The organism is Burkholderia sp. S171, from assembly GCF_009766085.1.
In the GTDB taxonomy this organism is placed as follows: domain Bacteria; phylum Pseudomonadota; class Gammaproteobacteria; order Burkholderiales; family Burkholderiaceae; genus Caballeronia.
The window spans coordinates 282,747-340,417 of the sequence record NZ_LMUF01000052.1 but is presented as its reverse complement, the minus strand read 5'-3'; the positions used below and the strand labels follow the sequence as shown (position 1 = coordinate 340,417).

Here is a 57,671-nt window from a genome sequence, read left to right as displayed (position 1 = left end):
GCACGGCGCCGGTCACGAGCGCAGCGACGGGGAAGGCATGCCATTCGGCGCCGAGCATGGGGCCGACCAGTACGGCCGACGCGAAGCCGAGCGCAACGGTAATCCAGCGCGCCCATTGCAGGCGGAACGCCACGCAAATATACAAGCCGCCAACTAACGCACGCGATGCAATCAGCGCGGCAATGGGTTCGCCAGGTCCGGTCATCAACGCCAGGCCCATCTCGGCCCATGACAAGGTGTACGCCAGCCCGAGGCACACCAGCGCGGTGGAGAGCGCTTGTTCACGCCATGATGCGCGCACGCCTTGCATAGGCTGCAACGCTTCGTTCGAGTACGTATTGGTTGTGTTCATGCCGACCCCCGCCGGTTGGTTTTTCGATGCATCGTGCTGCATTCGTCTGATTCGCGGGAGTCTTATGCATGGGTCGTGCCAGATCACACGAACGCTGGGAACATCGCTTGCTTTCAATTATTTTGAGCCTGTGCAGCGGCATGCGCAGCGGCGATTCGCCTGATGAAAGTTCATTTCCCTTATAGCGGCGCTATGGGGAACACAGGGTTAAATCAGGCAAAAAGCGGCGGCGCGACGCCACAACATTGCAACGATGCTGCACCCAACGGCAGGCTTTACACAGTCCACCGACCAGGAGTCAGGCATGACCACGACAAAACCGAAGGAACAACACCCGCATTCGCATCGAGAGGAGGAGGACGTCGACCGCGCCGTGGAAGATACCTTTCCCGCGAGCGATCCACCTTCGACGGGCGGTGTGACCCGGATTGAATCCGACGATGAGAAGGGCAAGCCCGAAAAGAAATGAATCGGGTCGCCCGAACAATAGGAAAGGACCGGAACCTGCGTTGATGCGCAGCTTCCGGTCCTTTCGCTTTCAGTGATCAGCGCCGCGCTTTTTTGAGCTATTTCTCGCGCCGCTGGATCTCGATCAGCCGCGACGGCCTGACATGATTGATGGCGAAATGCTTGCGGCCCCGCAAGTTGTAACCGTGGGGATCGCGTTCGACGAATTCATACTGCCGCTCTACCTCTTCAACGTCGGGCGCGACCATGCCTTTATCGACGACACTGCAGCCTTCCTCTAACGCAAGCGCCAGTCCATTGCGCGCCGGACGACTGTCGAAACCACCCAAACCGTCGCCTTGTTCAAAATGCGAATTCACCAGAGTCGCATCCACGCCGACGAATGCGTCGGGGTTGTGCACGAGCATGTCTTCGTCGCGCGAGGCGTCGCGATTTTTTCCATCAGCGTCGACGGTATCGTCCAGCGTGTCGTCGTTGAGAACATCCATTGCCTGATGTGTGACGTTGGTCTTGCCGAGCGGCCCGGCATCTTCCAACGATGAATCAGGCGTGCTGCCCCCCGCTTGCCCGAGCCCGGCTTCGCGTCCCTCCGCTGCTGCCGCCACATCACTGGGTTTGGCTTTAGCGGTTTCAGTTTCAGGTTTCTTCAGCGGGCTCTCCGCCGCGCGCTGCGTCTGCTTGTCCTGCGGCTCATTGTTCTGTGCGTTGTTCATGGTTCGCTCCACCTGGTTCAGGTCAACAAAGAAACATGACGCAAGAAACATTCCGGAGCAGGGGGCCGGGGTCAAACCTCGGGTCAACTCGCGCGCTGGAATAAACCACGGGATAAAACATCAGTAAATGTTCTAAGCCAAATTGATTTTTTTCAACCCAACGAGGGTTTTCGCAAGAGTATGATTTGTTGTTCGCCAGGCCTGCGTGCGCCACCGGACGGCCTCGCGCCGCTTGCCGGATTCGCGCGTTTCAAGCGAGCGGGAGACGACCATCGCGAATCCAGCGAGGCACTTAAAATCAAGGTGACTCATGCAATATGACGCGGCATTTTCACATCGCGGCTACTTACTCAATTGCGCACCGGCGCGTCAGGGCGACGGCTGTTTCCAACCCTACGTGGTCATCTCGCGATCGAGCGATGGTGAACTGGTAGCCAATCGTTTTTTTCCCGCCGACCTGCGCTTTGGCAATGCCGACGAAGCCATTGCGCATGCCCGCGACTGGGCGGTTCGTTGGATCGATGCCAGCCACGTGAAGGTCGACCCCAAGTCCTGAGCGCGCCTCTCAACGGGTTTCGCGCACAGGGCGGCAGTCTTGCAGAAAAACGGTTAATCTCGGGGCATCGTTTAGATCGTGCCGCTCAACGCGGCGTCATCCGCCCAAGCTCCTTACATGCCCAAGACTGTCTCCGTAGAAGATCAACTTCCCTCCCACGAATGGGGCCTCGACAAGATTGTGGCTGACTTGCGGGCATCGCGCGAACAGCTGCATCGCACGCGCCATCCGCTTGGAATCCGCGAATTGCCCTCGCGTGAAGCGATCGTGAAGATCGTCAACGGGTTGCGCTCGGCGCTGTTTCCCACCCATTACGGCGCCGCCGACCTGACCGCCGAAAGCGTGGATTATTACGTCGGCAACACGCTTGAGAGCACCTTGCGCCTGCTCTCCGAACAGATCCGCCGCGCCTTGCGTTTCCTCCCGGAGAACCACGATCTAAGCGATGCCGAACTCGGCACGCACGCGTTTGGGCTCGCGCGTGAATTCGGCGCGCAGTTGCCGGCCATCCGGGCGCTGCTGGTCAGCGACATCCAGGCTGCCTTCGCGGGCGACCCTGCCGCGCAACACATTACGGAAATCCTGCTCTGCTATCCAGGCATCTGGGCCATGACACATCATCGTCTGGCGCATGCTTTGCACAAGCTCGGCGTGCCCTTGCTCGCGCGCTTTATCAACGAGATCGCGCACTCGGCGACAGGGATCGACATCCACCCGGGCGCGACGATCGGGCCCAGTTTTTTCATCGATCACGGGACGGGCGTGGTGATCGGCGAGACGGCGGTAATCGGCCAGCACGTGCGGGTGTATCAGGCCGTGACGCTGGGCGCCAAGAGTTTCCCGGCGGGCAACGACGGGGTGCTGGTAAAGGGCAACGCGCGCCATCCGGTAGTGGAAGACGAGGTCGTAATCTATGCCGGCGCGACCATTCTCGGGCGCGTGACCATTGGCCGCGGTTCGGTGATCGGCGGCAACGTGTGGCTCACGCATAGCGTGCCGCCGGGCAGCAACGTCTCGCAAGGCAAGATCCGCGAAGGCGGTGCGGGCGACGCGCCGGACGATAGCCAAGGCGCGTGAACCGCAGTAAGTTTTTTAGTTGTTCGATACGCTGAACGCGCTCGAATGTCCGACGATGGAAAGGAATTCGCGGCGCGTGGAAGGGTCGTCGCGGAACGTGCCCAGCATCCGCGATGTCACCATCGACGCACCTGCTTTATGGACTCCGCGCGTGGACATGCATTGATGCGTCGCTTCCAGGATGACGCCCACGCCTAGCGGTTGCAGAACTTCTTCGAGCGTGTCTGCTATCTGTGCCGTCATCTTTTCCTGAATCTGCAGACGCTTCGCGAAGGCGTCGACCAGACGCGCCAGCTTCGAAATGCCTACCACTCGCTCACGCGGCAGATACGCCACGTGCGCTCGGCCGATGATTGGCACCATGTGATGTTCGCAGTAGCTTTCGAAGCGGATGTCCTTGAGCACGATCATCTCGTCGTAACCCTGGACCTCCGAAAAAGTCCGCGCCAGGATGTCGCGAGGATTCTGCGCATACCCCGCGAAGAACTCTTCGTAAGACCGGATGACGCGCGACGGGGTGTCGACCAGTCCCTCGCGGGCAGGATCGTCTCCAGCCCAGCGGATCAGAACGCGAACGGCGGCTTCGGCTTCTTCGCGGCTCGGACGATCGGTGCGATCAGTTTGATCGTGGATGTCCGAAGACGCGTTGGGGGAGTTGCGCGTGGCGCTCATCGAGGGCTCCGGATGCAGGGTGCAAAGTCATGAAGCGCTCATTGTTCCACGTTTTGCCCGTTGGAAGACCCCGGTGGGATGTCAGGTATATCAAGGGTGATCAGGCGGGTAGTCAAGCGGGCAGTCAGGTTTTCCCGCCGCCATCGATTCCCGAACCGGTCTGCCAGACCTTTTTTCCTTCCTCCGATAGCTCGCCCGAGCTGTGATGCTTGTCCGGTTCCGTACCTTCCTGCGCGAGATGTCCGCCCGGTTGTTCCTGCGCGCGCTGCTTTTCGCCTTTGCGTTGCGCCCGGCGTTCTTCTTGCGATCGGCCAGCATAATTGGTGTCTGTCTGCTTGTCCGTCATGTTGCCCTCCTTGAATGAGTGACATGCACAGCGGCGCAAGAGCCGTTCCATCCGCGGTAGCTGCCCGATACACGGGGTATCCGCGATACCGGGATAAACGCCCAACTGGTTGTCCTTCGCGGGCTTATATAGAGTGGCCGGACACTCAACCACCCCGCTCAGACCATGAAACGTTTCCATATTGCCCTTGCCGTTGCCAGCCTCGAAACGTCTATTGCCGATTACACGCGGCGTCTCGGCCAGGAACCCACTGCAGTCGTGCCGGGTGCCTACGCCATGTGGCGAACGGATCTTCTGAACTTCTCGATCAATGAGAACCCGGACCCGGCGCAAGCCGGATTGCTTCGGCATATAGGCTTTGAGGACGATTCGGCCGAGGGGTTTGCCAAGACGCGAGACGTCAACGGCATCGAGTGGGAGCAGTTTTCGCCTGCGGAGCAGGATCGGCGGATCGAAGAGACCTATGGCAATGCAATCCGCCAAGCCCCTCCGGCATAACAGTCAACCTAACGCAATGACAGATTGCGCATGCCTCCGTCGATCACCAGTCCGCTGGCGCCAGTGATCCGCACGCATTTTCCGTCGAATCGTGCCATGACACTTTCTCCAGTGACCGACGTTAGCAAATTTACGTGCGTGTGATGGACGCGCCGCCGTCCACAAGCGACGCCGTGCCGGTAACAAACGACGAGTCATCTGAAGCCAGATAAAGCACCGAGCGCGCGAGTTCTTCCGGCGTTGCAACGCGCTTCAACGCGTGCAGGTTGGTGATGAAGGTTTGCGATTCGGCGGTGTCGTTCATGTCCCGGTACATCGGGGTATCGACAGCGCCGGGCAGCACGGCGTTCACGCGGATACCCTGCGCGCCGTACTCGGCCGCAAGCGCTTGCGTGAGTCCGATAAGACCGGCTTTGCTCGCCGCATACGATGCAGTCCCGGGGAACGCGAACGAATACCCCACAAAGGTCGATGTGAAGATGATCGACCCGCCGCCGTGTTCAAGCATGGCGGGAATCTGGTGTTTCGCGCCGAGGAATGCGCTGGTCAGGTTGATCGCGAGTGCGTTGTTGAACCCTTCCACCGAAACGGCTGTGGTTGGTCCCATTTCGCCTAGCGTGCCGGCGTTGTTATATGCGACGTCGAGCCGGCCGAATGTTTCGATCGCCAGCGCGACGACGGCCTTCGCATAGTCTTCCGATTGCACGTCGCCCGCGAGATAAACGGCTTCGCCGCCGTCCGCCTTGATTTCTGCCACCAGCGTTTCCAGTTCGGCCGCGCGGCGGGCGGCAACGACCACCTTTGCCCCCTCCGCGGCGAACAATTTGGCCGTGGCGCGGCCGATGCCGGCGCTTGCGCCCGTGACGACAGCAACCTTTCCTGTCAGTCGATTCATGATGTTTCTCCGTTCTGTTCCGCTTGTCCGGCGCCCAATGCCCCGGTCCATGTGATGCACTGTAGGCGTAGCGGAAGCTTGCGAACAGGCACGGAAAATGGTCTTATCGTTCAGCTTTTGTGAATCTTGAATCGAAATCTCGCTCAACCGCTCAACTATTCACTCGTACCGGAGACGTTCATGGATCGCTTGCGCGCTTATGAGGTTTTCGTGGCCGTGGTCAAGCGCGGCAGCTTCACGCGCGCCGCCGATGCGCTCGATACGTCGCCCGCCAACGTGACGCGTTATATCGTTGAACTGGAGGCGCATCTGGGGACGCGGCTGCTGAACCGGACGTCGCGGAGGTTGTCGCTGACATCGGGCGGCGAGGCGCTTTACGAGCGTTGCGTGGCAATTCTCGATGACGTGGCCGAGACGGAGGGGTTGGTGTCGTCGTCGACCGCCGAGCCGCGCGGACGGCTGCGCATCAACGCGCCGCTGAGCTTTGGCGTGTTGCAGCTTGCGCCGTTATGGCCGGAGTTCATGCGGCGGTATCCCGATGTGGAACTGGATGTCTCGCTGGTCGACCGGGTGGTGGATATTGTCGATGAAGGGGTTGACCTTGCCATTCGTATTTCGCGCGCGGGGTCGATGGGCAATGCAGCGCGCAAGCTCGCGGCCTCGCGCAACGTGCTGTGCGCGTCGCCGGCGTATTTAGCAGGGCGGCGCTTGCCGGAGCGGCCTTCGGATTTGAGCGAGCATCACTGTATTGGTTATACGTATGCGGCGAGCGGTGACGAGTGGCAGTTTCTTGACGTCGATGAGAAGCCGCACAACGTGCGGGTGAATTGCCACATGCATACGAACAACGGCGATACCGCGCGCTCGGCGGCGCTTGCCGGGCTGGGGCTGATCTGGCAGCCGACCTTCATCATTGGCGATGATCTGCGAGCGGGGCGGCTGGTGGCGCTGATGCCGGCGTTTCACATGGCGGATATCGATGTGCTCGCGATGTATCCTAGCCGGAGGCATTTGAGTTCACGCGTGAGGGTGATGATTGATTACCTGGTTGAGGTCATGGGAGGGGTGGCGCCGTGGGATAGAAGCGGAGAACCCCTCGTAACCAAGTAAACTCCAGTCAAGCCCAGCATTTTTTCCAGGAGATAACCCGCATGCAATCCCCGTGGCGCACCATGGACCGCGCGACCCTCGACGCAGCCTATAGCAATGGCGATCCCCCCGCCGACTTTAAGACCCGCAGCGCGGCCTTATACGCATCGCATCGCGGGGAACTTGATGTCAGGTACGGCCCGTCGCCCCGCGAGCGCTTCGATTTTTTTCCGGTCTCAAGCGAGAAGCAATTCGACGCGCCGACCTTCGTCTTCGTCCACGGTGGCTACTGGCAAAGCTGCGATAAGGATCTCTGCGCCTTCGTAGCGCTTGGCCCGCTTGCCCGGGGTATGAACGTGGTCGTAGCGGAATACACGCTGGCACCTACCGCTCCGATGACGCAGATTGTTAGCGAGATCGGACGGTTACTCGATTTCCTCGTCGAGCAAGGCCATACGACACTCATACTCGGCGGCCATTCCGCGGGCGGTCATCTGACGGCCATGCATCGTTATCATCCGGCGGTGAAATACGCGCTGCCCGTTAGCGGCCTCTTCGATCTCGAACCCATCAGCGCAGGCCGGCTGAACGACAAGCTCGGGTTATCGGCGGAGGAAATCGCGCGCTTCAGCCCGATGCGCCACATAGATCACGGTGCGCCGATGGTCGTCTCCGTCGGCGACGCGGAATTGCCCGAACTCATTCGCCATTCGCATGACTATGCCCACGCATGCGCTGAGGCAGGTGAACAGATATCCTATTTGCCGATACCGGGCGCAGACCATTTTTCCATTCTCTACGACCTCGCCGACCCCGATGGTTTACAACTCAGCGCGCTAGCTAAATTGATGCAGATTTGAAAGTACTTCGGAAGCCTGATCAAATGATTTGATCAGGCTTTAGGGAACGGCTTGCTGAGAAACTTCGATCCAGCGAGCCCGAAGCGCCAGGGTACGTCCATCGCCTTGGTGATGCCGATGCGCGGTCCGGTCGCGACTGGATAGTCCTCCTCCGGCGCTTCGATATGAAACGGCGCTTCGAGCAGCGACATGCCGTTGTTGCCGTGCGTGATACCCAACGCCTGCGCGGCGCGTCCCGGTCCCGAGCACAAGAGCTTCGAGGGTTCGAGACCGCGCCGCTGACGCATGGCATCGAGACCGGTGAGTGGTTCGATCGCGCGGATCAACACCCCGGCGCCGTGGCCTTCTTCGCGGCAAACGAAGTTCAGGCACCAGTGAATGCCGTACGAGCGATACACATACACGTGCGCGGACGGCCCGAACATGACGGCGTTGCGCGGGGTAGGCCCGGAGAAAGTATGCGAGGCTGGATCGATGCGATCGTAGGCTTCGGTTTCGACGATCCTGCCGCCGACGCCATCGACCGTGAAGATCGCGCCGATCAGGCGGCGCGCGACCTGTTCGGACGGGGCGTCGAAGTCGATGGGTGCCGTAGCGCGAGATGATTTGAGCATGATTAGAGGAGATATTCGCACATGAGCGCGTTGTGCGGGTTCAGCAACGGCGGCGCGGATTTTTCGTATGGGCGAGGCGGTTAACCGCCTCGATTTTGCCGTCGTCAGCATTCCCCGTCCACCCGCGCGCGAATGCATGCGGCAAGCGTCTTAGCTGTTGCCCGATTCTCCAAAGCGCTAATAGACCCGGCCGCATTCCTGTCTCTATACCGCACGGCCAATCCGCTGCCGCGCCATCGCTTTCGATGCAAACCACCAGATTAGCGCCGCTGTTAGCGACACCGCCGCAGCCATCGCCATCGCGGTATGCATGCCCCGCTCAAACTGCCCCGGCGTTGTAAGCATCGCGCCAAAAACTGCTACACCCAGCGCCGCGCCTGTCTGCCGCGCCGAGTTCAGCACACCGGCCGCAATCCCGGCGCGGTTTTTATCGACGGTATCCATGAGCGAACGCGTGGCCATCGGCGTGATGAGGCCAGCGAAAAAACCGATTGCCGGCATGGGGAGCGCGATCAGCCAGTACGGCGAAGTATCCGTCGACATCAGCATTCCAAGAAAGCCGAGTGTATAGATGCCCAGTGCGACGCAGATCGGCCGGCGCGGTCCAAACATCCGGACAAACCGCGCCGCCGACATGCTGCCCGCCGTCACGAGCGCAGTTAGCGGCAAGAACGCGAGGCCGGTCAGCAATGGTGAATAAGCCCGCACCTCCTGGAAATAAAGACTGAGCGTGAAGATCAAGCCGTAGAAGGTCATCGCCGACACCATCGAGACAAACGCCGCGCTGGAAAAAATCAGGTTGCTGAATAAGGACAGGGGCAACATTGGCTGCGTCCGCTTTGATTCGATTGCGAAGAAGCTTCCCGCGGCAAGCAGGCTCAGTGCCATTCCGCTCAGGATCCACGGCGAGCCCCAGCCGAACGAGTGCCCTTCGATCAGCACCGCGATCAACATGCCCAAGGCCAGGATGGCAGTCGCCTGACCGGCGAGATCGAGAGGGCGGGTTAATGCTGTACGGTCAACACGTTCATTGCTTGTGACCCGCGATGTCAGCCATAAGCCGATCAACCCGATTGGCAAGTTCGCGAGGAAGATGCTACGCCAGCCGAACGCATGAATCAGGATGCCGCCAATCAATGGACCACCGGCCATCGCCGCGCCGCCACACGCCGCCCATAGGCCAATCGCGCGACCGCGCTCGCCCGGGTCGGCATAGGCGCGGTTGATGAGCATCAGCGAACAGGGCACCAGCATCGACGCACCGATCCCTTGCAACACGCGGGCACCGGTCAGCGCCGCAAGGTTGGGCGCAAGGCCGCAGAGCACGGACGCGAGCGTGAACACAGCGAGGCCCGCGAAATAGACGTTCTTCGCGCCTAACCGATCGCCCAGTGCGCCGCCCGTCAACAGCAGGCTCGCGAAGGCCAGCGTGTACGCATTGACGACCCATTGAAGGCCCTCTGTACTGGTCGCGAGCGCATCGGCGATGCTGCCCAGCGCAACGTTGACGATAGACGTATCGAGGATAACGACGATATAGCTGATGCTGGTCGCAGCGAGGACGCGGCGCTGAAGCGTACGGGTGTCGGACACGGGGAGTTTTTTCGAGAGCAAGACGGGAAGTTCAGTGTAGGGATGTTGTCGTGCCACAAGCTTCGACGCGTATCGAAGCATGCGGACAGGCGGCCGGACTATCATGACGAGGTCCCCAGCGGAGATCCTCCATGTGCCCTCATCCCGCAGTCTCTTCGGCCGCTTTCCTGATTGCAGACCGCACTCGCGCCACCATGCTCATGGCGCTCGCTGACGGACGCGCACGCCCGGCGGGCGAACTCGCCTACGCGGCCGGCGTGACCGCTCAGACGGCAAGCTCGCATCTCGCGAAGCTGCTGGCTGGCGGGTTGTTGCTGGTGGAAACGCAGGGGCGGCATCGGTACTACCGTCTGGCCGGATCGCACGTTGCGTTGGCGCTGGAAAATCTTGCATCGATCGCGCCGGTTCCATCGGGCGGCACCGTGCGCCGCATGCCGCGCAGCAGGGAAGCGCGTGACCTGCAGTTCGCACGCTGCTGCTATGACCATCTCGCGGGCGGCCTGGGTGTGGCTGTGACGCAGGCGTTGCAGGATCGCGCGCTGGTTGTTGCAACCGACGACAAGCAATTCGATATAACGCCGGCCGGCATCGAATGGTTTAACAGCCTGGGTCTGGACATGGCCGGGCTGAAGCCGACCCGGCGCGGACTCGCCCGGCAGTGTCTCGACTGGACGGAGCGGCGGCATCATCTGGCCGGGCCGTTGGGCGTCGCGTTCATGACGCAGCTTTGTGCGAAGGGATGGATACGCCGCTTGAAAAACTCCCGGGCCGTGCAGGTGACGCCGAAGGGATGGGCAGGGCTTAGAGAGCAGCTCGGCGTGGATGAGCGATGCGTGGAGAAGGCCGCTTAGGCTTGGCGCTCCGAACAGCGTGATATGGCACGGGTGTTGCGGCATCGGCTAGTGCTAGTCCAACGCCGTTCTCTCAAAGGAGTGTCACCATGCCTGAGAAGAAAACCATCGAACGTGCCCACGCGGCCAAACGCGCGGGGAAGTCGTCCAGTACCCAGGCCGGTGCGTTCGTGAAGGAGCAGATCGATCACGTGCGCGAAGGCAAGCACGGTGCGAAGTCCGCGAAGCAGGCCATCGCTATCGGGTTGTCGGAGGCGCGCAGGTCGGGAGTGGGCCTGAAGGCGCCGAAGAAGGGCGCGGCTTCCGCTGAAACCCGCAAGAAAGCGGCGAAGGATACGCAGGCTGGTCAGCACAAGACCCAACGCAGCGCGAGCACTGAATCGAAGTCGAAACGTTCCGCGACGTCCACGCGGGTGCTCAAACGCGAGAGCACCAAGGCCGCCTCGCCCAAGTCGCTGTCGAAGCAGGCGCACGCGAGCGCAAGCCGGCGTTCTGCCGCGGATCGTTCGGCTTCCGCCAAGAAGGGCTGGCAGACGCGCCGCAAGGCGGCGTCGAAGGCGGGTGCGGCGCGGCACGCGCGCTAGCGTGCGGTTCGTGCATTTTCAGCGCCGCATGAAAAAAGGCCGTTCCGGCTCAACTGGAACGGCCTTGATGCGTGCAAGTACGGCTCGTATGCCGCTTACGCCATTGACGGCAAACGGCTGTCGAACCCGCGTTATTTCACCGTTTCGAGCACCTTGCGAACCGTGCTGAAAATCTGCTCGATCTGGTCATCTTCGATGATCAGCGGCGGTGAGAACGCAAGAATATCGCTTGTATAGCGCACCAGAACGCCTGCTTCGAAGCATTTCACGAACGCTTCGTAGGCACGCGCACCCGGCGCACCGGCACGCGATTCGAGTTCGATGCCCGCCACCATGCCGAGATTGCGCACGTCCTTCACGTGAGGCGCATCGCGCAACGCATGAGCGGCTGCTTCGAACTTCGGTGCCTTCGATGCAGCCCGCTCAAACAGTTGCTCGCGTGCATACAGGTCGAGCGTGGCGATCGCGGCCGCGGCGGCCATGGGGTGCGCCGAATACGTATAGCCGTGGAACAGCTCGATGCCGTTCACCGCACCCGCGTTGACGATCGTGTCATGCACGTTGCGATGCGCAGCCACGGCGCCCATCGGAATCGCGGCGTTGTTGATTGCCTTTGCCAGCGTCATCAGGTCCGGCGTCACGCCGAAATACTCTGCTGCCGTCGCTTTGCCGAGCCGGCCGAAGCCCGTGATGACTTCATCGAAAATCAGCAGGATGCCGTGCTTCGTGCAGATCTCGCGCAGCTTTTGCAGATAACCCTGCGGTGGCACGAGTACGCCCGTCGAACCCGCCAGCGGCTCCACGATCACAGCGGCGATAGTCGATGCATCGTGCAGCGCGACGATACGTTCGAGTTCATCGGCGAGATGCGCGCCCCACGCCGGCTGCCCCTTCGAGAACGCGTTGTGCTCAGGCGCGTGCGTATGCGACAGATGATCGACGTTCGGCAGCAACCCGCCTGAAAACGTCTTGCGATTCGGCCCAATGCCGCCGACCGAGATGCCGCCGAAACCCACGCCGTGATACCCGCGCTCACGGCCGATCAGCTTCGTGCGCTGGCCTTCGCCGCGTGCACGGTGATAGGCGAGGGCGATTTTCAGCGCGGTATCGACGGATTCGGAGCCGGAGTTCGTAAAGAAGATGCGGTCGAGGCCTTCCGGCATGATCGCGGCCACCTTCGTGGCTGCTTCGAATGCGAGCGGATGGCCCATCTGAAAGGTCGGCGCGAAGTCGAGCGTCGCGGCTTGCTGCTGGATCGCGGTAACGATTTCATCGCGGCAGTGGCCCGCGTTCACGCACCACAGGCCGGCACAGCCGTCCAGAATCTGGCGGCCATCGCTCGCGCGGTAGTACATGCCCTTGGCGCCCTCGATCATGCGCGGTGCAGCTTTGAACTGCCGGTTGGCGGTGAAGGGCATCCAGAACGACGAGAGGTCGTCGATGACGGGGCGCGAAGTCATGGGGGAATCTCCTGTTAGAACACGCAATGTAGTCCTCGATAAAAACCTGCGGCATAGACAGTTGTCCTGTCGCGGAGAGAACTGTGCTGGCAAAATGGTGCAAACTGTATTGGTCATCTACCTGGATGATTCACTTTCATCATCCCCTTCTGCCGACTCATGATCGAACTTCAACTGGACCGTGAGCGCGCGCAAGCGACGCTCGTCGAACAACTGGTGCGGGCGTTTTCCGGGGCCATCGAACAACAGGCGCTGCGCGCCGGCGCGTTGCTGCCTTCGGTGCGCCAGCTCGCGCAGGCGGAGCGGCTGAGTACCTTCACGGTAACGGAAGCGTATGGGCGCCTTGTGTCGATGGGCCTCGTGATCGCGCGTCGCGGCTCGGGATACCGGGTGGCGGCGCGGGCGCCGGCGGCCCACAAGCGCGCCGTGGCATGGCAGCCGCCGAGCCTCACCGCGACCTGGCTTCTGTCCGATGTCTTCGCCGACCACTCCGTGCCGATCAAGGCCGGCTGTGGCTGGCTGCCCAACGAATGGGTCAATGAAAGCGGGCTGCATCACGCGTTGCGCTCGATCAGCCGCGTGCCGGCGGCGCGCATGGCCGACTACGGGCATCCATACGGTTTTGCGCCGTTGCGCGAGCGGATTGCCGAGCAACTGGACCGCTATGGCTTGCCCGCCGACCCGGCCACAAACGTGTTGCTGACCGCCGGGGCTACGCAGGCGCTCGACCTGATTGTGCGCACGTTACTGCGTCCCGGCGATACGGTCATTGTGGAAGATCCGGGCTACTGCAATCTGCTGCAGATCCTGCAACTGGGTGGCCTCGTCGTGCGAGGCGTGCCGCGCACCCCGGCGGGTATCGATAACGACGTGCTTGAGCAACTGGTGATCGAGCATAGTCCCAAGGCCATCTTTCTCAACACGACGCTGCAGAACCCGACCGGCGCGACCTTCGGCATGGCGGCGGCGTTTCGCTTGTTGCAGATCGCGGAACGCTATGGCCTGTGGGTCGTGGAAGACGATGTGAACCGCGAGCTCGCGCCGCCTGGTGCGCCGCTTCTGGCGGCCATGGAAGGCTTGAATCGCGTGCTATATGTCGGCGGATTTTCGAAGACAATCACGCCGGGATTGCGCTGCGGTTATGTGGTCGCCGAGCGTGACGTGCTGCGCGAACTGGCGCGTACAAAGATGGCCGTGGGGCTGACTTCATCGGCGGCGACGGAACGCATTGTCGAGAAAGTGCTGACTGAGGGGCGTTATGCGCGTCACGTGGAATCGATCACCGAAAAGCTCAAGGACGCGCACGTGCAGGTCGAGGACCGGATGGACGCGCTTGGTGTTGAGCCGTTTCATCGGCCGCGTGCCGGTTTGTTTGTGTGGGCGCGGTTGCCGGTTGAGCCCGAGCAAGCGAGCGAACTCGCGACGCAGGCGCTGGAAGATGGCATCTGGCTCGCGCCAGGTTCGTATTTCCGTCCCGGCGATGCCGCGAGCAACTGGTTTCGCTTCAACGTGCCGTATTCCACTGACGATGCGTTGTGGGGGTTTGTTGAGAAGTGGATGAGGCGCTAGAGCATCGCGCCAAATGAAAAAGCCTCGCGAGAAGCAAGGCTCAAGCGAGGCTTTTCGTCCTGTTCAAACCAGCGTTCGCGCCTTGGATCAAAGCAATCAAACGCTGACCTGCTGCTTCATCGCCGAAACACGCCGAGCAACAACGTTGCCAGGAAGATCACGATGAAGATGAAGAACAGGATCTTCGCAATTTCGGTTGCCCCACTCGCGATACCGCCGAAGCCAAAAAATGCCGCGATGATCGCGATGATGAAAAAGATGACAGCGTATCGAAGCATGAAGCCCTCCAAAGGGGTCGATTATCGGATTGGTTTGCGTGCTGGCTTGACGCCTTCGCCGCCTTGACTGCTCTACGTATGCCGCTGTGTCCCGCAGCGACCGAACTTAGAGCAACCGCCGTGCCCGGAACCCTTCACATCGAAAAATAGGGCGCAAAAAGATTTACGTACAAAAAAGCCGCACTGCGTTGCGCAAGTGCGGCCTTGGGAGACGCGCCAACGGGCGCGGGAAGGAAGGAGAAATGTTATCGGCGGGGCTTGCCGGTGTCGGGTTCGTCGTCGAGGTCGTCATCGTCGGCGTGGTTTAGCGCATCCGGCAATTGGTTCTCGAGTTCATCGCGTTCAATTTGGTCGGCGAGATCGAGGGACTTGCGTGTTGCGGGACCGGACGGGCGGTTTGCTCCAGACATGGCGTAACTCCTTGGGAGATTTCAAAGACGCGCCAACAGGGCGCGAGTTGATCGGGCAGCAAGCTTCGTACATGCCTGTCGATCCCCCGGATAACGGAGTGTGCGCATTTCTTGCCGCTTTTTACGGCCAAAGTTGCAATCAGGCTGCATATTTTGCGCGACGGCAGGCATGGACCAGTATGCGCCGCCTACGAAAAAATAGGCTGGATCTGAACTTCGAACCTCCAAATCAGCTCGCTGCCAATGCAACGACAGCAGCACTGATTGCACTGTCACGCCATACCCATCAGTGCGTCATCACGCCAGCGCCCGCTCGATGATCGGATACAAAGACAACACGAGCAACGTAGCCATTGTCCAGTTGAAAGCCCGCAGCCAGCGCGGTTGCGTGAGAAGCCGCCGCATGGATGTGCCGAATGCGGCCCACATGGTGATGCATGGCAATCCAACCACGATAAACACCACCGCCATGAAGACGGCATTCAGCGAAAAGCTCGAATGCAAATGGATCGTGGTCGCGGCGGTCAGCACCATCATCCAGGCCTTCGGATTGATCCACTGAAACGCGGCTGCTTCGATAAACCGCATCGGCCGGCGCTCGCCGTCGCGAACCTGCATGGTCGATGAGGTTGCGATCTTCCACGCGAGATACAACAGGTACGCCACGCTTACCGTTTCCAGAAGCGTATAAGCCCAGGCAAAACGCGCGAATGCCTGCCCCACGCCGAGACCGACCAGGACCATCAGGATGGCCACGCCCACGCTGATGCCGAGCACGTGCGGCACCGTGCGGCGCAACCCGAAGTTCACCCCCGATGCGAGCAGCATGGTGTTGTTTGGACCGGGCGTGATGGTGGTGACGAGCGCGAACAGCACCGCGGCCGGGAGAGCTGTCATTAAGGCGGCAGTGTCGAGGTGCATGGTGTTTCCTGGGTTTTCTGAAAGCAGGCGCTGAGTTGGATTGGCAGGTGTTCGCTGGACTCAGTGTATGAGATGTGATCTGTACAGTACCGGTACAGATGGTCGAATCGTTTCCTGTACGGTGCGGCGGGTGGTTGGACGGCGCGCAATCGGAGACGGGGTTTGCAAAAAATGTCGTATGAACCCGTGTTTCATCGGCACCGCTGATCCTACGTTCAGCGGGTCTTGCGGCCTCAGAGGCTGTTTAAGAATCCGGTCGAATGCGGCAGTCGCATGAGCGCCGAAGCGTTTTTTAACCGAGCTGCAATTTGGCAGCGTTCGGCGTGCTGATCGTTTTAGTTTGTTGATCGACGGTTCCGATTATTTTCGTGTGCTGTGCGCAGCGCTCGGTGATCATCCTTGGCTGAGATATCGGCAACCGCATGAAACCCACGCCCGAAGCTTCAGCCGTTGTTTCGCCGACTCGCTCGACGACTTCCTGCACGATGTCGCTTCGATCCGAAAACGGCTGCGCATTTAGATTCTCGCGTGAGCAATCCGCGCATTCAGCGCGCGTCGGCGTCAATGTGCAACGCGCGTCTCGCCGAGCATCTCGGCTGCGAGCTGTAAGCGGTTGCACGCGAGATCAGCGACCGGCGCAGCATGACGAAGCGATCGCTGTTTTGCTCAAGGACTCCGCGCAACACCGCACGCTCGAGCGTCTGAATTCCACCGTCTCCTCGATGTTGATCGGTGGGGCGGAAGGTGGACGGCAACGCAACCCTGAGGCGCTGCGCTTGTATGAACGCATGATCGATGTAGGAGCAAAAGTGAAAGTGCCGAACGCTTCCCGTCGCATGGGTGAGGTTAGCTCATGATCAATCGCAGCGGCGCGACGTGGCGTGTTGTCTCAATGCATCTGGGGCTGGCGTCGCCCGAAAGACGCGCACAGGTCGTGCAGGTGTCGCGAAGTTTTAATACCCCGGCGACGTCGTTGATCCTGCTCGACGACGTCAACGCGGGGTTTATCTACGGCCGAACGCTGCGGCGGTTGGTCTGGCATTTCCATCGCATGCGCTCTCCAAGGACCTGTCTAATACGCTAGCGGTTGTTCACTTCGCACCGCATCCAGTTGCATCCATGCGATGCCTCCCGTACGCGGTGATGTGCATCGAAGTTCGCCTGGCTCGGATCGCATCGGATCACTATCCGTTGATCATGCAGCTATCCGTATCGCCATAAAACAGACGCTCGTAACGAAAACCCCTTAAAAAATGGGTTAGAAACACAAAAAGACTCGCACGAAGTTCAGTGGCGCTTGTAGAATCCGGCGTTGATACGGATGCATTCAAGCGACCGTATTCTAAAAACACTGACCTCAACAGGTAGGAGAAACATGCCGACTTCCGCAAAAACCGCTGCCAAGAAAGCTGCGACCAAAGCTGCTCCCAAAGCTGCAACGAAGACTGCAGCAGCGCCCGTCAAGAAGGTCGCTGCCAAGAAGGCTGCATCGACGCCGGCTACTGTGGCGAAGAAAGCAGCCGTGAAGACGACGGCAACGCTGTCGCCGATCAAGGACACGTTCACGAAGGCATCGCTCGCCGCGCATCTGTCGGACCGCGCGACTGTCGACCTGAAAGCAGTGAAGGCCGTCCTGTCGGCACTCGAGGACACCATCCTCGGCGCGGTTCACAAGAAGGGCGCAGGCGAGTTCACGTTGTCGGGCCTCTTGAAGATTTCGGCGCAAGTCGTGCCGGCGAAGAAGAAGCGCTTCGGCAAGGACCCGTTCTCGGGTGAAGACCGTTGGTTCGACGCGAAGCCGGCGAGCGTGCGTGTCAAGGCACGTGCGTTGAAGAAGCTGAAGGACGCCGCAGCGTAAGCTGACGGAACAGTATCGAAGGACTATGGCAGCGCAGGCGTAGAGGCGAACCGTAGTCGAAAAAAATGGCCGGTTTCCGCGAGGAAATCGGCCATTTTTTTGCCGTCTTCTTCGGATGCGGGATTGAATGGCGGCGACGTTTGAACAGACCGGATGACGTGGAAACAGCGATTCAGTTTGTACATTTGTGCCGGGGGTTCCCGCGGTTGAGCGTAGCGCGGCACCGCTCAGACCGAGTCCTTGAGGATCATCGTCGACGTACCAGGTTCGCTTTCAAGTTCGAGAAGGAAGGCAACACCGATGCAGGATAAAAAGCGTGGGTAGGAACGCGCTGTCAATGTCACATTTACGCGGCCATTTACCTGCAACGCGCGCAGTGGAGACGGGTGTCGAGCCGGGCATAAAGAGTGTAGAAGACCTACGGCTTTGGCACAAATACGTGGGCCAAACAATAAAGACACTTAAGCCACCGGAGCCCGATTTGAATTTCGCCGGCGCGGATATAAGCCTCTGAAAACAAACTGAAAGCAGCGCACGCGTCACTCAGTAACGGCGGCACGTGGTTTGCTTAAGCAGTGCCCTTACGCTGAATCGTTGCGTGAATCGAGAATAGAGAAAGTTCAAGAGCAAGAGATTCCCATTCTGTCGACCTGCGACCTGGGGAGTGGCCAGACACCTGAGCCATTCCGCGTTTCAATGAGTGAGAGAGGGCCTGATGCCGGATCAAGACGAACGACCTGACGATGACCAAAATAAAGCCGGGGACGATTCAAACCACGGCGAGCAAAAAAGCGACAACGATAAAAACGGCGAAGACAAATCCAAAGACAAGTCAGACGGCAAGTCCGACGACAAATCCAACGGGCAGAAGAAAGGCCCGGGTAAAAAGCCGCTGATCATCCTGGCAATTGTTGTAGTGCTGCTGATCCTGGGTGGTTTGATCTGGTGGTTCGCGACTCGCAATCAAGTCAGTACCGACGATGCGTACACCGATGGCGATGCCGTGACGATCGCGCCGAAGGTTTCGGGCTACGTCGTGGTCATGAATCTTGGCGACAACAAATTCGTCCACAAGGACGACCTGCTGATCAAGATCGATCCGCGCGACTACCAGGCTCAACTGGATCAGGCGAATGCCCAACTTGGCCTGGCGAAGGCACAACTCAACGCGGCTCAAGTGCAACTGGATATTGCCCGCGTGCAATATCCCGCGCAACTGACCCAGGCGAAGGCTCAGGAACAAAGCGCGCAAGCGAACCTGACGCAGACCCGCGCGGCGTACGAACGGCAGCATGCCGTCGATGTCCGGGCGACATCGCAGCAAAATATCGACACCGCGACGGCCCAGCAGAAGAGCGCGCTGGCCAATGTCGCGCAGGCACAGGCGCAGGTGAAAACCGCGAGCCTCGTGCCCCAGCAAATCAGCCAGGCGCAGGCCACGGTCGAGGAGCGCCGGCAGCAGGTTGAGCAAGCCGAAGCGCAGGTGGAAGCGGCCGCGTTGAACCTGTCTTACACGGAACTGCGCGCGCCCGCGGACGGCTGGGTGACCAAACGCAACGTGCAGTACGGCACTTTCCTGCAGGCGGGCACGTCGATTTTTTCACTGGTGACCACGACGGTCTGGGTCACGGCCAACTTCAAGGAGTCGCAACTCGAGCGCATGCGCCCGGGTGATTCGGTGGATGTATCCGTCGATGCTTATCCCAACCTGAAACTGCACGGCCACGTGGACAGTATCCAGCTTGGCAGCGGTTCGCGCTTTTCAGCTTTCCCCGCTGAGAACGCGACGGGCAACTTCGTGAAGATCGTGCAGCGCGTGCCGGTGAAGATTCTTATCGATAGCGGATTGCAGCCTGATCTTCCGCTGCCGCTCGGGCTTTCCGTCGTTCCGAAGGTGATGTTGAAATGAGCGATCGTTCCAGCTGGAAGCCGAAGTCGAATCCGTGGCTGATTGCGATCGTGGTCACGATGGCGGCGTTCATGGAAGTGCTCGACACGACTATTGTGAACGTCGCGCTGCCGCACATTTCCGGCGCCATGTCCGCGAGCTACGACGAAGCCACCTGGACCCTGACCGCGTATCTTGTCGCGAACGGTATTGTGCTGCCCATCTCCGCGTTTTTCTCGAAACTGCTGGGACGTAAGCGATATTTCCTGATTTGCATCGGCGCGTTCACGGTCTGTTCGCTGCTGTGCGGCCTGGCGACCGACCTGTGGCAACTGATCGTGTTCCGGATCTTGCAAGGCTTCTTCGGCGGTGGATTGCAGCCGAACCAGCAGTCCATCATTCTCGATACCTTTCCGCCCGAGCAGCGCGGCCGCGCGTTTTCCATCTCTGCTGTGGCGATCGTGGTGGCGCCGGTGATTGGGCCGACGCTCGGCGGGTGGATCACCGACAACCTCACGTGGCGCTGGGTGTTCCTGATCAACGTGCCGATCGGCGTGCTCACGACCATCGCCGTGATGCAGTTTGTTGAAGACCCGCCGTGGGAGCAGAAAAAGGACCGCAAGGAACTGGGACTTGATTTCACCGGCATTGGCCTGATTGCGCTGGGGCTGGGGTGCCTGCAAGTGTTCCTGGATCGCGGCGAGGACGACGACTGGTTCAAGTCCGGGTTCATCACGACTTTCGCCATCCTCTCCGCTATCGGCATAGTCGGCGCGATCTTCTGGCTGCTTTACGCGAAGAAACCGGTGGTCGACTTACGGGTACTGAAGGACAAGAATTTTGCGCTGGGCTCAATCTGTATGGTGGGATTTGCATCGATCCTCTATGGGAGCGCAGTGCTCGTGCCTCAGCTCGCCCAGCAGCAACTGGGTTATACCGCGACGCTCGCGGGGCTGGTGTTGTCGCCTGGCGCCATGATGATCGTGGCCATCATTCCGGTGGTGAGCAAGCTGATGCCGATCATACAAACCCGCCACCTGGTCGGCTTCGGATTTTTCCTCATGGCGTGTGCGCTGTTTTATACGCATCACCTGGTGCCGAACATCGACTTCAAGACGCTGACCATCATGCGAAGTTCGCAATCCATCGCTATCGCTTTCCTGTTCGTGCCGATCACCACGCTGGCTTATCTGACGCTGAACGCATCGCAGAATGCGGACGCTTCCGCGCTGTTCACCATGTTCCGCAACGTGGCGGGATCGATCGGAATTTCGCTTGCGACCGCCTCCATTGTCGAGCGCACGCAGGCGAACATGGCTCACATGGCCGTGCATATGACGCCGTTGAACCCGAACTACAACGACTCGATACAACGCCTCACGCACACGTTGATGGACATGGGCCAGACCATGCAGCAGGCCATGACCACGGCGACCGGACTCATGTACAAGCAGTACATTTCGCAGTCCACGATCCTGGCTTACCTTGACGTGTTCGGCGCGGTGGCGATTTTCGCGTTGTGCTTCGTGCCGATCACGTTTTTCTTTTCACCGGTGAAAGCCTCGGGTGGCGGGGGAGGGCATTGAGATGAGCAAACGCTTGATTCCCCTGCTGCTTTCAATGTTCGCCGGCGCGTGTTCGGTCGGTCCGAATTTCACGCCGCCCGACGAGAAAGCCCCCGCCAACTGGCACGATCTGCAGCGCGCGCAGAACCCGCCCGACGACATGCGTTTTCCCCACGCGAGCATGCCGTCGCTGGTGGATACCAATGCGGACCCCGATCCGCGCTGGTGGCGCCAGTTCAACGATGCCACGCTGGACTCGCTGATCGACCGCGCGGCGGCGGGCAATCTGGATTTGCAGAGCGCTGTGCTGCGGATTGCGGCGGCGCGCGAACAGGCGGTGGTATCGGGCGCGCAGGGATTGCCGCAACTGAGCGCGAACGCGAGCTATCAGCGCGAGCAACTGGGTCTGAAAGGCTTGCTGCAATCGCAGGGTGTCTACGACAAGATCAATGCGCTTGGGCCGAACGGCGCGAGCGTGACCAACGCCCTGAATTCCGCGACGGGTCCGGTCAATCTGTTCCAGGATGGCTTCGATGCCTCGTGGGAACTTGATTTGTTCGGGCGTGTACGGCGCTCGGTGGAGTCGGCGAATGCGCAGGCGGAGTCGGAGATCGAGAACCGTAACGACGCGCTCGTCTCGCTCGAAGCCGAGGTTGCGCAGACCTACTCGCAACTGCGCGGGGCGCAACTGCTCAAGCAGATCACGCTGGCCGAGATCGATTCGGAGCAGCAGATCCTTGACCTGACCCGTGAGCAGGCGCGCGTCGGGCTGACGAGTCAGAGCGATGTGCAGAGTGCGACTGCGCAGGTGGGGTCGTTGCAAGCCCAGCTACCGCAATTCGATGCACAGATCGCGCAGGCGATGAACGGCCTTGCCGTGTTGACCGGGAGCGCGCCCGGGGCGCTGGACGAGGAGCTGGAGGCGCCGGGCGCAGTGCCGCCTGTGCCGCCCAGTGTGCCTATTGGTCTGCCGTCTACGTTAGCGCGTCGGCGTCCTGACATTCGTCACGCGGAAAGTAATTTGCATTCGGCAACCGCCGAGATTGGCGTGGCGGTGGCGCAGATGTACCCGGATGTATCGTTGACGGGCACCGTTGGCACACGAGCGACGCAGGCGAAATATCTTGCGCACTGGTCGAGTCTCTTCTGGACGGTCGGGCCGAGTATTTCGCTGCCGATTTTCGAAGGAGGTGCGTTGCGGGCGAATGTACGGATTGCGAAGGCGCAGGCCGGTGACGCGGCGCTGCAATATCGCTCGACAGTGCTCAAGGCGCTCCAGGACGTGGATAACGCCCTTGTGTCGTATCGGACCGATCAGGACCGTAGGGAGGCGCTGACGCGGACGGTGGAGGCAAACCGCATCAGTTTGCAGCTTGCGACCGATAGTTACCGGAAGGGTTTGGTGAGTTTTGTCACCGTTCTGGATGCAGAGCGGCAGTTGGCCCAGACGCGGCAACAACTGGCGCAATCGACGGTGAGCGTGACGACGGATCTGATCGCTGTTTATAAGGCGCTGGGAGGCGGATGGCAGGGCACGCCGGAGGCAGCCAGTAGTTGAAACGAGGATCGCTTACATAAGCAGGCCGCAAGACCCCGGAAGCCATACCCGTCACGCACTCGCCCGGTCCAACGGCGCGGGCGACGCCCTGTTCGCACCAAATTCGGGCATCCCCCCGTCACCATCAACCACCCGGCTCACCCCTCCGCACTGATTTGAAGCAAACTCCCACCTAACCCGCCAAAACAATGAGTAAAAACAAGTAGTAGAAAAAATGGCACGTCTGTTGCTTAATTGTAGATACTGAAACTACCGAAAGCGTCGGACAGGCGTGGCCCAGCTTGAGATCGGTATCGAGTTGGCATTTCCACGCACAGGCGGCACGAGGCCGCGATCAAAAAAGGACGCAAGATGCAGATCTACGATGAAATGCGTCACGAGGAAACCGTGCGGGCGCACTACGCACGCTTCTCCCGGTGGCTTTCCACTCAAAGCCCCGAAACCATCACGCGCAAGCGCGCGGAAGCCGATCTGCTGTTCAGGCGTGTTGGCATTACGTTTGCCGTGAACGGCGATCTGTCGGGCACTGAGCGCCTGATTCCCTTCGACATGATTCCGCGCATCATCCCGGGCGATGAGTGGCGGAAGCTCGAAGCAGGCCTCCGACAGCGGGTACGCGCGCTGAACATGTTTATCCGCGACGTCTATCACGATCACGACATCGTCCGCGCAGGGAAGATTCCCGCCGAACAGGTGTATACGAACGCGCAATATCGCCCCGAGATGCAAGGCGTGTCCGTGCCGCTCGACGTCTACGCGCACGTGGCTGGCGTGGACGTGGTGCGCGCGGGCGACGCAGGCGAGTTCTACGTGCTGGAAGACAACCTGCGGGTGCCTTCGGGCGTGTCGTACATGCTCGAAAACCGCAAGATGATGATGCGGCTCTTTCCCGAATTGTTCGTGCAGAACCGCATCGCGCCGGTCGCGCATTATCCGGATCTGCTGCTCGAAACTTTGCGCTCGATCGCCCCGGCGGGTGTGGACGACCCCAACGTGGTGGTGCTCACACCGGGCATGTATAACTCGGCGTACTTCGAGCACTCGTTCCTCGCGCAGCAAATGGGCGTGGAGCTGGTCGAGGGCAAGGACCTCTTCGTCGATGAAAACTACGTGTTCATGCGCACGACGCAAGGGCCTAAACGCGTCGACGTGATCTATCGGCGGCTCGACGATGACTTCATGGACCCGCTCGCGTTCCGCACGGACTCGGCGCTCGGCGTGCCGGGCCTGCTGACATCGTATCGTGCGGGCCGCGTGGCACTGGCCAATGCGATGGGCACGGGTATCGCGGACGATAAATCCATCTATCCGTTCGTCCCGGACATGATCGAGTTCTATCTCGGCGAAACGCCGATCCTGAACAACGTGCCCACATTTCAGTGCCGCAAGCCTGACGATCTCGCCTACACGCTCGCGCATCTGCCCGAGCTGGTCGTGAAGGAAGTTCACGGCGCGGGCGGTTACGGCATGCTGGTCGGTCCGGCATCGACGAAAGCCGAAATCGAGGCATTCCGCGAACGCCTGATCGCGCGGCCGGATGGGTATATCGCCCAGCCTACATTGGCGCTTTCCGCGTGCCCGACCTTCGTGGAATCGGGTATTGCGCCGCGTCATATCGACTTGCGGCCGTTCGTGCTGTCGGGTAAAGAAGTGACGATGGCCGCCGGCGGCCTGACTCGCGTGGCGTTGAAGGAGGGTTCTCTTGTCGTGAATTCGTCGCAGGGCGGCGGCACGAAAGACACCTGGATGGTGGACTAAGCATCCACCGGGATTGCTCGCACGGGCGCGCCTCCAAGCGCTACGCCCGCGCGCGCCACACAACAACGGAACGCCATCATGATGCTAAGCCGCACAGCCGATCACCTTTTCTGGATGGCTCGCTACATGGAGCGTGCGGAAAATACCGCCCGCATGCTCGATATCAACCTGAAGGGCATGCTCTTGCCGCAGACGCCGGATCAGGCCGCCCGCGCACAACGTTCGGTACTGCGTATTTCCGAACTCGAATCGCGGTTCGAGGAGCGTTTTCCGGGCTCAGATTCGCGCGTGGACATGCTGCACTTCATGGTCGCCGATACCGGCAATCCGTCGAGCATCATTTCCTGCCTGCACGCGGCTCGCGAAAACGCGCGTGCCGTACGCGGAACATTGACCACGGAAGCGTGGGAAACCATCAATTTCACGTGGCTTGAATTCGGCGAAAAACTGGCTGCGGATGAGCTCGAAAAAAGCCCCGACATGCTGTTCGAATGGGTCAAGTACCGCTCGAATCTGTGTCGCGGCGTGATGGTCGGGACTGCGCTTCAAGACGACGCGTTCTGGTTCATCCAGCTCGGCATGTATCTGGAACGCGCGGACAACACGGCGCGGATCCTGGACGTGCGTTTCGCCGATGCCGAACCGAATTCCCGTGAAGCCGCGCGTCAACTGGAGGACTTCTATTACTGGACCTCCATCTTGAGTTCGGTGTCCGCGCTGGAAATCTACCGGAAGGTGTATCGCGATGTCGTGACGCCGTCGCGGGTCGTGGAACTGCTTATCCTCAACTCGCAAATGCCGCGCTCGCTGCTGGCGTCGCTGGATGGGGTGTGCGCGACGCTCGACAAGCTTCGCACCAGCGGCTCGAACGAGTGTGAACGTTTCGCCGGCAAGCTGCGCGCGGACGTGCTGTACATGGATATCCGCCAGATTCTTGAAACCGGAGTGCACGCCTATCTGACGCAATTCCTGAAACGGGTCGATGAGCTCGGTGTGCGCGTGATGCGCACCTTCCTCATGTTGCCGCTCGCCTGAATGCTTCCGTCCCGCATCCGTCCTGGAACCCCATCATGCTTCTGACCATTCGTCATCACACAAGCTACCGTTACGCGGTGCCCGTGCAGTACTCCATCCAGCAACTGCGCATGACGCCCGCCAACGGGTCGGCGCAGATGGTGCGGCGCTGGAATATCGATACCGTTGGCAAGCTCGACGTCACCCGCGACGCGTACGCCAACACGCTGCATACGCTGGTGCTGACGAAACCTCATATGGAGATCCATCTTTCCGTGACCGGTCAGGTGGAAACCACGCTGCTTGATGGCGGCCGCCTCAACGACGGTCCCGGCCGGATTCCGCTCCAGCACTACACCTGTGCGACCGCGCTGACCGAGCCGGACGCCGTGATCCGCGAACTCGCGAACTCGGTGCCCAAGCTCGATTCACCCTCGGCGCTGATTGCGCTGGCGGAAAATATCGAAGCAAAGGTTCAGTTCAAGGCGGGCGTCACCGAGGTCACGAGCACGGCTGCCCAGGCGCTGCAGCTCGGTAACGGCGTGTGCCAGGATCACGCTCACATCATGTTGGCGTGCTGCCGCGCCCGCGGTCTGCCGGCGCGCTATGTGAGCGGTTACATCGATCCAGGCGATGTCCCGCATGCCGCAAGCCACGCGTGGGTGGATGTGTGGCTCGATGACGGCTGGGTGTCGGTGGACGTCACGCATGCCGCGTTCGCCAGCGGCCGATACTGCCGCCTCGCAGTCGCACGCGACTATGAAGCAGCCGCGCCCGTGCGCGGTTCACGCGTCGGCGGCAAGGAAGAGCGCATGAGCGTGGACGTTTCCGTGCAGGCTACGGCCGACCAGTGAGCTGAGCGAACGACACCTTGCGGCGCCCGTATTTCTCCGGTGCCGCGACATTCAAGGCGCGTCCCCATCTGCCGATAACTATTAGAAGGTGAGGTGGCGCGGCCTGGTTTGCCGCACCTTGACCCGATCACGGGAGGTGGCGCGTTGGCCGGGCATGGTGTCTGGTTATCGTGCCTGGCCGTGATTACCGCAATCAGCCCGATCCGGGCGATTACCCGACTACAATACGGATTTGCCTCTTTCAGGAATTGGACGCATGACTTATTGCGTGGCAATGCGCGTCGACGAGGGACTGGTGTTCCTCTCCGACACCCGCACGAATGCCGGGGTCGACCATGTGAGCGCGGCCCGCAAGATGGCTGTTTTCGAGCAGCCCGGCGACCGCGTCCTCGTGCTCCTCGCCGCGGGTAATCTCGCTCTGACGCAGGCGGTCATGCAACTGCTGTCGGAACCGGCGCCCGAAGACAAAACCACGCTCTATAACGTGCCGACCATGGCGGAAGCGGCACGGCTGGTGGGCGATGCGGTGCGCGAGGTGCATCGGCGAGATGCTGCTACGCTCGCGGAATTCAGCGTCGACTTCAATTGCAGCTTCATTCTCGGCGGCCAGATCCGTGGGGCGAATACGCGCCTGTTCATGATCTACTCGGCGGGTAACTTCGTGGAGTCGTCGGCGGTCAGCCCGTATTTCCAGATCGGTGAATCGAAGTACGGCAAGCCGATCATCGATCGCGTGGTCACACCGGCCACGCCGCTGGACGAAGTCGCGAAATGCGCGCTGGTGTCCATGGACTCCACGCTGCGGTCCAATTTGTCGGTCGGATTGCCGCTCGATCTGCTCGTGTATGAGAAGGATGCATTGAGCGTCACGCGGTTTTCCACAATCGATAGCGACAACCACTATTTCCAGATGATTCATCGGACGTGGGGTGAACGGCTGCGGCAGATCTTCGGGGAGATTCCAAATCCGACCTGGGCCGATCCTGACAATGTGCCGTTGCGGGCGCGTGAAACGGTATCGAACGTGCCACGCGTGACGGGCAGCGACCTGCGTGCAGAACCCGATACGTCAGCGCCGCCATTCCAGACGTTGATGCAGCCGGAAAGCGGGCAGTCGCAGCATTGAACAGGCGTTGGGTGTAGCAAACGCGGTTCAACGCGTGCGCACGGGCTCTGTGAGACAAGCAGCTTGAACAAGAACGCCCCAATCGGCTTTACGCCGAATGGGGCATTCTTGTTTTTGGCTTCGGCATATGGATCGCTGAAACCCGTTGGCCAATTCCTCGCGCGCATAAAAAAACAGCCATCGGCGAAGCCGATGGCTGTTTTTGAACCGCAGTCGAAATCGGCGCGCTAAACCGTGAAGCGATGCGCGCCGAATCCGGCTTTAGAACTTGTGACGAATACCAACGATGACCATTTCTTGCGTGTTCGTACCGGCGAAGCCGAACGAACCGATCGATGCTTGCGCTTCTTGATTCACGCGAACCGTCTGGCCAGCAGCGTTCGTGGTGAACGTAGCTTGCGTGCCGCTTGCTTTCTGGTAAGCGCCGAGTGCGTAGAAGTCCGTACGCTTGGACAGCGTGTAGTCCGCACCGATGCCGACCTGGTTGTAATGAGCACCCGTGTCGCCGCTAGCTTTCTCGTACGTGTAACCCAAGCCGATCAGGAAAGCCGGCGTAAGTTGGTAGTTCGCGAACGCGCTGCCGATGTTGTACGTCTCTGTCGACGTGAATGCCGAGAAACCGTCCGGACGGTACTTTGCATTGCTGTACGAACCGCCGAGCGTTACCGGGCCGATAGCGTACTGAGCGGCTGCACGAGCGATGGCGATCGAGTGAGCCGACGCGTAGCCGCTGTTGATCGGGCTGTCGAAGATCGAATCTGACGACGGGCTATTCCAGGTGGTAGCCGAACGGCCAGCACTCGGGTTGCTCGTGTAGTAGTAACCGGCAGCCAAGGCCAACGGGCCGTTGTTATACGCAACTGCACCGCTCCACGTCTGGCCTTGACCCGTCGTGCCTGCGCCGTTGCTGAAACCATACAAGCCTTCGAATTGCAGGCCAGCATAGTTCGCCGAAACGTACTTCACACCGTTATTTACACGCGAGCTGTTGTCGTAGTTGTCGACGTCGCCCGGCGTACCAACGATGGACGCCCAGTAGTTGTCACCCGTGATGCCTTGCACCATGTCGACCAGCGGATCGTATTGACGACCGAGGGTGACCGTACCCAGCTTGTCAGACGTCAAACCGACGAATGCCTGGCGACCAAATTCGCGGCCACCTTGGTTCAGCTTGCCCGTGTTCACGTCAAAGCCGTTTTCCAATTGGAAAATTGCCTTCAAACCGCCGCCCAAATCTTCCGAGCCCTTCAGGCCCCAACGATCGCCCGACAGGACGCCGCTAGCTGTGCCGATCTGCTTCTGGTTGCCGTTCGCATTGTGGACATAAGTGAGGCCAGTATCGATCACGCCATACAGGGTCACGCTGTTTTGCGCGTGAGCCACGCCAGCTGTGCCGAGCAGTGCCAGCGAAAGGGAAGTCAGTGCGAAACGTTTCATCAGGTTCTCCACGCGAGGATTAAATTCGTTGTTGCCGGCGCAGAGAATAACGCAGCGTTACAAAACTTAAGAACTGAAAAATTAAAACATGTCTCAAAAAAAAGACACTTTATGGCCGATCGTGTGATGCCTTGTAAGGCAAGCCTGTCAAGGCTTTAGCTGTTGATTCATCTAGTGAAAGCGCGACGACAAAGAGGTCTCCAGAAAGTTCCTTTTAATGCAATTGATTCAGCGAGAACGGGCGTTTTTTATTAGTTTTTTACTAATTAGGCGTTATAAGCGAGATATGCCGGAGGCGCGTGAAAGGAGGGGTATTACGATCAAGAGGAGCGCTGCATATGGCTCGGCGAGGGTTTACGCCGGGCGTCAGCCCGACGCGATCGAGTAGCGCCCAACGCTCTGAGGTGAGTTCGTGCGTTGTGTATTACCAACACACTTTCTCATCGAAGGCGTCATTTTTGCAGCTGACGCAACAAAAGAGCTGTGCTTGCTCGATGCAACTGGCCGATGCGATTTGACGAAGTTCCGGTCATTCAAGCCGTTGACACGAAAAACTGTCGGGTCGCGAATCACGTCAGTTCAAGACTTAATAGCGCACTTCATCCCGCTCTCGATCCTTCCGCCGAGGTTGCTGGCGTGCAGGCGTTATTGGTCGCTTACCGTGGGCTGGTCGCGTTCCGCTTCACGTCCTGTCAACAACGCGAGCGCCAAACCTGCACCGCCGGCCAGCAGTACGGCGCGCCACGGATTGCGTTTCACCAGGTCATTTGCCTGCACTGCCTTGCGCCCGCAATCCATCATGGCCTGCGCCGTCATCCGAGTGGCAGCGGTCTCCGCACGGGCGAGCTTGCGGCTTAGCGTCAACGCGGTACTCAACGCCGACACCCGTTTGCGCGCCTGCTGCGTCAGATGCTGCGAGCGTTCAGTCCGTCTTTCGATGGAGGCTCGCGCCCGTCCCGGCACGGCCGCGAACGCTTTTGTGGTCCCGGGGTTGTCCGCCTCTGCACGGCCGGCTCCGGGTAGCGTTGACCCCGCCAGCATCGAACCGATCTTGGCGCGGCTGCCCGGTGGGACGCGGGTACTCTGCTGGCCCCACGCACCGCGGGGATCGTGCAAACGTGCGCGTGCGGCTGAAAACTCCGCGCCAAGCAGCAGGACTGCCGCCGAGAAATACAGCCACATCAGCAACACGGCAAGCGAGCCCGCCGCGCCGAATGAGTTCGCCGTGCCCGCGTGAGTCAGGTAGAACGCAAACAGCTTTTTGCCGACGGAAAACAGGATGGCGGCAACAAACCCGCCGACCAGTGCGTCCCGCCAGTGCACCCGGCCGTCGGGGAGAAACTTCAGGAGCGCGCCGAACGCGAGCGAGAGAATCACCAGTCCGACCACCAACTGCACAATGTCGCCGATGATCACGAAGGGCGAATTACCCCAAAGCCATGTGCCCACGGCCTGGATGGCGGTATCGAGGACGAGCGAGACGATCAGCAGGAACGCCACCCCCAGCACCAGGCCGAACGAGATCAGCCGCACCCGCACCAGCGCGAATACGCTGGATTTCTGCTCGCCGGTCAGTGGCCACACCAGGTTCAGCGCGGTGTTGAGCGATGAAAATGTCGCCGACGCACCCACCGCCAGCAGCACGAACGAGATCACGGCGGCGACACCTGTGCCACCGCTCCGGTGGGCGTTCTCGACAATGCTCTGCACGCTCGCGGCGGCCTGGTCGCCGAGCAGCCCATTGACCTGATGGAACAACTGACCGCGCGCGGCGTCGGCCCCGAACACCCAGCCGGCCACTGCGATCACCATGACCAGCGTTGGCGCCAGCGAAAAAGCTGAGTAGAACGCGATGCTCGCAGCCATGGCCGCACAGCGATCCTCACCAAATTTCTTGAGCGCGCCCATCACCCAGGAGGCATCCTTTTTCACCGCAGCCTGAATTTTCTCGGTGGACAACGTGCTCATGGAAACCTCTCAACTTCGATGATGGTGATGGTGATCTTGACGGTTTGTAATGCGTTAGAGCAGGATGCGTTCCCACGGTCGGCAAGCCTTCGGTCACGCCGCTGCATGCCGGGCGGGGACTCATGGAGCATCCGTCATCCCGTCGAAGATTGCCAACCCAAACCGGGCTCATAGGCCGTTCGGATGCCTTTGGCGCGCAATTTCGTCATAAATCGTGGAGTGTGTTCCGCGCTGAAGAAAGGTGTGTTTTGCAACCGGCGTGAGAATCGGTGGATCGGCGGGTGAAGGCCACGCTGTCGCGCGGTGGCACGCGTCGCCGAGCCATTGCAGCTAGCGACGAACGCGCCGCAGCCTCAGGCACGCATGGCGAACCCGTCGAGATAAGCGGCGGGATCTTGTCCATCCCAGACGTGCCCGTCGACCAGAATGTCCGCGCGGATCTCGTCCGGCACGCGAACGTCCGCCAATGCTGCGGCCTCGCGATACAGCGCCGTCTGGCTGATCGCCGATGCAATTGCGGCGTCGTCGTGATCGCCGCTCAGCAAACCCCATCGCCGATATTGCGTCAGGAACCACAGGCCATCGGACGGTCGCGGATAGTTGACGGCGCCTTTGTCGAAAAAACTAACGGGGAGCGGCCGCACGGGGAATTGCGCTGCGCCGTAGTCACCCAGCAGCCTGGGCGCGATCAATTCCTGCGGCACGCCTATCAGTTCCGGCGCGGCGAGCCACGTCGAGATGTCGGCGCGATGCGCGGGGTCGTCAAGCCACCGGCACGCTTCGAGCATGGTCTGGACCAGCGCGCGCGCTGTGTTCGGATAAAGCGCGACGAAATCGCGCCGGCTGGCCAGCACCTTTTCAGGGTGGTCCGGCCAGATCTCGCTCGTAATCGCGACGGTCCTGCCCGCGTGACGTGCCTCGGCAACCGCGTTCCACGGCTCACCGGCACAGAATCCGTCGAGCTCGCCCTCGGCCAATGCATCGACCATTTGCGGCGGCGGGATCACGATGCTGCGAATGTCGCGCAACGGATGCACGCCAAGCGCTGCGAGCCAGTAGTACAACCACATCGCATGCGTGCCGGTCGGAAAGGTCTGGGCGAAGACCGGAGGACGGCCGAGCGACGCGAGCGCCTCCTTCAAACTGCCGCTCCGGCTCAGCGCATCGGCAAGCGGGTTCGAGAGCGTAATGGCCTGGCCATTACGGTTCAGCACCATCAGCACGGCCATGTCGCCTTGCGGTCCGCCAATACCGAGTTGCACGCCGTACACGAGCCCATAAAGCGCGTGCGCTGCATCAATCTCGCCGGACAATAGCTTGTCGCGCACGGCGGCCCAGGACGGCTGCCGGCACAACTCGAGCGTCAGGCCGTGGCTGTGCCCAAACTCGAGAATCTTGGCAACGGCGAGCGGAGCGACATCGCTCAGCGCCACGAAACCCAGGCGGATGTGGGTCTTCTCGGGTGGCTGGGACGCGTGGTTCAAGGCGGCTTTGGGCATATTCATGTTGTAGGGCTACCCTAGTAAATCGACCATCGACACCAACTGGCGCGCGACCTCGGCAAGCTTCATCCCCTCGTCCATCGCGCGCTTGCGCAGCATGGCGTAGGCCTCCGGTTCGGACATCTTGCGCCGGTCCATCAACAGGCGCTTGGCCCGGTCGATCAGCTTGCGGTCCGCGAGTTCATTTTCCGCGTCGGCGAGCCGTTTGCGCATTTGCTCGTCGCGGGCGAACCGCGCCAGCGCGACTTCGAGAATGGGTGCGAGACGCGCGGCCTCCAGGCCTTCGACAAGATACGCGCTCACGCCTGCACCGACCGCGGCGTGAATCAGTTGCTGGTCGCCGTCGTTGCTGAACATCAGGACCGGACGCGGCGCGGTCTCGTTCATCACGGCAAGTTGTTCGAGCGTGTCGCGTGAAGGCGATTCAGTATCGATGATGACCACATCCGGGCGCTGCTCTTCCACTACCTTGGGTAGTGCTGCAGGGGTCGCCACTTCGGCCAGCATGTCGTAGCCCAGGCGTGCGAGTGCCTGGCGAAGATCGCCAATGGGTTTGTCGGTGTCGGTGACGAGCAGTACACGAAGCATGGGTCAGGCGCCGGGATAGCTCATGCATGCATGGCCTGCAGAGACGCTCGCGGGCGATCGGTCAGCGCGCTCTATCAAGACCGCTTGCGTTGAAAGAAACTGTTTGCGTTCGTCAGGCTGCATGCTGAATCGCTTCGGTGATGTCTTGCCATACGTTGGCATGCTCGCCGGTTTCGTTGTGCGTGACCCAATCTACCGCTTCGCTAATCGCATTGCCAACCAGGATCACGGCGGGGCTTCCCAGACCTTCATTGACGGCGTCAGTAGCCAGGCGGTCCAGCGGTCCAAGCCAGCGACGCTCGGACGCTGTACCGCTCCATTGAACCACCGCAGCAGGGGTGGATGCAGGCAATGCAGAGAGCAGTGCATGGCAGAGGCCTTCGATACGCGTCATGCCCATATAGATCGCGAGCGTCGTGCCGGTTGCCGCAAGCGCGGCCCAGTTGGGTTCGCCATGATCCTGCTTGTGCGCCGTGACGAAGGTCACTCCCTGGCAATGCTCCCGATGCGTCAGCGATATCCCGAGACTCGCGGCCGCTGCAAAGCCCGACGAAATGCCGTTGATGATCTCTACTGGAATCTGCGCGTCTCGCAGTGCCGTGAGTTCTTCGCCTGCGCGCCCGAACAGCAGCGCGTCGCCGCCCTTGACGCGAATCACGTGCAGTCCTTTGAGGGCATAACGTTGCATGAGTCGCTGGATGAACGCTTGCGGTGTCGACTTGCAGCCGCCGCGCTTGCCTACTCGAATCACTCGCGCTTGTGGCGCAAGCGACACGATCTCGGGATTGACGAGATCGTCCAGCAACACGATATCCGCCAGCGCCAATGCTTTGGCGGCTTTGATCGTAAGCAGGTCCAGATCGCCGGGACCCGCGCTAAGCAAGGTGACCTTGCCAGTTGTCATCGTGATGTCCTTTGGCGGCTTGAGAAAACACAACAGCCGGCACGTTGCTTAAAAGATCGATGATCGGAATGGGTCGCATGGGTCGCGCTTCGGGCACGTCAGATGACCTGCTTTGGCTAATGCGACAACACGGCGCCACAACGAAAAACGGCATCCACTCGTGCTCTTGCACGAAGGGACGCCGTTGTCCTGAGTCGCCGATGTTTATCGGCATTCACATCAAAAAACTGTGATATCCATGCGCCCGACATCGTTGCCGTGCACAGCGAGTTATTTGCAATATCCAGGCCAGACAAAGTTCAGTTAGCGCACCCCGCAACGTATTCATGCGTGCAACAAGGCGCACGCAGCGTGAAGCCACGCCATTCATGCGTGTTCACACGAATCGAGTCCTTCTTTTGCCTTGCTTGGTGAGTCAGGAAGCGCGGACAAGGTGACATCCCGCTCGCACGCGGACAGTGCCGCATCGCACCGCGAGTGTGCGGCGCTGCATCAAAATGCACCGCCCGCAATCGGCATAAAAATGTGCTGTTGCCCGCAAACGCCCACCATATATAGAAACGCCGCGTATGGCATGGCCCTTGCAAATAAAGCGGTCATGGACCAACGACGGTCCAGTTTCATTGCAAGGCTTCAGCAATAGCCCATGACGGGCTTTTTGGACAACGGCGTCCCCTGAACTCAGTCATCGGCTGGGTTTCAAGGGACGCCTTTTTGTTTTGTGGAAAGACAATGGCAGACAAAGCAACCCGGATCGATCTCTTCAGTCTGCGCACGGCGCCGATGCGTGCTTTCCATCTCACGTGGATGGCCTTCTTCGTCTGCTTCTTTGCGTGGTTCGCCTGTGCGCCGTTGATGCCGTTGATCAAGCGCGAGTTCGGTCTGTCGATCGATCAGGTCGCCAATATCAACATCGCCGCAGTTGCCGCGACAATTCTGGTGAGGCTCATTGTTGGCCCGATGTGCGACCGCTACGGTCCGCGAAAGGTCTATACCGGACTGCTGATCCTCGGCGCATTCCCCGTGTTCTGCGCGGCGCTCTCGGGTGGTTACACGAGCTTCCTGTTGTGCCGTCTGGGCATTGGCGCAGTGGGCGCGAGCTTCGTTATTACGCAGTACCACACGTCGATGATGTTCGCGCCGAACGTGGTCGGCACAGCCAACGCGACCAGTGCCGGTTGGGGCAATGCCGGGGCTGGCGCGGCGCAAATGCTGGTGCCGTTGCTGCTCGTGGGCATGCTCGCGCTCGGTGCGGCCGATGCGTCCGCATGGCGCCTCGCACTCGTGATTCCCGGGTTGGCCATGCCGGTGATGGCCTGGTTCTACTGGCGCTTCACCCAGGACTGCCCGCAAGGCAACTTCGCGCAATTGCGCGCGCAAGGCATCGCTATCGACGGCGGCAAGAAGGGCGGCTGGGCAAGCTTTCGCACTGCCTGCGCGAACTATCGCGTGTGGATGCTGTTCGTCACCTATGCGGCTTGTTTCGGCGTCGAAGTATTTATCCATAACGTCGCCGCAATCTATTACGTCGATCACTTTCATCTGTCGCTGAAAGCTGCTGGCGTTGCTGCCGGCAGCTTTGGACTGCTCGCGCTGTTTGCCCGCGCGCTCGGAGGTTGGCTCTCGGACAAGGCCGCAGCGCGGCGAGGCCTGGAGTTTCGCTCGACCTTGTTGTTCGTGCTGATCGCGGGCGAAGGCCTCGGGCTTTTCTGGTTCGCGCATGCGGACAGCGTGGTGCTTGCCGTGGTCGCCATGCTGAGCTTCGGCCTGTTCACGCACATGGCGTGTGGCGCGACCTACGCGCTCGTGCCGTTCATCGATCGCAAGGCGCTGGGCGGCGTGGCGGGGATTATCGGCGCGGGCGGCAACGTGGGGGCAGTGGCAGCCGGCTTCCTGATGAAGGGCTTCGGCAACGTCCAGCAGACGCTCGCGATGCTCGGGATGCTGGTCACGTTGTCCGCGTTGTGCGCACTCGCAGTGCGCTTTAGTTCCGAGCACAAGGCACAGGAAGCTGCGCTGCGTGCAGATGCATTGGGTGTCAACAACAGCATTGCTAATTGAGGGCGTCCTGATCATGAAAATTGTCGTCATCGGCCATGGCATGGTCGGCCATAAACTTCTTGAATGCCTCGCTGAAAACGCAGCGCACGGACTTGATATCACCGTGCTATGCGAAGAGCCACGGCCGGCTTACGACCGCGTGCATCTGTCGGAGTTCTTCTCCGGTAAATCGGCGCAGGACCTGTCGCTGGTCGAGCCGGGATTCTTCGAGCGGGAGAACGTGCGGCTTGAGCTCAACGCGAAGGCGGTGTCGATCGATCGCGCGGCGCGGACCGTGACGGTGTCGACCGGCGAGGTGCTGGCGTACGACAAACTGGTGCTCGCGACCGGTTCCTATCCGTTCGTACCGCCGGTTGCGGGAAATGAGCGTCGTGATTGCTTCGTGTACCGAACTATTGAGGATCTCGAAGCAATGAAGGAATGCGGCGCGCGGTCGAAGACGGGCACGGTCATAGGCGGTGGACTGCTGGGGCTTGAATGCGCCAAGGCGTTGCGCGACATGGGCTTGCAGACTCATGTGGTCGAGTTCGCGCCGCGCCTGATGGCCGTGCAGGTCGACGACAGCGGCGCGCGCGTGCTGCGCAGCAAGATCGAAGAGCTGGGCGTGACGGTTCATACGCAGAAGAACACCGTAGCCATAGTCGATGGCGAGAACGGCACGCACCGCATGGAGTTCGCCGACGCAACCCATCTCGACACCGACATGATCGTGTTCTCCGCCGGTATCCGCCCGCGTGACGAGATTGCGCGGATCAGTGGCCTCGAAGTCGGTGCGCGCGGCGGTATTGTGATCGACGACTGTTGCCGCACGAGCGACGCCGATATCTACGCGATCGGCGAATGCGCTCTCTGGAACGGACAAATTTTCGGGCTGGTCGCGCCGGGTTATGACATGGCTCGTGTTGTCGCAAAACAGTTGACGGGTGAGCTGGGTGGTTTCACCGGCGCCGACATGAGCACGAAGTTGAAGCTGATGGGCGTGGACGTGGCGAGTATTGGCGACGCGCACGGCAAGACGCCTGGCAGCCGTGCGTATCAGTTCAGCGACGAACGCAAGCAGGTCTACAAGAAGCTGGTGGTGTCCGAGTGCGGCAAGTATTTGCTCGGCGGCGTGATGGTTGGAGACGCGGCCGAATACGGCACGCTCTTGCAGATGATGCTGAACCGTATCGAGTTGCCTGAGGCGCCAGAATTCCTGATTCTTCCTGCCGCCGATGGCAAGCAAAAGCCCGGCCTCGGTGTCGACGCCTTGCCCGAAGCCGCGCAGATCTGCTCGTGCAACAACGTGTCGAAAGGCCAGCTATGCGAAGCGGTCTGCGCGGGGGCAACCAGCATTGGTGCATTGAAGTCCGCGACCAAGGCCGGCAGTTCGTGCGGCGGCTGCGTGGCGCTGGTCACGCAGGTGATGAAGGCCGAAATGAAGAAGCAGGGGTTCGCGGTCAACAACCACCTGTGCGAGCACTTCCCGTACTCGCGTCAGGAGCTCTACCACTTGGTGCGCGTGGAGCGCATCGAGACGTTTGGTGCGTTGCTCGCGAAACATGGCCACGGTCTTGGTTGCGATATCTGCAAGCCGGCTGCCGCTGCGATTCTTGCATCGTGCTGGAACGAGTTCGTGCTGAAGAAAGAGCATGCAAGCCTGCAGGATTCGAACGACTACTACCTCGCCAACATCCAGCGTGACGGCACCTATTCCGTCGTCCCCCGGATGCCTGGCGGCGAGGTCACGCCCGACGGCTTGATCGCGGTCGGCCAGGTCGCAAAAAAGTATGGCCTGTACACGAAGGTCACGGGCGGGGCACGCGTTGACTTGTTCGGCGCGCGGGTCGAACAGTTGCCGCTGATCTGGGAAGAACTGATCGCGGCCGGCTTCGAATCCGGTCATGCGTATGGCAAGTCGGTGCGCACCGTGAAGTCATGCGTGGGTTCGACATGGTGCCGCTACGGCGTGGGCGATTCGGTCGGTCTCGCGATCGACATAGAGAACCGCTACAAGGGTTTGCGTACGCCCCACAAGATCAAGTTCGGCGTCTCCGGTTGCACACGCGAATGTGCTGAGGCACAAGGCAAGGACATTGGCGTGATTGCCACGGAGAAGGGCTGGAACCTCTACGTATGCGGTAACGGCGGCATGAAACCGCGCCACGCCGAGCTGCTCGCATCCGATCTCGACCGCGCCACGCTGATCCAGTACATCGACCGTTTCCTGATGTTCTACATCCGTACCGCAGATCGCTTGCAGCGCACCAGCGTGTGGCGAGACAACCTGGAAGGCGGGCTCGAGTACCTGATCGACGTCGTGGTGCGCGACAAGCTTCAGCTTGCTGCGGAACTCGAAGCGGAGATGCAGCACGTGGTCGACACGTACGAATGCGAGTGGAAAAAGGCGGTCAACGATCCGGACACGCGCAAGCGCTTCCGCCATTTCGTCAACAGCGATGAAGGCGATGCAAACGTGAGTTTCGTCGAAGAGCGTGGCCAGATTCGCCCCGCGACGCCGGCTGAGCGGCAACTGAAGCGAATCGACATTCCGGTGGTTGTCGAGACGGTTTGAAGCGCACGTAACCCATACTGAGGACATCATCATGAACAACGATCGAATCCCAAGCGCATGGGTGCCCGTGTGCCCGCTCGACGACATCGTGCCGAACACCGGCGTCTGTGCGCTCATCAACGGCGAGCAGGTCGCCGTATTCCATCTCGCCGATGGCAACCCGAGCGTGTACGCGATCGATAACTTCGACCCGGGCTCGCAGGCCTCCGTACTGTCGCGCGGACTGATCGGCAATCTGGGCGAGCGCATTGTGGTGGCGTCGCCGATCTTCAAGCATCACTACGACCTTCGCACGGGCGAATGCCTGGAGATACCGGCGAACTCGGTCAACGCCTTTGCCGCGCGCGTGGAGGACGGCCACGTGTGGGTCGCGATATGACCAGGGTAAGCGGGTTCGAGCGTCGCTCATGATTTCCGGCAGCGTAAAAACCGTGTGCCCATACTGCGGCGTTGGCTGCGGCATGGTGCTGCAGGTCGAGAAGGGACAAGTGGTCAAGGTATCCGGTGACAAGGAGCACCCGGCGAACTTTGGACGCCTCTGCACGAAGGGTTCGTCGGCGCATGTTGTCTTGCGCAAATCGGGTCGTCTCGAAAGCGCCTTCATTCGCCGCGAACGGGATCAGGACCCGATCCCGTTGCCCATGGCGCAAGCAATTTCCGACACGGCCCGGCGCCTGCGCGGGCTGCTCGATGAGCACGGCCCGGATGCGCTTTCGTTCTATGTGTCGGGGCAGATGTCGATCGAGGCGCAGTACCTCGTTAACAAGCTCGCGAAGGGGTTCGTCGGCACCAACAATATTGAGTCTAACTCGCGGCTCTGCATGGCGAGCGCTGGCAGCGGCTACAAACTGTCGCTGGGCGCTGACGGGCCGCCGGGCTCGTATGAAGACATTGACCGAGCCGACCTGTTTTTCGTGATCGGCGCGAACATGGCCGACTGCCACCCGATCCTGTTCCTGCGCATGATGGATCGCGTGAAGGCCGGCGCGAAGCTGATCGTGGTGGACCCGCGCCGAAACGGGACCGCCGACAAAGCTAATCTCTTCATGCAGATAAAGCCGGGCACCGATCTCGCACTGATGAATGGTCTGCTTTATCTGCTGCATCAGAACGGTCATACCGATGCTGATTTCATCGCCGAGTCGACCGAGGGTTGGGACGCGATGCCTGCCTTCCTGGAAGACTATTCGCCGGATAAGGTGGCTGAGATTACCGGCATTCCCGAAACGCATATCCGTCAGGCGGCGCAGTGGATGGGTGAGGCGCACGAGTGGATGAGCTGCTGGACCATGGGCCTCAACCAGAGCACGCACGGCACCTGGAATACGAACGCTATCTGCAACCTGCATCTCGCCACGGGCAAGATCTGCAGGCCAGGCAGCGGGCCGTTCTCGCTTACGGGGCAGCCCAATGCGATGGGCGGCCGCGAGATGGGTTATATGGGCCCCGGGCTTCCCGGCCAGCGGTCGGTGCTGGTGGAAGAGGACAGAGTCTTTATCGAAGACCTGTGGGATGTGCCTAAAGGCACGCTCAAGACTTCGCTTGGCCAAGGCACCGTCGATATGTTCGCGCGCATGGCGACGGGCGAGATCAAGGCCTGCTGGATCATCTGCACCAATCCTGTTGCAAGCGTGGCGAACCGGCAGACGGTGATCGCCGGATTGCAGGCCGCGGAGCTGGTCATTGCACAGGACGCGTTCCTCGATACCGAAACCAATCGCTACGCCGATGTCCTTCTGCCCGGCGCGCTGTGGGCTGAGGCCGAAGGCGTGATGATCAACTCCGAGCGCAACATGACGCTCACGCAAAAGGCTATCGAGCCACCGGGCGCTGCATTGCCCGACTGGCAGATCATCGCGCGCGTGGCATGTGAAATGGGTTTCGCCGATGCGTTCAACTATGCATCGGCGGAAGAGGTGTTCGCTGAGATCACCCTGACGTCGAATCTCAAGACTGGCTACGACTTGCGCGGTGCGAGCCATGAGCGCTTGCGCGAGACGCCGTTGCAATGGCCTTGTGCGCCGGACGTCGCTGCCGGTCGCAATCCGGTGCGCTACGTCAACGACGGCGTGAGCCAGACACTCAGGCAAATGCCGGACGGCAGCCGGCCGCGCCTCAGCTTTCCCACATCAACCGGCAAGGCTGTTTTCTTTGCTCGCCCGCATGTGGCGGCTGCCGAAATGCCTGACAGTGAACGGCCGATTGTGCTGAATACGGGCCGGCTGCAGCACCAGTGGCACACCATGACCAAGACCGGCAAGGTGCCCATGCTGAACAAGCTGAACCCTGCGCCGTTCGTGGAGATTCATCCTGAAGATGCGGCGGCGTTGGGTATCAAGGCGAAGGATTCGGTCGAGATTCGTTCACGCCGAGGCCGCGCCGTTCTGCCGGCGGTTGTCACTGACCGGGTTCGTGCCGGCAATTGTTTTGCCCCCATGCATTGGAACGATGTCTTTGGTGAAGAGCTGTGCATCAACGCCGTGACGAATGACGCGGTCGACCCTATATCGCAACAGCCTGAATTCAAGTTCTGCGCTGTTGCGCTCAGCCGCGTAGCGCCTAAAGCAGACACGGCGAATCTTGAGACGCATGACGATGCCGCCCGCTCGGAATCCGTCGAGTCCGTTGTTGCCGATCACGCCCGTCCGAACCAGGAACTGGACATGTCCCGTATTGATGCCCTTGCCACGTTGCTCGGTATTCCGAAAATGCCAGCGCCCGAACTTAGCGAGATCGAACGCATCTATGTCGACGGTTTCATGAATGGCCTGCGCTCGACGGAAGGTCGCGCAGCAGGCGGCGTACCGACGCTGCCGCTTAGTGCGCCTATTGCCCCTGCCACGCGGCTTTGGCTTGATGGTGTGCTCGCAGGGCTGTTCAGCCGCGCGGAAACGACCGTGCCGACCATGGCCGCACCGGTTGCAGCAACGACCGCCGGGTCTTCGGTGCGGATTGCGCGGGCGCGGCCAAAAGTCGTGCTGCTGTGGGCATCGCAGACGGGGAATATCGAATCGCTGACCGAGCGATACGCGACCCAGTTGATGGAGTCCGGCTTCGAAATACGGACCACGTGCATGGCCGACTATGCGGTTTCCGACCTGGGGAAAGCGCAGTACGTTCTGCTGATGACGAGCACGTTCGGCGACGGCGATGCCCCCGATAACGGCGAGAGTTTCTGGACCGGGATCAGTGCCGATAACGCCCCGCGCCTGGATGGCGTGCGTTATGCCGTACTGGCTTTTGGGGACCGCAATTACGACGCGTTCTGTGGACACGGCCGCAAGCTCGATACCCGTTTGCTCGAACGTGGAGCGATACGTTTGCTGGAGCGGGTCGACTGCGACGCCGAGTACCAGCCCGAGGCCGACGCGTGGCTCGAGCGGATTGTCGCGCGGATCAAGGAAGAGGATGCGGCGCTGCATGCCGTCCCCGCAGACGGCATGATTCCGGCCGTGCTGCCCGGCACTACGCCCTCGAAGGCTCATCCGGCGGCGTCGCGGCTGGTGAAGAATCTGCGGCTCAACAAGCAGGGCGCGACGAAGGACACGCGTTATTTCTCGCTGGATACCGCGGACTCGGGGCTTGATTATGAGGTTGGCGATGCGCTTGGGGTGTGGCCGAGAAACTGCCCCGAATTGGTCGATGAACTCATCGGACTGAGTGGTCTTAGCGCCGATGCCGCAGTCAATGTGACGGGCGCGGGTGAGATGCGACTGGCCGACGCGCTTGGCAAGCACTATGAAATTGCACGCCCTAGTCACGACGCGCTGGCGTTTATCGCAACCCGGACGCGCGACGGTGCAGCGGGTGCAAATGGTGCGAATAGTGCATTAAGCAGACTGCTGCGCGAGGACAACAAGGCGGACTTGAAAAAGTGGCTGTGGGGTCAGCAACTGGCTGACGTGCTGCACGAATTCCCGGTCGAGCTTTCAGCCACGGAACTGGTCGGCATGCTCAAGCGCATGCAGCCGCGCCTTTATTCGATTGCATCGAGTCCCAGGGCGCACCCTGACGAGATACACCTGACTGTATCGGCGGTCCGGTATAACAATGGCCGGCGTCAGCGCAAGGGCGTGTCCTCGACTTTTCTGGCCGATCGTGCGGGCGATGCCAGCGTGCCGGTGTTCGTCCAGAAGTCGGCACATTTCCGTCTTCCCCATAGCGGCGATGCACCCATGATCATGGTCGGTCCCGGCACGGGCGTGGCCCCATTCAGAGGCTTCCTGCATGAGCGCCTCGCGCGTGGCGACACGGGCCGCAACTGGTTATTCTTTGGCGAGCAGCATGCCGCCACGGACTATTACTACGGGGATGAACTCGATGAGATGCGCCGCAAGGGTCTGCTGAACCGTCTCGATCTCGCGTTCTCGCGGGATCAGGCCGACAAGATTTATGTGCAGGATCGCATGCGTGAGCATGGCGCGGAACTGTGGTCGTGGCTTGCGGCGGGTGCGCATTTTTATGTCTGCGGCGACGCCGGTCGCATGGCCAAGGACGTTGACGCAGCACTCAAATCTGTCGTCGCTCAACACGCCGGCATGAGCGACGACAAGGCCCAGGAATACGTCAGCGGCATGGTCAGGGACAAGCGTTATGTGCGGGACGTGTACTGAGTTCCGCACAAGCCACGCGATTTCGCTAACTGCGTAACTGCTGCGCCGCGATATCCTCAAGCGACCGGCCGCGCGTCGGCACGCCCATCAGCACCACGGCCGCCGCACCGATCAGCAGCACGAATGTGGTTGCCCCAAACACGCCTGGAAAGCCCAGCAACGGGTAGACGTACCCGACCAGGATAGGGGCGGCGATCGCGCCCAGCCGACCGATTGATGAAGCCAGACCTGTGCCGGTCGCGCGGACATCGGTTGGAAAAACCTCGGGCGTGTAGGCATAGACCCCGGCATACGTGCCATTCATGAAGAACGACAGCAGCACGCCGGACAGCATGATGCCGCCGTCGCTGCGCGTGAGCGCAAGCCCCAATGCCGAGATGCCGCCCAGCACCATGTACGTCGCAATGGTCGCCTGCCGGCCGATCTTCTCGTTCAACCACGCGCCGGAAAAGTAACCCGGTATCTGAGCGATATAGATCACGAGCGAGTACGAAAAGCTGCGCGTGATCGTCATGCCGTTCTGCACGAGCAGGCTCGGAATCCACGTGAAGAATGCGTAGTAACTGAAGGTGATCGACAACCACATGAGCCACGTCATGGTGGTGATGCGCGCGAGCTTGCGCGACCAGAGCGCCTTCACATTCGCGACCACCGAGGCACGTTCCGCTGCGATAGGAACCTCCGCTTCGGCGGCCGCATCGGTTGCCGGCAGGGGTTCCAGTTTCACGCCCGCTGCCATCAACTCGGCTTCCGCCCGTGCGACGATTGCCTCGGCCTCCGCGTGCCGTCCGCGCGCGACGAGCCAGCGCGGTGATTCGGGCAACGCGCGCCGCCACCAGAGCAACATCACGATCGGCAGGGCAGTGATCACCATCACCACGCGCCACGCGTTCGGCGCGAGCGGAATCACGAAATAACCGAGCAGCGCAGCCGCCACGAAGCCAAACGAAAAGAAGCCGGCGAGACTGCCCGTGAACGCGCCGCGATACCGCCGCGCCACGAACTCCGACAAGAACGGTGCGACGATCGCGCTTTCTGCGCCCGTGCCGAGGCCGGCAAGAATGCGTGTCGCGAGAAAGAACGGCCAGTCGTGCGCGGTCGCGCTGGCCAGCGATGCGACGCAGTAGATCACCAGCGCATACATCATCACGCGCCGCCGGCCGATCAGATCGCCGAGCATGCCGGCGAGCATCGCCCCAAGGAAATAGCCGATAAACGTCCCGCTGCCGAGCACGCCCGTCTGCACGCTGCTGAGCGACCACTGCGTGCGCAGCACCGGCAGCAGGAACGCGAGTACGGCGGCGTCCATGGCGTCGAAGGTGTAGCCGAGACCGCCCATCAGCAGTAGCCGTCGATGAAAGGATGAAAACGGCATGCGTTCGATACGGGCGGAAATCGTCGACATGGGTAACGCGCCTCGCTGTCAGGAATGAACGGGTTTGGCTTCTGATTCGGCTTCGGGTAAGCGTGCTCGGGTCAAGCGTGTTCAAGTTCGTCGAAGTGGATGTGGCCGCCTTTCATCACGAATGGAATGTGTTCGCCCTGACCGAGCAGGCAGTCGATGGATCGCAGTGGATTGCCGTCCACAACCAGCGCATCGGCGAACGCGCCCGGTACGAGGCGACCGAGTTGGCCGGTCATGCCGAGCACGTCGGCGCCTACCACCGTTGCGCTTGCTATGGCTTCAGCCGGCGATAAAACCTCGGCACGCAGCCGGAATTCATCGCTTTGCAGACGCTGCGATTCCCCCAGCAGATCCGTGCCGAAGCCCATGCGCACGCCCGCGCGTTTCATGATCTCCAGGGACCGGAGGCCGGCTTCGTGTACATCGGCTACTTTCGCAAGGCTTGCTTCGGGCAGGCCGTATTTGCCGCCCTCGCTGGCGAGCGCTTCGTAAGTCACCAGCGTGGGAACCACGAAGGCATCGTGTTCCGCGACCAGACGCGCAGTCGCGTCGTCGATGAGATTGCCGTGCTCGATCGTACGCACGCCGCAGCGCACCGCACGCGCGATGGCTTCAGGCGTGTACGCATGGGCCAGCACGTAGGTCTGGCGGCCGCGCGCCTCGGCAACGATCGCGCGGATCTCATCCTCGGAGTATCCCCATGCACCGACAGGGTCGGTCGGCGAGGCAACACCGCCCGATGCCATGATCTTGATCTGGTCCGCGCCCATCTGGAGTTCTTCGCGAACGGCACGCCGCACCTCGTCCACGCCGTCCGCCACTCTCGTGAGCGCGCCAACGCGGACGCAGCAACCGCAGGGTGCGTCCGGCGGCATGTAATCGCCGCGCGTGCGCATGTCGCCGTGACCGCCGGTCTGGCTTAGCGCACGGCCGGAGACGAACATGCGGGGTCCCTCCGCCAGTCCGGCTTCCACGGCTTGCTTGAACGGGTAGCCTGCGCCGCCGGCGTCGCGAATGGTGGTGAATCCTCGCCGCAGCATCGCGCGCATCAGGGGCACGGCGCGCAGCGTGACGAGCACGTTGGGCAAGGTCATCACGCGGGGGAGGTTGAATTCGACCGCGATAACATGCACGTGGAGGTCGATCAGGCCGGGCATCAACGTCTTGCCTTTCAAATCGATCACACGGGCGCTGGTGGATTTGATCGGGCGATCGGAGACTTCCTTGATTCGGCCCTCTTCGACCAGCACCTCGTGGCCGGGGATTAGTTCTGGCTGCAACGGGTCCAGCAGCGCGCCATTGCGAAACAACACCGACGTCATCGCGACTCTCCTGGGAAGGTGGAATCCGGGGCGCGGACTGCGGGAGCGGACGCGCCAGCTTGCATGACTGCATGAGCAGCAAACTATACGCCGCGCTCGGGCGAGCGCGCTAGCGCGTCATTAATTGCCTAAGGAAAAGTGGCGAAGTAAGCGGCGCGGGTTGCGCCATCGCCGCCCCTGACGAACGAGCACTCGAACAAGGCTATGATTATTCTCATACCACTCGACCGCCGCGTTACTGGCCGGTCCGGCGCATCGCTATCATGACGGCAACCGGCAACGTCGTGGCGTTAAAAAAGGAGACCCTGCATGAGCAGCATGGATGTTGTACAGACAGAGCGCGCGAGCGAAATAGCCAAGCGTGTAGAAGCGTTCGTGCGCACGGTGGTGGTTCCATACGAACGCGATCCGCGTTGCGGGAGTCACGGCCCGAGCGACGAATTGGTGCGCGAACTGCGCAGCAAGGCCCGCGCTGCGGGTGTTCTCACGCCGCATATCCTGGCCGGTGGCGATCATCTCACGCAGCTCGAAACTGCAACCGTCCTGAAGCAATCAGGCTTGTCGCCGCTCGGCCCGGTCGCTGTGAATACCGCCGCGCCGGACGAAGGCAACATGTACCTGATCGGCAAGATCGGCACCGCGGCGCAGAAAGAACGGTTTCTCGCGCCGCTCGTAGCGGGAGACGCCCGCTCGGCATTCTTCATGACCGAACCCGCGTCCGATGGCGGCGCGGGCTCCGATCCCTCCATGCTTCAGACCACGGCCCGGCGCGATGGTGATCACTGGGTGATCGACGGCACGAAGGCGTTTATCACCGGCGCTGAAGGGGCATCGGTTGGCATTGTGATGGCGCGCAGCAATACGCATGAAGAAGGCGGCGAGAAAAACGACAGGGTCAGGGCAACTATGTTTCTCGTTGACCTGCCACATCCCGCCATTCACCTTGAGCGAATTCTCGACACGATCGACAGTTCAATGCCCGGCGGTCACGCGGTGGTGCGGATCAACGGTTTGCGCGTGCCCGAGAGTCAGGTGTTGGGCGAAGTGCATGAAGGCTTCAAATACGCTCAGATCAGGCTGTCGCCCGCGCGGCTGTCGCATTGCATGCGCTGGCACGGCGCGACCACACGCGCGCATGAGATCGCGACACACTACGCCTGCACGCGCCGCGCATTCGGCAAGTTGCTGATCGATCACGAAGGCGTGGGGTTCATGCTCGCTGAGAACCTGATCGATTTGCAGCAGGCGGAACTCATGATCGACTGGTGCGCGGCCGTACTCGATGGCGGCTCGCTGGGCACATCCGAAAGTTCGATGACAAAAGTTGCCGTGGCCGACGCGCTCTTCCGGGTGGCCGACCGATGCGTGCAGGTGATGGGCGGAACCGGCGTATCGCGTGACACAGTAGTCGAGCAAGTGTTCCGTGAGATTCGCGCGTTTCGTATTTACGACGGCCCGACCGAAGTACACAAGTGGTCGATCGCCAAGAAGATCAAACGCGACACGCTGTCAGGGCTTAGCGAGACTTAAGAGGACCTAAGGCGGCTTGCATGGCGCGACGAATCGCAACAGTCTGGCGCCCGCCAAGCCGATGTCGTTGCTCAAGCCAGATCAACTGAACAACGCGCGCGCTTGCGAGTACCCGAGCGCGCGATGCGACTCCCACTGGACATCGTCGAAGAATTGGTCGGCGGTTGTTTCATGCGGGAAGTCGGGACTCGTGTTCTTGTATTGGCGTACGTCGTGAGGCGCGGCTGCCGTCAAGCGGGGTTTGATCGCGAGGATCTGTCCGGTGCGCCCGTCTGGAAACCTGGCCATCAAGCGAATCGCGAGATAGTCGGGATTTTTTGCAAAAGCATCGAACGATTTGGCAATCAGGCTGGGGTTAAGCCGCAGGCCGTCGGGCGAAGAGATCTTGCATGATGACTCGAAAATTTCGATACCGAAGTCGACGCGAACACGCCGCATCAGGTTGGCCAGGTCATCGAATTGATAAACCGGATCGCAACCGTTGTCGAAGATGACAATGAAGGCTAACTGACGACGCAGCAATTCGTACGCACCGGTGTTCTCGAAGTGGCCACCGTCCGTCAGATACCAGCGCCGGCCTCGCGGTCCGTCGAACTGCCCGAGCAATTCGCTGGTCAGGCAGAACTGCGTGCCAAACACCTTCTCGCGAAAAATGCGCTTCGGATCCTTGTCGTCCGGAAGCGGTACACGTGTTCGCGGACTGCTTTTCGTGCCGTGGCGAAATGGAGCCGAGTAGGTGTCCCACCAGTAACCCAGCCGAATATTCGCAATGCCTAGCAGCAGCGAATAACCCGGACGCGTCAGTTGTCCAAGTCCGGTGCTCACCGCCGCGCCCGAGATCGCGATCCAGTCGCCCAACGTCAGCGACTCGAGCCAGATGTTCGGCGTCGGGTGGCCGGACAGGGTATGCGTAGCGGGCGTGGAGATGTCGTTCGCACGGTCCCATTCGCATTTCAGCACGCCGAGTTTGGCGCCTACGGTCATGCCGGCTGGCCCGATGCTCATGATCATCCCGCGCGAACCTCGCTGCACCAGTGACGAGTTCCAGTCGATAGTCTTGTTGATCGTCGTATTGATCAGGTGCACGGGCGCACAACTCTGGCCGTGGTAATACTGGCCCATCGCAATGCTGTCGCCAGGGACGAGCGCAGTGACGTCGCGGCGGTTCGCCTGATCGAGCCGGACGCGGTTCGTCGCACCAATAAACGCGCGCGTCAGCCGCGTGCTATAGAAGCGCTGGTAGGTCGAGAGATTGAGGAACTGGATGCAAAGGCCGTCGATGACGGCGAGCATCAGTATGACGACGCAGGTCAGTCCAAGGAACAGCAGGCCGCCGTGATTGGCATCGCGCCAGGTGCTCGACAAGTTATCGAGGAGGGCGGTCTTGCGCGCATAGTGTCTTAACCCGGCATCGGCGGCGCGTGCAGCGATCGACCAGAACGTCAGCGTGATCAACGCGGCGAGTATGGCGGCGACCGAGGCGAGTACGATCTTCGGTACCTTCATGATCTGATTCGTGACCGTGCTGCCCTCGGAAAGAAGGAACTTGGCTGCGCCCCAGATCGCCGCGCCGGAACCCGCCAGCACGCCGAGCGAAGCGGGCACGGACGAAGTATCGGCAGACGCGGCCGCCGTGGTTGTAGCACCGCTCGCCGCCGCGAGCACGCACATGTGGCCGGCGAGGGCCGGCGCGCACGCATAGCCTATTTGACCGAGCGCATCGATGGCCGCTATGGCCGCTGCCCAGATCATGACCTGGACAGGACCCGAGAAGAAGCGATGCCGGCCAATGCGAAGCGGCGTGGTGTACGCGTTCGTCAATGCGTTGCGCAAGCGATCCGCGAACGCGCGGCTATCGAGGCGGGATGCGGGTTTCGCTCTCGGACCAGCGCGCCACGCTATGCCCGACTTGCCCGGCGAGGCATTGCGGTTCACAAAGCTCCATGCCGTGGCGAACGCAATGACAGCAAGAATCTCGGTCAGGATGACGAACCATGAGCCCAGTCCGACGAACGAGTAATTGATCAAGGACGATGAGGCAGTCGTGGAATGCACCGGCAGTATTGTCCCCGGACGATTGATTTCCACGCTGACCAGCGCGATCAGGGTCACCAGGATCAACGAGGCGGCAGGCAACACTTTATAGGCCGAGCGTGTTCCCTCGGCGAGATTTTGCGTGAGCCAGTATGCGCGGCTCAACGGTGAAATAAGCAGGATGGAAACGCCTATCGCCAGAAGGCCCGGCACGGATCTGAATAATGGATGCCAATGGTCGGCGAAGCGGGCGAAGTGAAAGATCGTGTGATTCGCGAGACTGACCCACAGCAGGACGGTCAGCAGCGAGACACCAATAACGTATTGCAACGCGAACCAGTTCCGCAGCGAGAACGCGATGGATTGCAGCACGTCGTTCATGCCGTTGGGCACGAGGTAGTTGCAGTTATCGCGGAGGTACGCAATCGAGGTGACCGAGGCGGGCGTGGCTGCGCATGTCTTTGGACCGAGCGTACCGGCTGCTTGCCGCGCTTGCGCCTTGAACTCGCTTGCGGCTGTTTGAGCGCTGCCGCTGCGCAAGGTATCGGGCACAAAGAGGCTGCCATAGAACGCGCCAATGTAGCTTCCACCCGATACCGTCGACACATAGCCGAAGTGTTTCAGCACGTGCTGATCCGCCATGGCCTGAAGGACGCCGAGCGAGAATACCGCGCTGCGAATGCCGCCGCCCGAGATAGCGAGGCCGGGTATGCCGGCGGCATCGTGCGGGCTGTCAGGATGGTCTAGTAGCGGAGCGAGCCCGACCGCTTGCCGATGACGCCGCGCTTGCGCAATCTCGATGTCGATGAAGTCCGATGGCAGCGTGGAGGCCGTATGGATTTCGCCGCTGGCGGCAGAGGGTGCCGCGGGAAGCAAGGCCCTGCGCTTCGCAATCAGACGGTGTCCGAACAAACAGGCGATGAGCTTCAGCATGGCGGATTTTTCCCGAAAAACTTTCGTGAGTCGGACGCTCTATTGCTTGATGGGTATTCGGTGTTCTTGAGGCGCAGACAGGTAAGGCGTTGCCCGAGGCGCGTAATTGTCAGATCAATAGCTCGACTGTCTGGCGTTATTGCGGCGCCTGTCGAATGTACTGCAAAGTGTTTTACGTAGGGAAGGTTTTACGACGACGCAGCAGTACGCCGGTCGATTGTGAGGAAATAACGGCGGGATTGTGAAGTGAGGCGTCGGTTCAAGCCCGGTCTCTTCGTCGCGAGTCGGAGCTTGAGCCTTGGGCTGTAGCTGCTTTGTTTCAGCTGTTCTGCGCGCTGCTTTTGTAGCTTCCCGTGCTGGCGAATCCCTTGAGGATCAGCATCAGGTGATAGTAGAGCCGTTTGCTGAGCCCGTAGTTGTACGCATACAGGTGGGCAAGCACGATGCTGAGTCCCTGCATGGGTTGATGATTGCGCGCATACACCGAGACCACAATTGGCACGATCCGCTTGAGCGCGAGTTCGCGAGCTGACTCAAGGCTGCTGTCGAGCTTGAGAGATTTGACAAACGTGTAGGCTAGCACCGCCGCGGCCGTGGTCGAGCGCGCGGTAGTCAGGGATATCGACACGTCCGTTTTCCGATAAAACGATACGTATTCCTTGAGATAATAAACCTTCCTGGCGGCTAGACAGATTTGTGCGCCGAACACGAAATCGCAACCCATGCCGTATTGTTTTCTATAGCTGATTTTCTTGACCAGATCTGCATTGGCGAGCCAGCCGTTGTTCGGCATCATCTGGATCAGGCCAGTGCGTCCCGGATTGGGCTGCAGGCCGACCACGGCTTCCGTGCGGTAGTAATCCGAATTGAGCTTACGGCTCGCTTCCACGTCGACGCGCCCGGTGTTGTCCATTTGATACTGGTCGCCGAATGCAATGTCGAGATCCGGGTGCAGGTTCCACGCGGACAGCAGGCGTTCTATACAGTCGGTTTTGAGCGCATCGTCGTCGTGAATCAGGAGAATTTTATCGCCGGTGGCACGCTTGAAGAGGCTGGCGATATTGTCTGCCTGCCCGAGGGGCGGTTCATTCTTGACGTAGGAGATCCGCGATTCGTGCAGATACGTTGTATCGATCAGGTTTTGCGTGCGGGTATCGCTGGAATCGTCGCCAACCAGTATTTCGATATCTGTATGCGTTTGAGCAAGACACGACGCGAGCGATTCCATCAGCAGATCAGGTCTGTTGCACGTCGGCACGCAAATGGAGATTTTGGTCTGTCGCATGATGTCTTCACCGTGGGCTGAATGGTTGGATCGACCGGGCGCATTCGGACTAAACCTGGAATAGCGGCGTCGGATTATGGAGAGACTGCGCAAGAGCCTGCATAAGGACGGGCGGCGTTGATGGTTTTATACGGTTGCGCATTTATTTCGTCAACGCGATTAAATGGCGATAAGACCAATGCCGATTTATTTTTTATTTTTTTACTCGGCAAACGCTTAATTGTCTGATCTGTTCGACGGGCAATAATAGTTACGTGGATTTTGAATGTGAGAACGCCGCTCGAATGATGGCATTCGAGCGCCCGTTCCAAGGCACACAAGGCTTATTCGCCTTCCAGGTTGTATCCGCTGAACCCCATGAGCGCGGACAAGCGTCCGGTCATCTCGCCGACCATCCTGCAGACCTCGTCGAACTCGGGATTGATCTTTTTATCAATGCGCTCGAGATACGGCACGTTGACCGCCGCTACGGCGTCGCCGCTGCTCCCAATCACCGGGAACGCCACGTTGGTCACGCCGCGCATCTGCCGGCTGGGCACGATCTCATGTCCGGTCGCGCGAATTTCGTCGAGTAATGTCAGCAAGGCCGCCGGTTCCACGTCGTTCTCACCTTCCACGCGTGTGTGCGCCGCGAGCATCCGCTCCCGTTCGGCGAGATCGCGGAAAGCGAGCAGCACGTGGCCTGACGAGGTATCGGTCAGGCCCATCACCGCGCCGACCTTCAGCCCGAAGGACCATCGTTCGGGACTATCGACTTGCGCAATGACCGCAACGCGGCCGCTGTGATAGATCGACAAATGACACGACTGCCGCGTCACGTTCGCCAGATCGCGCAGCAGCGGCAGCGCCATGGCGGTCAGCGATCGAATGGGCTGCTGCCGGTGCGCCATCTCGAAGAGCTTGAGCGTCAGCGTATAGCGGTCGTTATGATCGCCCTGCACATAACCGCGGCGTTCGAGCGTCACGACCATGCGAAAGATTTCGCTCACCGTGCGGCCGAGTTTCCCAGACAGTTCGTTGAGCGTGTAGCCCTCGGCGGTGTCCACGAGCACGTCGAGAATATCGAGTCCTTTTTCGAGGGCGGGCGCGGTGTAGCGCGGGCTATCGGTGCTCTCGTCGGACGCGTTCCGGGAAGGTTTTAGGACTGTATTCATGGCCATGGTGGGATCGAAAAAGAACGCCTCGTCATTAAGCAGATTGAGACCGTCAAAGCGCTTGATCCCGGTTGGCAATACGAGCGGGCAAGCCGAACAGGATCAGCAGGGCTGCGAGGATCAGGACCGCCGCGATAGCGTACAGACCGCCTGACGGTACGCCGGTAATATCCACCACCTTGCCGACCAGGTACGGGCTGATGATGCCGCCCAGATTCCCGATGGAATTGATCAGCGCGATCCCGCCGGACGCTGCCGTGCCGCTCAGGAACGCAGGCGGCAAGGTCCAGAACACGGGCAGGCAGCCGATCGCACCCACCGCGGCAATCACAAGCGAGATCATGGCAAGGGTGGTGTCATGAGCGAAATACGCACTCAGGATATAACCGATGCCGCCCACGCCGACCGCCAGCCCAAGGTGCCAGCGGCGCTCGCCGTGCCGGTCCGAACTCTTGCCGAGCGCCACCATGCCGATGCCCGCTGCCGCATAGGGAATCGCGGTCAGCAGACCAATGGTCATCGGGCTGGTGATGCCGGTGTTCTTGATCAGTTGCGGCATCCAGAACGTCAGTCCATATAGACCCATCAGCATGAAGAGATAGATCAGCGAGAGCAGCAGCGTGCCGGGCTGGCGCATCGCGTCGATGAATTTGTGCGACGTGCCGTGGTCCTCGCGATCCAGGTTGGCTTGCAACACAGCCTTCTCTTCAGCGCTGAGCCACTTCGCGCTGGCAATGCGGTCATCGAGAATGGCCAGCACCAGCAAGCCGAGCAGGGCGGTCGGCAAACCTTCGAGCAGGAACAGCCACTGCCAGCCCGCCAATCCGCCCACACCGGCGAAGCGGGTCATGATGAAGCCAGACAAAGGGCCGCCGATCACGCCTGAGATCGAGATTGATGTCATGAAAAGCGCATTGATACGCGCTCGCCGCTTGGCGGGGAACCAGTACGTGAAGTACAGGATGATGCCGGGCAGAAACCCCGCTTCTGTCGCGCCAATCACGAAGCGCAGCACGTAGAACCACGTTTCGGACGTAACGAACATCATCGCGGCCGAGGCGATGCCCCACGAGATCATGATGCGCGCGATCCAGACGCGCGCGCCTACCCGGCTCAGGATCAGGTTGCTGGGAATCTCGAAGATGAAATAGCCCACGAAGAAGATGCTGGCGCCAAAACCATACGCGGCGTTCGATAGCCCGAGGTCGCCCTGCATCTGCAGCTTGGCGAAGCTGATGTTGACACGATCGAAGTAGGCAAAGATGAAGCAGACGATCAGCAATGGCACGATCCGCCACACTGCCTTGCGATACGCGTTTTCTTCAAGCGCGGTGGCTTCCGGACTAGCCGCCAACGGAATAGATCCTGACATGGGGGTCTCCTCTTGTCATTATTATGGTTTTATATTTTCGTAAGCTATACGAAGTAATCAGGATTAATTCGACCAGCCGCCGTCGATCATGTGGATCGTGCCAGTGGTGAACCCGGATTCATCGGAGGCAAGGTAGGTCACCAGCGCCGCGACTTCCTCCGCACGGCCAACCCGTCCAATAGGCTGGCGCGCGACGAACGCAGCACGAACCTGCTCCTCGTCCAGATGAGTCGCCGCCGCCTGATTCGCGATCCGGCCGCGCAGCGACGGGGACTCGATAGTGCCCGGGCAAATCGCGTTGCAACGAATCGCCTGCCCGACGAAATCGGCGGCTACCGATTTCGTCAAACCGATCACGGCCGCTTTCGATGCGCCATAAACAAAGCGGTTCGGCACGCCTTTCACGCTCGACGCCGCAGAGGCCATGTTGATGATCGATGCCCCCTTGCCTGCGTCGATCATGGCCGGGAGGAATGCGCGAATGGTCCGGTACATGGCTTTGACGTTCAGGTCGAAGCTGAAATCCCAGTCCTTGTCCGTGCATTTGAGGATGTTGCCGTCGTGGACGTAGCCGGCGCAGTTGAACAGTACGTCGAGCGGGCCGGTGGTCGCGGCGAACGCCTCGACATCGGCGGAATCCAGCACGTTCAGGCGTGCGGTGCGCAAGGTAGAGCCAACACCCGCGTCGCGGGCGAGTTCGGCGAGGGCGCTTTCGTCGATATCGGTTGCCCAGACGTGGGCGCCCTCAGCGGCGAGCATGAGCGCGGAAGCCCGTCCGATGCCTTTTCCGGCAGCTGTCACTACGATGTTTTTGCCTTCGACACGCTTGACCATTGATGCTCCTTTTTCGGTGGTGGGTCCCGTCGATGCGGTTCCCCGCATGGGTTTCGTGTCTAATTTTCACATATGAAAAGAATTTTTATAAGTGAAGGTAAACGCGGAGATGCGCTGGGAAGGGCGGCGGGAGGCCTTTCGGGAAGAATTTTTCGCCGGCGCCGGCCGACAGATTTGAGGTTCAGCCGATGCCGGCAAAACGCGGCGCGAACGAAAACCACTGCGCGTGATACCGTTCCCCTTTTTCCAGCCAGGAGACGGCCATGCCGTTCGGACGAGTAAAGTGGTTCAGCGATGCAAAGGGTTTTGGTTTCATCACGCCGGACGACGGCAGCGAAGAGCTGTTCGCCCATTTCTCTGAGATCAAGACTGAAGGTTTCAAGTCATTGCTCGAGAACCAGAAGGTGAGTTTCGATATTGGCCAGGGCCCCAAGGGCAAGCAGGCGTCAAACATTCATCCTGCCTGAATCGCCAGTGGGTTCTGTATGAGTCCGCCGGCCGGGGCGGTTGGCCAGCGTCGCGAAGCGTGAAACTCAACTGCCGCTGCACGACGCGAGCTTCATGTATTACCCTGCGTGCCGCTCCGGATGCCGCAGCCGCGAGTTATTACGTCCATACGAGAAGTAGATCACGAGTCCGATCACCAGCCAGACCACGAGGCGCAGCCACGTAACGAGTGGCAGGCCGGTCATCAGCAGCACGCAGAACAGGATGCCGAGAATAGGGACGATCGGCACTCCGGGCACACGAAATGGCCGGTTCGCACCCGAGTCGCTGCGCCGCAAATAGATCACCGCGCCGCACACCAGGACGAACGCGAAGAGCGTCCCGATGCTCACCATCTCGCCCAGTACGCTGATCGGCGTGAATGCCGCGACAATTGCAACAACAGCGCCAATCATGGTCTGGCTGAGGTGAGGCGTCTTTAAACGTGGATGAACCCGCGCGAACAATCCTGGCAACAAGCCATCCTGCGACATCGTGAAAAAGATGCGGCTCTGTCCGTACAACAGCACGAGGATCACGGTCGTCAAGCCGGTCAGCGCGCCGATCTTGATGAGGATGGAGAACCAGGTGAGGCCGATCACGTCCACGCCCTTCGCAATGGGATCGGGCACGTTCAATTCACCATAAGGCACGAGTCCGGTGAGCACCCCCGCCACCGCGATGTAAAGGACCGTGCAGATCACCAATGACCCGAGAATGCCGACCGGCATATCGCGCTGTGGTCTCTTGGCTTCCTGGGCACAGGTCGATACCGCATCGAAACCGATGAACGCAAAGAACACGACCGCTGAGCCGCGCAGGATGCCGCTCATGCCGAAGTTGCCGAACTCGCCGGTGTTCGCCGGAATGAACGGATGCCAGTTCCCGGGATGCACAAAGAAGACGCCCAGCGCGAGAAATGCCACGACCACGAACAGCTTGATCGCGACCATGATGTTGTTGAGCCGCGCCGACTCCTTGGTTCCCATCACCAGCATGAGCGTCAGGGCAGCGACAATGAAAACGGCCGGCAGATTAACCATTCCCGTCACCGACGTGCCGTCGGCAAGCTTCACCATGGTGCCGGGTGCAGCCGCAAGTTGGGGTGGAAAGGCAATCCCCACGTTACGCAGCAGGCTGACGATATACCCCGACCATCCGACCGCAACGGTGGCCGCACCCATCGCATATTCAAGGATCAAGTCCCAGCCGATGATCCACGCAAACACTTCGCCGAGCGTGGCATAGGTGTACGTGTAGCTGCTGCCGCAGACGGGCAGCATGGCCGCGAGTTCGGAATAACACAGGCCGACAAACGCGCACGCAATACCGCCCAGTATGAACGACAGGATGATGGCCGGTCCCGCGAACTGCGCAGCGGCCGTGCCTGTCAGCACGAAGATGCCGGCGCCGATGATCGCGCCGATGCCCATTGCGGTGATGCTGAGTGCGCCGAGTGTCTTCGCTAGCGGGCGTTCCCCGCCGTCAGCACTCTTGACGATATCGGCAACGGATTTACGCGCCATGTAACTCGTGTCAGCCATGATGTGTCGCCTCGGTCGTACGCGGGTGGGCACGAATCGAACCGGACGCATGGCCCGGTTCAACTTGCGGATCACTACGAAAACGCTTGATGCAAGACGACTCACGACGACTCACTGCAATGAGTGAATGACGTTGACGGATTAAGTCTATGCCTAATGAAATTTATTGTGAAGCCATGCAGTGATCCTGACTTGCACCGGCGAGGGTGCAGGATAGGCGTGGCATGCGCGGTGCTACGCGGGAGAGTTGATCATCGCGTGGGCACGCGAGGTGTTGGCGGCAACGCAATGTTCCACGAAGCTCGGGGGCTTCGTGGCGAGTCCGTATCAGTGCTTTCGGCGCTCACGTACTGCAGCAGCGAGCGTTTGCAATACCGGTTCGGTTTGTGTCCAGGCGAGGCATGCATCGGTAATGGAGACACCGCGGCGCAGCGTGACACCCGGCTTCAGATCCTGGCGGCCTTCTTCCAAATGGCTTTCGATCATCACGCCAATAATGCGGCGGTCACCGCCGTTCAATTGCCGCGCGATGTCCTCTCCTACCTCGATCTGACGCAGATGCGATTTGCCCGAATTCGCATGCGAGCAATCGATCATCACCTGCTCGCGAAGTCCCACTTCCTTGAGGGCGGCACAGGCGGCGGCGACCCCTTCGCTATCGTAGTTCGGCCCTTTCTTGCCACCGCGCAGGATCACGTGTGCGTCCGCGTTGCCGCGG

Annotated in this window: 50 protein-coding genes (2 of these 50 cut by a window edge); 24 read left to right on the top strand and 26 right to left on the bottom strand. The window is 60.6% G+C overall.

From position 1 onward, the window contains the following. On the bottom strand, positions 1-352 hold the 5' portion of the coding sequence (locus GSQ93_RS30445) for a hypothetical protein (RefSeq protein ID WP_158939534.1). The gene continues 65 nt to the left of window position 1, outside the view; the window shows 352 of its 417 coding nt (coding positions 1-352); it begins with the start codon at positions 350-352; its stop codon lies off the left edge, out of view. Positions 353-656: 304 nt separating this feature from the next. On the opposite strand from GSQ93_RS30445, the gene GSQ93_RS37670 reads away from it, so the two are divergent. Further along, complete coding sequence (locus GSQ93_RS37670) at positions 657-821, top strand: hypothetical protein (protein WP_174254695.1); 165 nt, start codon at positions 657-659, stop codon at positions 819-821. A gap of 97 nt (positions 822-918) precedes the next feature. Here GSQ93_RS37670 and GSQ93_RS30440 read toward each other — a convergent pair whose 3' ends face one another. After that, on the bottom strand, positions 919-1,533 hold the full coding sequence (locus tag GSQ93_RS30440) for a DUF3005 domain-containing protein (protein ID WP_158939533.1): 615 nt from the start codon (positions 1,531-1,533) through the stop codon (positions 919-921). A 310-nt stretch (positions 1,534-1,843) separates the two neighbouring features. On the opposite strand from GSQ93_RS30440, the gene GSQ93_RS30435 reads away from it, so the two are divergent. Both GSQ93_RS30435 and epsC read left to right on the top strand, forming a co-directional pair. Then, on the top strand, positions 1,844-2,089 hold the full coding sequence (locus GSQ93_RS30435) for a hypothetical protein (RefSeq protein WP_089165852.1): 246 nt from the start codon (positions 1,844-1,846) through the stop codon (positions 2,087-2,089). A 117-nt stretch (positions 2,090-2,206) separates the two neighbouring features. Then, positions 2,207-3,166: a serine O-acetyltransferase EpsC gene (gene epsC / locus GSQ93_RS30430; protein ID WP_158939531.1), complete on the top strand. Its 960-nt coding sequence runs from the start codon at positions 2,207-2,209 to the stop codon at positions 3,164-3,166. 15 nt (positions 3,167-3,181) lie between these two features. On the opposite strand, the gene folE is transcribed toward epsC, so the two are convergent. Both folE and GSQ93_RS38795 read right to left on the bottom strand, forming a co-directional pair. Next, positions 3,182-3,838, bottom strand: a complete 657-nt coding sequence (gene folE, locus GSQ93_RS30425) for a GTP cyclohydrolase I FolE (RefSeq protein ID WP_158939529.1) — start codon at positions 3,836-3,838, stop codon at positions 3,182-3,184. Between the two features lie 124 nt (positions 3,839-3,962). Next, positions 3,963-4,364, bottom strand: a complete 402-nt coding sequence (locus tag GSQ93_RS38795; protein WP_367889792.1) for a hypothetical protein — start codon at positions 4,362-4,364, stop codon at positions 3,963-3,965. Here GSQ93_RS38795 and GSQ93_RS30415 point away from each other — a divergent pair. Next, entirely contained in the window at positions 4,350-4,682 is a 333-nt protein-coding gene (locus GSQ93_RS30415; RefSeq protein ID WP_158939527.1) for a hypothetical protein, read from the top strand. The two genes, GSQ93_RS38795 and GSQ93_RS30415, sit on opposite strands and share 15 nt — an antisense overlap. 130 nt (positions 4,683-4,812) lie before the next feature. Here the strand turns inward: GSQ93_RS30415 and GSQ93_RS30410 are convergent, their stop codons facing one another. Further along, positions 4,813-5,577: an SDR family oxidoreductase gene (locus GSQ93_RS30410; protein WP_158939525.1), complete on the bottom strand. Its 765-nt coding sequence runs from the start codon at positions 5,575-5,577 to the stop codon at positions 4,813-4,815. Positions 5,578-5,757: 180 nt separating this feature from the next. Here GSQ93_RS30410 and GSQ93_RS30405 point away from each other — a divergent pair, with 180 nt between their 5' ends. After that, positions 5,758-6,687, top strand: coding sequence for a LysR family transcriptional regulator (locus GSQ93_RS30405; protein ID WP_158939523.1), 930 nt, complete (start codon positions 5,758-5,760; stop codon positions 6,685-6,687). 41 nt (positions 6,688-6,728) lie between these two features. Beyond that, on the top strand, positions 6,729-7,526 hold the full coding sequence (locus GSQ93_RS30400; RefSeq protein ID WP_158939521.1) for an alpha/beta hydrolase: 798 nt from the start codon (positions 6,729-6,731) through the stop codon (positions 7,524-7,526). A gap of 32 nt (positions 7,527-7,558) precedes the next feature. Here GSQ93_RS30400 and GSQ93_RS30395 read toward each other — a convergent pair whose 3' ends face one another. Beyond that, positions 7,559-8,140, bottom strand: coding sequence for a DNA-3-methyladenine glycosylase (locus tag GSQ93_RS30395; RefSeq protein ID WP_158939519.1), 582 nt, complete (start codon positions 8,138-8,140; stop codon positions 7,559-7,561). A gap of 204 nt (positions 8,141-8,344) precedes the next feature. Next, complete coding sequence (locus GSQ93_RS30390) at positions 8,345-9,733, bottom strand: MFS transporter (RefSeq protein ID WP_254074139.1); 1,389 nt, start codon at positions 9,731-9,733, stop codon at positions 8,345-8,347. Between the two features lie 131 nt (positions 9,734-9,864). On the opposite strand from GSQ93_RS30390, the gene GSQ93_RS30385 reads away from it, so the two are divergent. Further along, positions 9,865-10,584 carry a helix-turn-helix transcriptional regulator gene (locus GSQ93_RS30385; RefSeq protein WP_158939518.1) on the top strand — a complete coding sequence of 240 codons (720 nt, stop codon included), beginning with the start codon at positions 9,865-9,867 and terminating at the stop codon, positions 10,582-10,584. 89 nt (positions 10,585-10,673) lie between these two features. Next, the gene (locus GSQ93_RS30380) at positions 10,674-11,168 is read left to right on the top strand and encodes a DUF6496 domain-containing protein (protein ID WP_158939516.1); all 495 of its coding nucleotides are present in this window, start codon (positions 10,674-10,676) and stop codon (positions 11,166-11,168) included. A gap of 131 nt (positions 11,169-11,299) precedes the next feature. On the opposite strand, the gene GSQ93_RS30375 is transcribed toward GSQ93_RS30380, so the two are convergent. Beyond that, the gene (locus GSQ93_RS30375; RefSeq protein WP_158939515.1) at positions 11,300-12,628 is read right to left on the bottom strand and encodes an aspartate aminotransferase family protein; all 1,329 of its coding nucleotides are present in this window, start codon (positions 12,626-12,628) and stop codon (positions 11,300-11,302) included. A 159-nt stretch (positions 12,629-12,787) separates the two neighbouring features. Between GSQ93_RS30375 and GSQ93_RS30370 the strand changes: the two genes are divergently transcribed. Then, a complete protein-coding gene (locus tag GSQ93_RS30370; RefSeq protein WP_158939513.1) occupies positions 12,788-14,197 on the top strand; it encodes a PLP-dependent aminotransferase family protein in 1,410 nt (469 codons plus the stop codon). A gap of 116 nt (positions 14,198-14,313) precedes the next feature. Here GSQ93_RS30370 and GSQ93_RS30365 read toward each other — a convergent pair whose 3' ends face one another. The 4 genes from GSQ93_RS30365 to GSQ93_RS30350 form a co-directional block, all read right to left on the bottom strand. Further along, on the bottom strand, positions 14,314-14,475 hold the full coding sequence (locus GSQ93_RS30365; RefSeq protein ID WP_031363615.1) for a DUF1328 family protein: 162 nt from the start codon (positions 14,473-14,475) through the stop codon (positions 14,314-14,316). A gap of 245 nt (positions 14,476-14,720) precedes the next feature. Continuing rightward, on the bottom strand, positions 14,721-14,885 hold the full coding sequence (locus GSQ93_RS30360) for a hypothetical protein (RefSeq protein WP_158939511.1): 165 nt from the start codon (positions 14,883-14,885) through the stop codon (positions 14,721-14,723). Positions 14,886-15,182: 297 nt separating this feature from the next. Next, positions 15,183-15,806 (bottom strand): LysE family translocator, encoded by a 624-nt coding sequence (locus GSQ93_RS30355; RefSeq protein WP_158939509.1) that lies wholly within the window; start codon positions 15,804-15,806, stop codon positions 15,183-15,185. Between the two features lie 292 nt (positions 15,807-16,098). After that, complete coding sequence (locus tag GSQ93_RS30350; protein WP_158939507.1) at positions 16,099-16,290, bottom strand: hypothetical protein; 192 nt, start codon at positions 16,288-16,290, stop codon at positions 16,099-16,101. 369 nt (positions 16,291-16,659) lie between these two features. On the opposite strand from GSQ93_RS30350, the gene GSQ93_RS30345 reads away from it, so the two are divergent. The 9 genes from GSQ93_RS30345 to GSQ93_RS30305 all read left to right on the top strand — a co-directional run bounded on the left by GSQ93_RS30345 (position 16,660) and on the right by GSQ93_RS30305 (position 27,427). Beyond that, positions 16,660-16,890 (top strand): hypothetical protein, encoded by a 231-nt coding sequence (locus GSQ93_RS30345; protein ID WP_158939505.1) that lies wholly within the window; start codon positions 16,660-16,662, stop codon positions 16,888-16,890. A 291-nt stretch (positions 16,891-17,181) separates the two neighbouring features. Beyond that, positions 17,182-17,664 (top strand): HU family DNA-binding protein, encoded by a 483-nt coding sequence (locus tag GSQ93_RS30340; RefSeq protein WP_158939504.1) that lies wholly within the window; start codon positions 17,182-17,184, stop codon positions 17,662-17,664. Positions 17,665-18,379: 715 nt separating this feature from the next. After that, positions 18,380-19,573, top strand: a complete 1,194-nt coding sequence (locus GSQ93_RS30335) for an HlyD family secretion protein (protein ID WP_158939502.1) — start codon at positions 18,380-18,382, stop codon at positions 19,571-19,573. Beyond that, positions 19,570-21,138 carry a DHA2 family efflux MFS transporter permease subunit gene (locus GSQ93_RS30330; RefSeq protein WP_158939500.1) on the top strand — a complete coding sequence of 523 codons (1,569 nt, stop codon included), beginning with the start codon at positions 19,570-19,572 and terminating at the stop codon, positions 21,136-21,138. The genes GSQ93_RS30335 and GSQ93_RS30330 overlap by 4 nt, the downstream gene beginning before the upstream one ends. A 1-nt stretch (position 21,139) precedes the next feature. Continuing rightward, positions 21,140-22,675, top strand: a complete 1,536-nt coding sequence (locus GSQ93_RS30325; protein WP_158939498.1) for an efflux transporter outer membrane subunit — start codon at positions 21,140-21,142, stop codon at positions 22,673-22,675. A 351-nt stretch (positions 22,676-23,026) separates the two neighbouring features. After that, positions 23,027-24,433, top strand: a complete 1,407-nt coding sequence (locus GSQ93_RS30320; protein WP_158939496.1) for a circularly permuted type 2 ATP-grasp protein — start codon at positions 23,027-23,029, stop codon at positions 24,431-24,433. Positions 24,434-24,514: 81 nt separating this feature from the next. Continuing rightward, the gene (locus tag GSQ93_RS30315) at positions 24,515-25,468 is read left to right on the top strand and encodes an alpha-E domain-containing protein (protein ID WP_158939862.1); all 954 of its coding nucleotides are present in this window, start codon (positions 24,515-24,517) and stop codon (positions 25,466-25,468) included. A 35-nt stretch (positions 25,469-25,503) separates the two neighbouring features. After that, a complete protein-coding gene (locus GSQ93_RS30310) occupies positions 25,504-26,301 on the top strand; it encodes a transglutaminase family protein (RefSeq protein ID WP_158939494.1) in 798 nt (265 codons plus the stop codon). Positions 26,302-26,557: 256 nt separating this feature from the next. After that, positions 26,558-27,427 carry a proteasome-type protease gene (locus GSQ93_RS30305; protein ID WP_158939492.1) on the top strand — a complete coding sequence of 290 codons (870 nt, stop codon included), beginning with the start codon at positions 26,558-26,560 and terminating at the stop codon, positions 27,425-27,427. Between the two features lie 261 nt (positions 27,428-27,688). On the opposite strand, the gene GSQ93_RS30300 is transcribed toward GSQ93_RS30305, so the two are convergent. From GSQ93_RS30300 to cobA, 5 genes are all read right to left on the bottom strand, one after another. Beyond that, positions 27,689-28,864, bottom strand: coding sequence for a porin (locus GSQ93_RS30300; protein ID WP_158939490.1), 1,176 nt, complete (start codon positions 28,862-28,864; stop codon positions 27,689-27,691). Positions 28,865-29,509: 645 nt separating this feature from the next. Next, positions 29,510-30,832: a YihY/virulence factor BrkB family protein gene (locus GSQ93_RS30295; protein ID WP_158939489.1), complete on the bottom strand. Its 1,323-nt coding sequence runs from the start codon at positions 30,830-30,832 to the stop codon at positions 29,510-29,512. A 353-nt stretch (positions 30,833-31,185) separates the two neighbouring features. Further along, positions 31,186-32,331 carry a CmpA/NrtA family ABC transporter substrate-binding protein gene (locus GSQ93_RS30290; protein WP_158939861.1) on the bottom strand — a complete coding sequence of 382 codons (1,146 nt, stop codon included), beginning with the start codon at positions 32,329-32,331 and terminating at the stop codon, positions 31,186-31,188. A gap of 15 nt (positions 32,332-32,346) precedes the next feature. Then, positions 32,347-32,922: an ANTAR domain-containing response regulator gene (locus GSQ93_RS30285; protein ID WP_158939487.1), complete on the bottom strand. Its 576-nt coding sequence runs from the start codon at positions 32,920-32,922 to the stop codon at positions 32,347-32,349. Positions 32,923-33,034: 112 nt separating this feature from the next. Further along, positions 33,035-33,826, bottom strand: a complete 792-nt coding sequence (gene cobA, locus GSQ93_RS30280; protein WP_158939485.1) for a uroporphyrinogen-III C-methyltransferase — start codon at positions 33,824-33,826, stop codon at positions 33,035-33,037. Positions 33,827-34,558: 732 nt separating this feature from the next. On the opposite strand from cobA, the gene GSQ93_RS30275 reads away from it, so the two are divergent. The 4 genes from GSQ93_RS30275 to GSQ93_RS30260 are packed head-to-tail and all read left to right on the top strand — an operon-like array spanning position 34,559 to position 43,054. Then, positions 34,559-35,887: an MFS transporter gene (locus tag GSQ93_RS30275; protein ID WP_158939484.1), complete on the top strand. Its 1,329-nt coding sequence runs from the start codon at positions 34,559-34,561 to the stop codon at positions 35,885-35,887. 13 nt (positions 35,888-35,900) lie between these two features. Then, positions 35,901-38,441: a nitrite reductase large subunit NirB gene (nirB, locus tag GSQ93_RS30270; RefSeq protein WP_158939482.1), complete on the top strand. Its 2,541-nt coding sequence runs from the start codon at positions 35,901-35,903 to the stop codon at positions 38,439-38,441. Between the two features lie 31 nt (positions 38,442-38,472). After that, positions 38,473-38,820, top strand: a complete 348-nt coding sequence (nirD, locus tag GSQ93_RS30265) for a nitrite reductase small subunit NirD (protein ID WP_158939481.1) — start codon at positions 38,473-38,475, stop codon at positions 38,818-38,820. Positions 38,821-38,848: 28 nt separating this feature from the next. After that, a complete protein-coding gene (locus GSQ93_RS30260; RefSeq protein WP_158939479.1) occupies positions 38,849-43,054 on the top strand; it encodes a bifunctional nitrate reductase/sulfite reductase flavoprotein subunit alpha in 4,206 nt (1,401 codons plus the stop codon). Positions 43,055-43,079: 25 nt separating this feature from the next. On the opposite strand, the gene GSQ93_RS30255 is transcribed toward GSQ93_RS30260, so the two are convergent. Then, the gene (locus GSQ93_RS30255; protein WP_158939477.1) at positions 43,080-44,459 is read right to left on the bottom strand and encodes an MFS transporter; all 1,380 of its coding nucleotides are present in this window, start codon (positions 44,457-44,459) and stop codon (positions 43,080-43,082) included. 71 nt (positions 44,460-44,530) lie between these two features. Continuing rightward, positions 44,531-45,781, bottom strand: a complete 1,251-nt coding sequence (locus GSQ93_RS30250) for an amidohydrolase family protein (RefSeq protein ID WP_158939475.1) — start codon at positions 45,779-45,781, stop codon at positions 44,531-44,533. A gap of 318 nt (positions 45,782-46,099) precedes the next feature. Here GSQ93_RS30250 and GSQ93_RS30245 point away from each other — a divergent pair, with 318 nt between their 5' ends. Then, the gene (locus GSQ93_RS30245; RefSeq protein WP_158939860.1) at positions 46,100-47,311 is read left to right on the top strand and encodes an acyl-CoA dehydrogenase family protein; all 1,212 of its coding nucleotides are present in this window, start codon (positions 46,100-46,102) and stop codon (positions 47,309-47,311) included. A gap of 81 nt (positions 47,312-47,392) precedes the next feature. Here GSQ93_RS30245 and GSQ93_RS30240 read toward each other — a convergent pair whose 3' ends face one another. From GSQ93_RS30240 to GSQ93_RS30220, 5 genes are all read right to left on the bottom strand, one after another. Next, entirely contained in the window at positions 47,393-50,278 is a 2,886-nt protein-coding gene (locus GSQ93_RS30240; protein WP_158939473.1) for a patatin-like phospholipase family protein, read from the bottom strand. A 319-nt stretch (positions 50,279-50,597) separates the two neighbouring features. Next, on the bottom strand, positions 50,598-51,563 hold the full coding sequence (locus GSQ93_RS30235) for a glycosyltransferase family A protein (protein ID WP_158939472.1): 966 nt from the start codon (positions 51,561-51,563) through the stop codon (positions 50,598-50,600). Between the two features lie 323 nt (positions 51,564-51,886). Next, positions 51,887-52,723 carry an IclR family transcriptional regulator gene (locus GSQ93_RS30230; RefSeq protein ID WP_158939470.1) on the bottom strand — a complete coding sequence of 279 codons (837 nt, stop codon included), beginning with the start codon at positions 52,721-52,723 and terminating at the stop codon, positions 51,887-51,889. Between the two features lie 46 nt (positions 52,724-52,769). Further along, positions 52,770-54,089 carry an MFS transporter gene (locus GSQ93_RS30225; protein WP_158939468.1) on the bottom strand — a complete coding sequence of 440 codons (1,320 nt, stop codon included), beginning with the start codon at positions 54,087-54,089 and terminating at the stop codon, positions 52,770-52,772. Positions 54,090-54,152: 63 nt separating this feature from the next. Then, positions 54,153-54,923, bottom strand: coding sequence for an SDR family oxidoreductase (locus GSQ93_RS30220; RefSeq protein WP_158939466.1), 771 nt, complete (start codon positions 54,921-54,923; stop codon positions 54,153-54,155). Positions 54,924-55,186: 263 nt separating this feature from the next. Between GSQ93_RS30220 and GSQ93_RS30215 the strand changes: the two genes are divergently transcribed. Next, positions 55,187-55,390: a cold-shock protein gene (locus GSQ93_RS30215; protein WP_158939464.1), complete on the top strand. Its 204-nt coding sequence runs from the start codon at positions 55,187-55,189 to the stop codon at positions 55,388-55,390. A 99-nt stretch (positions 55,391-55,489) separates the two neighbouring features. On the opposite strand, the gene GSQ93_RS30210 is transcribed toward GSQ93_RS30215, so the two are convergent. Together GSQ93_RS30210 and GSQ93_RS30205 are read right to left on the bottom strand one after the other, a co-directional pair. Continuing rightward, on the bottom strand, positions 55,490-56,953 hold the full coding sequence (locus tag GSQ93_RS30210) for an amino acid permease (protein ID WP_158939463.1): 1,464 nt from the start codon (positions 56,951-56,953) through the stop codon (positions 55,490-55,492). A gap of 327 nt (positions 56,954-57,280) precedes the next feature. Continuing rightward, positions 57,281-57,671: the final stretch of a 3-deoxy-7-phosphoheptulonate synthase gene (locus GSQ93_RS30205; protein ID WP_158939461.1), read on the bottom strand. 728 nt of this gene lie beyond the right edge of the window; the window shows 391 of its 1,119 coding nt (coding positions 729-1,119); its start codon lies beyond the right edge, outside the window — the gene reads right to left on this strand; it ends in the stop codon at positions 57,281-57,283.

Excerpts from the sequence above, each read along its gene's own strand:
- GSQ93_RS30210 (WP_158939463.1), bottom strand. The coding sequence starts at position 56,953 with ATGGCTGACACGAGTTACATGGCGCGTAAATCCGTTGCCGATATCGTC.
- GSQ93_RS30275 (WP_158939484.1), top strand. The coding sequence starts at position 34,559 with ATGGCAGACAAAGCAACCCGGATCGATCTCTTCAGTCTGCGCACGGCG.
- GSQ93_RS30375 (WP_158939515.1), bottom strand. The coding sequence starts at position 12,628 with ATGACTTCGCGCCCCGTCATCGACGACCTCTCGTCGTTCTGGATGCCC.
- GSQ93_RS30345 (WP_158939505.1), top strand. The coding sequence starts at position 16,660 with ATGATCAATCGCAGCGGCGCGACGTGGCGTGTTGTCTCAATGCATCTG.
- GSQ93_RS30230 (WP_158939470.1), bottom strand. The coding sequence starts at position 52,723 with ATGGCCATGAATACAGTCCTAAAACCTTCCCGGAACGCGTCCGACGAG.
- folE (WP_158939529.1), bottom strand. The coding sequence starts at position 3,838 with ATGAGCGCCACGCGCAACTCCCCCAACGCGTCTTCGGACATCCACGAT.
- GSQ93_RS30285 (WP_158939487.1), bottom strand. The coding sequence starts at position 32,922 with ATGCTTCGTGTACTGCTCGTCACCGACACCGACAAACCCATTGGCGAT.
- GSQ93_RS30405 (WP_158939523.1), top strand. The coding sequence starts at position 5,758 with ATGGATCGCTTGCGCGCTTATGAGGTTTTCGTGGCCGTGGTCAAGCGC.
- GSQ93_RS30300 (WP_158939490.1), bottom strand. The coding sequence starts at position 28,864 with ATGAAACGTTTCGCACTGACTTCCCTTTCGCTGGCACTGCTCGGCACA.
- GSQ93_RS30240 (WP_158939473.1), bottom strand. The coding sequence starts at position 50,278 with ATGCTGAAGCTCATCGCCTGTTTGTTCGGACACCGTCTGATTGCGAAG.
- GSQ93_RS30325 (WP_158939498.1), top strand. The coding sequence starts at position 21,140 with ATGAGCAAACGCTTGATTCCCCTGCTGCTTTCAATGTTCGCCGGCGCG.
- GSQ93_RS30435 (WP_089165852.1), top strand. The coding sequence starts at position 1,844 with ATGCAATATGACGCGGCATTTTCACATCGCGGCTACTTACTCAATTGC.
- GSQ93_RS30360 (WP_158939511.1), bottom strand. The coding sequence starts at position 14,885 with ATGTCTGGAGCAAACCGCCCGTCCGGTCCCGCAACACGCAAGTCCCTC.
- nirD (WP_158939481.1), top strand. The coding sequence starts at position 38,473 with ATGAACAACGATCGAATCCCAAGCGCATGGGTGCCCGTGTGCCCGCTC.
- GSQ93_RS30215 (WP_158939464.1), top strand. The coding sequence starts at position 55,187 with ATGCCGTTCGGACGAGTAAAGTGGTTCAGCGATGCAAAGGGTTTTGGT.
- GSQ93_RS30250 (WP_158939475.1), bottom strand. The coding sequence starts at position 45,781 with ATGACGTCGGTGTTGTTTCGCAATGGCGCGCTGCTGGACCCGTTGCAG.
- GSQ93_RS30400 (WP_158939521.1), top strand. The coding sequence starts at position 6,729 with ATGCAATCCCCGTGGCGCACCATGGACCGCGCGACCCTCGACGCAGCC.
- GSQ93_RS30235 (WP_158939472.1), bottom strand. The coding sequence starts at position 51,563 with ATGCGACAGACCAAAATCTCCATTTGCGTGCCGACGTGCAACAGACCT.
- GSQ93_RS30295 (WP_158939489.1), bottom strand. The coding sequence starts at position 30,832 with ATGAGCACGTTGTCCACCGAGAAAATTCAGGCTGCGGTGAAAAAGGAT.
- GSQ93_RS30410 (WP_158939525.1), bottom strand. The coding sequence starts at position 5,577 with ATGAATCGACTGACAGGAAAGGTTGCTGTCGTCACGGGCGCAAGCGCC.
- GSQ93_RS30305 (WP_158939492.1), top strand. The coding sequence starts at position 26,558 with ATGACTTATTGCGTGGCAATGCGCGTCGACGAGGGACTGGTGTTCCTC.
- GSQ93_RS30245 (WP_158939860.1), top strand. The coding sequence starts at position 46,100 with ATGGATGTTGTACAGACAGAGCGCGCGAGCGAAATAGCCAAGCGTGTA.
- GSQ93_RS30260 (WP_158939479.1), top strand. The coding sequence starts at position 38,849 with ATGATTTCCGGCAGCGTAAAAACCGTGTGCCCATACTGCGGCGTTGGC.
- GSQ93_RS30370 (WP_158939513.1), top strand. The coding sequence starts at position 12,788 with ATGATCGAACTTCAACTGGACCGTGAGCGCGCGCAAGCGACGCTCGTC.
- GSQ93_RS30255 (WP_158939477.1), bottom strand. The coding sequence starts at position 44,459 with ATGTCGACGATTTCCGCCCGTATCGAACGCATGCCGTTTTCATCCTTT.
- GSQ93_RS30320 (WP_158939496.1), top strand. The coding sequence starts at position 23,027 with ATGCAGATCTACGATGAAATGCGTCACGAGGAAACCGTGCGGGCGCAC.
- GSQ93_RS30365 (WP_031363615.1), bottom strand. The coding sequence starts at position 14,475 with ATGCTTCGATACGCTGTCATCTTTTTCATCATCGCGATCATCGCGGCA.
- GSQ93_RS30225 (WP_158939468.1), bottom strand. The coding sequence starts at position 54,089 with ATGTCAGGATCTATTCCGTTGGCGGCTAGTCCGGAAGCCACCGCGCTT.
- epsC (WP_158939531.1), top strand. The coding sequence starts at position 2,207 with ATGCCCAAGACTGTCTCCGTAGAAGATCAACTTCCCTCCCACGAATGG.
- GSQ93_RS30290 (WP_158939861.1), bottom strand. The coding sequence starts at position 32,331 with ATGCCCAAAGCCGCCTTGAACCACGCGTCCCAGCCACCCGAGAAGACC.
- GSQ93_RS30335 (WP_158939502.1), top strand. The coding sequence starts at position 18,380 with ATGCCGGATCAAGACGAACGACCTGACGATGACCAAAATAAAGCCGGG.
- GSQ93_RS30330 (WP_158939500.1), top strand. The coding sequence starts at position 19,570 with ATGAGCGATCGTTCCAGCTGGAAGCCGAAGTCGAATCCGTGGCTGATT.
- nirB (WP_158939482.1), top strand. The coding sequence starts at position 35,901 with ATGAAAATTGTCGTCATCGGCCATGGCATGGTCGGCCATAAACTTCTT.
- GSQ93_RS30385 (WP_158939518.1), top strand. The coding sequence starts at position 9,865 with ATGTGCCCTCATCCCGCAGTCTCTTCGGCCGCTTTCCTGATTGCAGAC.
- cobA (WP_158939485.1), bottom strand. The coding sequence starts at position 33,826 with ATGACAACTGGCAAGGTCACCTTGCTTAGCGCGGGTCCCGGCGATCTG.
- GSQ93_RS30440 (WP_158939533.1), bottom strand. The coding sequence starts at position 1,533 with ATGAACAACGCACAGAACAATGAGCCGCAGGACAAGCAGACGCAGCGC.
- GSQ93_RS30340 (WP_158939504.1), top strand. The coding sequence starts at position 17,182 with ATGCCGACTTCCGCAAAAACCGCTGCCAAGAAAGCTGCGACCAAAGCT.
- GSQ93_RS30220 (WP_158939466.1), bottom strand. The coding sequence starts at position 54,923 with ATGGTCAAGCGTGTCGAAGGCAAAAACATCGTAGTGACAGCTGCCGGA.
- GSQ93_RS30315 (WP_158939862.1), top strand. The coding sequence starts at position 24,515 with ATGCTAAGCCGCACAGCCGATCACCTTTTCTGGATGGCTCGCTACATG.
- GSQ93_RS30395 (WP_158939519.1), bottom strand. The coding sequence starts at position 8,140 with ATGCTCAAATCATCTCGCGCTACGGCACCCATCGACTTCGACGCCCCG.
- GSQ93_RS30380 (WP_158939516.1), top strand. The coding sequence starts at position 10,674 with ATGCCTGAGAAGAAAACCATCGAACGTGCCCACGCGGCCAAACGCGCG.
- GSQ93_RS37670 (WP_174254695.1), top strand. The coding sequence starts at position 657 with ATGACCACGACAAAACCGAAGGAACAACACCCGCATTCGCATCGAGAG.
- GSQ93_RS30355 (WP_158939509.1), bottom strand. The coding sequence starts at position 15,806 with ATGCACCTCGACACTGCCGCCTTAATGACAGCTCTCCCGGCCGCGGTG.
- GSQ93_RS38795 (WP_367889792.1), bottom strand. The coding sequence starts at position 4,364 with ATGGAAACGTTTCATGGTCTGAGCGGGGTGGTTGAGTGTCCGGCCACT.
- GSQ93_RS30415 (WP_158939527.1), top strand. The coding sequence starts at position 4,350 with ATGAAACGTTTCCATATTGCCCTTGCCGTTGCCAGCCTCGAAACGTCT.
- GSQ93_RS30310 (WP_158939494.1), top strand. The coding sequence starts at position 25,504 with ATGCTTCTGACCATTCGTCATCACACAAGCTACCGTTACGCGGTGCCC.